Source organism: Microvirga tunisiensis (genome assembly GCF_009296175.1).
Lineage (GTDB): Bacteria > Pseudomonadota > Alphaproteobacteria > Rhizobiales > Beijerinckiaceae > Microvirga > Microvirga tunisiensis.
On the sequence record NZ_VOSK01000034.1, the window covers coordinates 1 to 44,394 of the forward strand.

General features: G+C 61.8%; 40 protein-coding genes, 1 tRNA gene and 1 pseudogene. 21 read left to right on the top strand and 21 right to left on the bottom strand.

Annotation, left to right across the window (positions count from 1 at the left end):
• The 7 genes from FS320_RS11745 to FS320_RS11775 all read left to right on the top strand — a co-directional run.
• Nucleotides 1-176, top strand: a 176-nt coding sequence (locus FS320_RS11745) for a transposase (protein WP_192926244.1), incomplete at its 5' end; no start/stop codon positions are given.
• Nucleotides 177-669: 493 nt separating this feature from the next.
• Nucleotides 670-1,548 carry a 3-methyl-2-oxobutanoate hydroxymethyltransferase gene (panB, locus tag FS320_RS11750; RefSeq protein WP_152711673.1) on the top strand — a complete coding sequence of 293 codons (879 nt, stop codon included), beginning with the start codon at nucleotides 670-672 and terminating at the stop codon, nucleotides 1,546-1,548.
• An 8-nt stretch (nucleotides 1,549-1,556) separates the two neighbouring features.
• Nucleotides 1,557-2,492, top strand: coding sequence for a pantoate--beta-alanine ligase (gene panC / locus FS320_RS11755; protein WP_152711675.1), 936 nt, complete (start codon nucleotides 1,557-1,559; stop codon nucleotides 2,490-2,492).
• Nucleotides 2,489-3,097, top strand: a complete 609-nt coding sequence (locus FS320_RS11760; protein WP_152711677.1) for a hypothetical protein — start codon at nucleotides 2,489-2,491, stop codon at nucleotides 3,095-3,097. The genes panC and FS320_RS11760 overlap by 4 nt, the downstream gene beginning before the upstream one ends.
• 376 nt (nucleotides 3,098-3,473) lie before the next feature.
• Entirely contained in the window at nucleotides 3,474-4,151 is a 678-nt protein-coding gene (locus FS320_RS11765) for a CYTH domain-containing protein (RefSeq protein ID WP_152711679.1), read from the top strand.
• 100 nt (nucleotides 4,152-4,251) lie between these two features.
• Nucleotides 4,252-4,327: transfer RNA gene (locus FS320_RS11770), tRNA-Ile, on the top strand.
• 55 nt (nucleotides 4,328-4,382) lie between these two features.
• A complete protein-coding gene (locus FS320_RS11775; protein WP_152711681.1) occupies nucleotides 4,383-4,676 on the top strand; it encodes a hypothetical protein in 294 nt (97 codons plus the stop codon).
• 325 nt (nucleotides 4,677-5,001) lie between these two features.
• On the opposite strand, the gene FS320_RS45130 is transcribed toward FS320_RS11775, so the two are convergent.
• The 8 genes and pseudogenes from FS320_RS45130 to FS320_RS11810 form a co-directional block, all read right to left on the bottom strand.
• Nucleotides 5,002-5,172: a hypothetical protein gene (locus FS320_RS45130; protein WP_153885299.1), complete on the bottom strand. Its 171-nt coding sequence runs from the start codon at nucleotides 5,170-5,172 to the stop codon at nucleotides 5,002-5,004.
• 32 nt (nucleotides 5,173-5,204) lie between these two features.
• A complete protein-coding gene (gene panD / locus FS320_RS11780) occupies nucleotides 5,205-5,657 on the bottom strand; it encodes an aspartate 1-decarboxylase (RefSeq protein WP_162002954.1) in 453 nt (150 codons plus the stop codon).
• 412 nt (nucleotides 5,658-6,069) lie between these two features.
• Nucleotides 6,070-6,806 (bottom strand): IS5 family transposase gene (locus FS320_RS11785; protein WP_244608784.1). Its coding sequence is split into 2 segments (ribosomal slippage): nucleotides 6,070-6,500 and nucleotides 6,500-6,806, totalling 738 coding nucleotides; the frame shifts between segments, so codons are not numbered across the junction.
• A 209-nt stretch (nucleotides 6,807-7,015) separates the two neighbouring features.
• A complete protein-coding gene (locus tag FS320_RS11790) occupies nucleotides 7,016-7,420 on the bottom strand; it encodes a hypothetical protein (RefSeq protein WP_152711685.1) in 405 nt (134 codons plus the stop codon).
• Between the two features lie 729 nt (nucleotides 7,421-8,149).
• Nucleotides 8,150-9,667, bottom strand: a complete 1,518-nt coding sequence (cysG, locus tag FS320_RS11795) for a siroheme synthase CysG (RefSeq protein ID WP_152711687.1) — start codon at nucleotides 9,665-9,667, stop codon at nucleotides 8,150-8,152.
• Nucleotides 9,664-11,376: pseudogene (locus tag FS320_RS11800) on the bottom strand (NADPH-dependent assimilatory sulfite reductase hemoprotein subunit); the annotation flags it as partial. The pseudogene FS320_RS11800 and the gene cysG, both read right to left, overlap by 4 nt.
• A 17-nt stretch (nucleotides 11,377-11,393) precedes the next feature.
• Complete coding sequence (locus FS320_RS11805; RefSeq protein ID WP_152711691.1) at nucleotides 11,394-13,145, bottom strand: diflavin oxidoreductase; 1,752 nt, start codon at nucleotides 13,143-13,145, stop codon at nucleotides 11,394-11,396.
• Between the two features lie 157 nt (nucleotides 13,146-13,302).
• Nucleotides 13,303-13,764, bottom strand: a complete 462-nt coding sequence (locus FS320_RS11810; RefSeq protein ID WP_152711692.1) for an Lrp/AsnC family transcriptional regulator — start codon at nucleotides 13,762-13,764, stop codon at nucleotides 13,303-13,305.
• A gap of 183 nt (nucleotides 13,765-13,947) precedes the next feature.
• Here FS320_RS11810 and FS320_RS11815 point away from each other — a divergent pair, with 183 nt between their 5' ends.
• The 4 genes from FS320_RS11815 to FS320_RS11830 all read left to right on the top strand — a co-directional run bounded on the left by FS320_RS11815 (nucleotide 13,948) and on the right by FS320_RS11830 (nucleotide 18,582).
• Entirely contained in the window at nucleotides 13,948-14,712 is a 765-nt protein-coding gene (locus tag FS320_RS11815; protein WP_152711694.1) for a phosphoadenylyl-sulfate reductase, read from the top strand.
• Nucleotides 14,696-15,679 carry a sulfate adenylyltransferase subunit CysD gene (cysD, locus tag FS320_RS11820; protein WP_274597169.1) on the top strand — a complete coding sequence of 328 codons (984 nt, stop codon included), beginning with the start codon at nucleotides 14,696-14,698 and terminating at the stop codon, nucleotides 15,677-15,679. Before FS320_RS11815 ends, cysD begins: the two co-directional genes overlap by 17 nt.
• Complete coding sequence (gene cysN, locus FS320_RS11825) at nucleotides 15,679-17,295, top strand: sulfate adenylyltransferase subunit CysN (RefSeq protein ID WP_152711696.1); 1,617 nt, start codon at nucleotides 15,679-15,681, stop codon at nucleotides 17,293-17,295. The genes cysD and cysN overlap by 1 nt, the downstream gene beginning before the upstream one ends.
• Nucleotides 17,296-17,385: 90 nt before the next feature.
• The gene (locus FS320_RS11830) at nucleotides 17,386-18,582 is read left to right on the top strand and encodes an O-succinylhomoserine sulfhydrylase (RefSeq protein WP_152711698.1); all 1,197 of its coding nucleotides are present in this window, start codon (nucleotides 17,386-17,388) and stop codon (nucleotides 18,580-18,582) included.
• A gap of 13 nt (nucleotides 18,583-18,595) precedes the next feature.
• On the opposite strand, the gene FS320_RS11835 is transcribed toward FS320_RS11830, so the two are convergent.
• The 3 genes from FS320_RS11835 to FS320_RS11845 all read right to left on the bottom strand — a co-directional run bounded on the left by FS320_RS11835 (nucleotide 18,596) and on the right by FS320_RS11845 (nucleotide 20,701).
• The gene (locus FS320_RS11835; protein ID WP_152711700.1) at nucleotides 18,596-19,447 is read right to left on the bottom strand and encodes a sulfurtransferase; all 852 of its coding nucleotides are present in this window, start codon (nucleotides 19,445-19,447) and stop codon (nucleotides 18,596-18,598) included.
• Between the two features lie 19 nt (nucleotides 19,448-19,466).
• Nucleotides 19,467-19,901, bottom strand: coding sequence for an OsmC family protein (locus FS320_RS11840; protein WP_425294298.1), 435 nt, complete (start codon nucleotides 19,899-19,901; stop codon nucleotides 19,467-19,469).
• A 131-nt stretch (nucleotides 19,902-20,032) separates the two neighbouring features.
• On the bottom strand, nucleotides 20,033-20,701 hold the full coding sequence (locus FS320_RS11845) for a peroxiredoxin (protein ID WP_152711702.1): 669 nt from the start codon (nucleotides 20,699-20,701) through the stop codon (nucleotides 20,033-20,035).
• A 105-nt stretch (nucleotides 20,702-20,806) separates the two neighbouring features.
• Between FS320_RS11845 and FS320_RS11850 the strand changes: the two genes are divergently transcribed.
• The 5 genes from FS320_RS11850 (at nucleotide 20,807) to FS320_RS11870 (ending at nucleotide 26,310) form a co-directional block, all read left to right on the top strand.
• Entirely contained in the window at nucleotides 20,807-21,886 is a 1,080-nt protein-coding gene (locus FS320_RS11850) for an IS630 family transposase (RefSeq protein WP_152711703.1), read from the top strand.
• Nucleotides 21,887-22,556: 670 nt separating this feature from the next.
• Complete coding sequence (locus FS320_RS11855) at nucleotides 22,557-23,534, top strand: sulfate ABC transporter substrate-binding protein (RefSeq protein ID WP_192926276.1); 978 nt, start codon at nucleotides 22,557-22,559, stop codon at nucleotides 23,532-23,534.
• A 2-nt stretch (nucleotides 23,535-23,536) separates the two neighbouring features.
• A complete protein-coding gene (gene cysT / locus FS320_RS11860; protein ID WP_152711707.1) occupies nucleotides 23,537-24,385 on the top strand; it encodes a sulfate ABC transporter permease subunit CysT in 849 nt (282 codons plus the stop codon).
• Nucleotides 24,378-25,259, top strand: a complete 882-nt coding sequence (gene cysW / locus FS320_RS11865; RefSeq protein WP_152711709.1) for a sulfate ABC transporter permease subunit CysW — start codon at nucleotides 24,378-24,380, stop codon at nucleotides 25,257-25,259. Before cysT ends, cysW begins: the two co-directional genes overlap by 8 nt.
• Entirely contained in the window at nucleotides 25,237-26,310 is a 1,074-nt protein-coding gene (locus FS320_RS11870) for a sulfate/molybdate ABC transporter ATP-binding protein (RefSeq protein WP_152711711.1), read from the top strand. Before cysW ends, FS320_RS11870 begins: the two co-directional genes overlap by 23 nt.
• Nucleotides 26,311-26,326: 16 nt before the next feature.
• Here the strand turns inward: FS320_RS11870 and FS320_RS11875 are convergent, their stop codons facing one another.
• From FS320_RS11875 to FS320_RS11915, 9 genes are all read right to left on the bottom strand, one after another.
• Nucleotides 26,327-27,094: an ABC transporter ATP-binding protein gene (locus tag FS320_RS11875; RefSeq protein ID WP_152711713.1), complete on the bottom strand. Its 768-nt coding sequence runs from the start codon at nucleotides 27,092-27,094 to the stop codon at nucleotides 26,327-26,329.
• Nucleotides 27,082-27,825 (bottom strand): ABC transporter permease, encoded by a 744-nt coding sequence (locus FS320_RS11880; RefSeq protein ID WP_152711715.1) that lies wholly within the window; start codon nucleotides 27,823-27,825, stop codon nucleotides 27,082-27,084. Before FS320_RS11880 ends, FS320_RS11875 begins: the two co-directional genes overlap by 13 nt.
• Nucleotides 27,826-27,831: 6 nt before the next feature.
• Nucleotides 27,832-28,827 (bottom strand): ABC transporter substrate-binding protein, encoded by a 996-nt coding sequence (locus FS320_RS11885; RefSeq protein ID WP_152711743.1) that lies wholly within the window; start codon nucleotides 28,825-28,827, stop codon nucleotides 27,832-27,834.
• A 555-nt stretch (nucleotides 28,828-29,382) separates the two neighbouring features.
• The gene (locus FS320_RS11890; RefSeq protein ID WP_152711717.1) at nucleotides 29,383-29,901 is read right to left on the bottom strand and encodes a flavodoxin family protein; all 519 of its coding nucleotides are present in this window, start codon (nucleotides 29,899-29,901) and stop codon (nucleotides 29,383-29,385) included.
• A 295-nt stretch (nucleotides 29,902-30,196) separates the two neighbouring features.
• Nucleotides 30,197-30,520: a hypothetical protein gene (locus tag FS320_RS11895; RefSeq protein WP_152711719.1), complete on the bottom strand. Its 324-nt coding sequence runs from the start codon at nucleotides 30,518-30,520 to the stop codon at nucleotides 30,197-30,199.
• Between the two features lie 183 nt (nucleotides 30,521-30,703).
• Entirely contained in the window at nucleotides 30,704-31,579 is an 876-nt protein-coding gene (gene nadC / locus FS320_RS11900; RefSeq protein ID WP_152711721.1) for a carboxylating nicotinate-nucleotide diphosphorylase, read from the bottom strand.
• Entirely contained in the window at nucleotides 31,576-33,174 is a 1,599-nt protein-coding gene (locus FS320_RS11905; RefSeq protein ID WP_152711723.1) for an L-aspartate oxidase, read from the bottom strand. Before FS320_RS11905 ends, nadC begins: the two co-directional genes overlap by 4 nt.
• Nucleotides 33,175-33,183: 9 nt before the next feature.
• A complete protein-coding gene (gene nadA / locus FS320_RS11910; RefSeq protein ID WP_152711725.1) occupies nucleotides 33,184-34,182 on the bottom strand; it encodes a quinolinate synthase NadA in 999 nt (332 codons plus the stop codon).
• Between the two features lie 159 nt (nucleotides 34,183-34,341).
• The gene (locus tag FS320_RS11915) at nucleotides 34,342-35,328 is read right to left on the bottom strand and encodes an NUDIX hydrolase (protein WP_152711727.1); all 987 of its coding nucleotides are present in this window, start codon (nucleotides 35,326-35,328) and stop codon (nucleotides 34,342-34,344) included.
• A 1,775-nt stretch (nucleotides 35,329-37,103) separates the two neighbouring features.
• On the opposite strand from FS320_RS11915, the gene FS320_RS11920 reads away from it, so the two are divergent.
• Together FS320_RS11920 and FS320_RS11925 are read left to right on the top strand one after the other, a co-directional pair.
• Nucleotides 37,104-37,769, top strand: a complete 666-nt coding sequence (locus FS320_RS11920) for a transglutaminase-like cysteine peptidase (protein WP_420846731.1) — start codon at nucleotides 37,104-37,106, stop codon at nucleotides 37,767-37,769.
• Between the two features lie 312 nt (nucleotides 37,770-38,081).
• On the top strand, nucleotides 38,082-38,432 hold the full coding sequence (locus FS320_RS11925) for a carboxymuconolactone decarboxylase family protein (protein WP_152711729.1): 351 nt from the start codon (nucleotides 38,082-38,084) through the stop codon (nucleotides 38,430-38,432).
• Nucleotides 38,433-38,522: 90 nt separating this feature from the next.
• Here the strand turns inward: FS320_RS11925 and FS320_RS11930 are convergent, their stop codons facing one another.
• Complete coding sequence (locus FS320_RS11930) at nucleotides 38,523-40,250, bottom strand: bifunctional protein-serine/threonine kinase/phosphatase (RefSeq protein WP_152711731.1); 1,728 nt, start codon at nucleotides 40,248-40,250, stop codon at nucleotides 38,523-38,525.
• Between the two features lie 481 nt (nucleotides 40,251-40,731).
• On the opposite strand from FS320_RS11930, the gene nirB reads away from it, so the two are divergent.
• From nirB to FS320_RS11945, 3 genes are all read left to right on the top strand, one after another.
• Nucleotides 40,732-43,182 carry a nitrite reductase large subunit NirB gene (nirB, locus tag FS320_RS11935; protein ID WP_152711733.1) on the top strand — a complete coding sequence of 817 codons (2,451 nt, stop codon included), beginning with the start codon at nucleotides 40,732-40,734 and terminating at the stop codon, nucleotides 43,180-43,182.
• Complete coding sequence (nirD, locus tag FS320_RS11940; protein WP_152711735.1) at nucleotides 43,179-43,511, top strand: nitrite reductase small subunit NirD; 333 nt, start codon at nucleotides 43,179-43,181, stop codon at nucleotides 43,509-43,511. The genes nirB and nirD overlap by 4 nt, the downstream gene beginning before the upstream one ends.
• Nucleotides 43,512-43,520: 9 nt before the next feature.
• The coding region (locus tag FS320_RS11945; protein ID WP_152711737.1) for a molybdopterin-dependent oxidoreductase at nucleotides 43,521-44,394 on the top strand (874 nt) is incomplete at its 3' end.

Here is a 44,394-nt window from a genome sequence, read left to right on the forward strand (position 1 = left end):
ATCTCGCCCGGGCGGAGTTCGCAACGCTGCGGTTGCGCCTGCTCAAGATCGCCGTGCGGGTGCAGGAAACCACCAGCCGCATCCGACTGGCCTTTGCCTCGTGCTGTCCGGAAGCGGATCTCGTCCGGCGTCTTGCGAGCGCTCTGGCACCCCAGCCCCGGGCGGCCTCGCCCTGAGCGCCGGGGCTGCCATCGCCCCGGTCATCCCATCCCGTCCCTGCCAACGCGTTCCCCACGTTCCAGACCTTGCCGCGGTGAAAGAAACGCAGCGGATCGGCACGCCCGCGCTACCAAATAGGCCCCGAAACAAACTCTGGTGAATAGGAACGGCTAGAGGAGCTGTGCGAATGCCTTAGTAGCCCTAATGTGAGAAGCAACTTTGAGCGCAGCGTAGTGGCTTGGATACCTCAGCCTGTGTCCCTCAAGCCACAGATCTTACGGACATCCTAAAAACAACCTTACGAAATCGATTACATAGACGCAATTAGACTTCAATTATCGACCATTAGTGGTAAGGGACTTGCGCGAAGCCACATTTGCTCCGTGGCTCCGTTCCCCTGAGGAAACTCGTTCCTCCCAAACTCGGGCTGCTGGCGGCGGCAGCCCATTTTTGACTGATTGTGGACACGCTGCGGGCTGTCGCTACAGCCGCAATGTTGCGCAGGTACGTATGAGCCATCACCTTCCAGCCGACACATCGGCTATCACCATTCCTCGGCTGCAGCAGTGGGCTCGGGACGGCCGGCGGCTAGTGATGACCACAGCCTATGATGCCGTCACAGCCCGCTTGGCTGACCCTGTCGTCGACATGCTCCTGGTCGGCGACAGCGTCGGCAATGTGTGTCTCGGCTTTGACAACACCCTGCCGGTCAGCATGGCGATGATGAACCATCACCTCGAAGCTGTCGCTCGGACCAGGCCGCGAGCTCTGGTCGTCGCCGACATGCCGTATCTGAGCTACCACCTCAGCCTCGACGACACCTTGTGCAACGCCGGCGGCTTTCTCCAGCGCGGAGCGGCCGCCGTAAAGCTGGAAGGCGGTTCCAAGCGTGTTGAGACGATCCGGGCGCTCGTGGAGTGCGAGATTCCGGTCATGGGTCATCTGGGTCTGACACCCCAGAGCGTGCACGCCATGGGCGGTTTCAAGGTGCAGGGCAGGGACGTCCATGATGCTGTGCAGATCCTCGAGGACGCGCACCGGCTGCAGGAGGCGGGCTGCTTTGCACTCGTGCTTGAGGGCATCCCCACAGAACTCGCCGCCCGGATCACCAGGACGCTGAGTATCCCCACCATTGGCATTGGAGCGGGCCCGCATTGCTCGGGTCAGGTGCTGGTCCTGCACGACATTGTGGGCCTGACGCAGGGACGTCGGCCCAAGTTCGTCCGCACCTATGTAGACGGCTTCGATCTGCTGCAGCAGGCCCTCAAGCATTGGGCCGAGGATGTGCGCCGCGGCGCCTTTCCGTCTGCTGCGGAATCCTATGCCCTGCCTGCCGATGCTCATGCGGCAGTATCGGCCTGGGTATCACACCCCTCCACCAGCTCATGAGGCCACTGATGCTGACCTTTCGCACCATCAAGTCGCTGACCCAGTGCTTGCGCGGCTACCGCTCCTCGGGCCTGCAGGTCGGCTTCGTGCCCACCATGGGCTTCCTGCATGCGGGTCATCGGGCGCTGATCGACGAGAGCGTCGCCCGCTGCGACATCACCGTAGTCAGCATCTTCGTCAATCCGACGCAGTTCGGGCCGAACGAGGACCTCGACCGGTACCCACGCGCGCTCGAGCAGGATCACGAACTGTGCCGGACGGCCGGGGTGAACCTGCTCTTCGTGCCCGATGCGACCGAGATCTACCCGCCGGGCTTCCAGACCCATGTCGAACCCGGCCCCGTAGCCGAGCCGCTGTGCGGCGCAGTTCGGCCCGGCCACTTCCGTGGTGTCGCTACCGTCGTGACCAAGCTGTTCAACATCGTGCAGCCGGATGCGGCCTTCTTCGGGCAGAAGGACTTTCAGCAATGTGCCGTGATCCGGCAGATGGTGCGTGATCTGAACATGCCCGTTGAGATCGTCACGGTTCCGACCGTGCGCGAGCCCGATGGTCTCGCCTTAAGTAGCCGCAACAGCTACCTGAGTCCTGCCGACCGCGAGCGAGCCCGCTGCCTCAGCCAGGGCCTGCTCGCCGCTCAGGCGGCGTTCGGGGAGGGAGAGCGGGACAGCCAGCGGCTGCTCGAGATCGCCCGGTCGCAGATGACCGAGGTCGAACAACTACAGTACCTTGAGCTGCGGGATGCAAGGACCTTGGCGGCTGTTCAGAGCTTGGTTGAGCAGCCCGCCGCCTTGTGCGTCGCCGCCACCATCGGTCCCACACGCCTAATCGACAATGTGCTCCTGATCCCTCCACCAACGGCTCTGGCCGATCACGAGCTGGAGCTCGTCTCGCATGTGATGGGCCGCCAAGCGTCACCTCACCCCGAAGAGTCTCGACCGTCATGACAACACTGTCGGACACCGAAGCCCTTGTGTGTGCGCTGAGCACCCGTTTGATCGCCAGTGCAACGGCCACCGACACCCTGGTGGCCTGGTGCGAGGAGTATGGCCTCTCCCACGGACCGATCACCGTGGATGTCCGTCAGCGCTTCGCACCCGCGGTCGTGCCGGATGAGGTTATGGCCGCTTTAGGTCCTGCCACGCCTGAGATTGTTCACTACCGGCAGGTCTGGCTGAAGCGCGGGTCCCTTGCCCTGGCGGCCGCGGAGAACTGGTTCGTGCCGCAACGCCTGACAGCGGACATGAACCAGATCCTGAACCAGACGGACATTCCATTCGGGACCGTCATCGCGCCGCTTCACCCTGTCCGCCGCACGCTGGTTGCCAATGCCGGGCCGCTTGCTGACGATCTTGTCGAGGATCCAGCCTGGTTCAGCGGCTCAGCCCACCAGCCGCACCCTGAGATCATCCTGGAGCATAAAGCCATGATCCTCACTGGCTCCGGAACATCGCTGGCCCTCGTGAACGAGTTCTTCTTCGCGGATCTTGTCTCGTTTGGGCCTCCGACATTGCCCTGCACCGAGCCAGAGAGTGTGAGGCTGGAACGATGACGGCCCAACACGATTTGGCGTCTCAAGCCCTGCACGACCCCAGTCTGATCGAAGAGATGCAGTTGCTGGATCACCGGATCCGATTTGGCCCGACGCAGTCTGGTTGGGTCTCCTTTGTGGCCCGCGAGGGGCACCGTCCAACCATTCTTCTTGCGCCTGACCGCGACACCCTCCTCTTGGAGTCCCGAAAGCTGATCAAGCGACGCCTCGAAGAGAAGAGGTGAGGGGATGGATCATCGTCTCTTGTGGGATGCCAGGGGTTCACCCACCATCATCGACCGTCAGCCTGGATCAACATCAGGGACGGGTTGGCTTTCCCCGCCGGTGCCCCAAACCGATCCTGACACCATTGCCCCATGCTGAGAGGCTGCCCCAGATGAACTCCACCCGTGTCTTTCTGCTGGCCTCAGGCCTGGCCCGGCTGATCGAGCGGGAGCGGGCAGGGACCCTCGTTCAGCAGGGTTACTTTCCCGAGCACCCTGAGCGGAGCACTCACGTGCAGGTCACAGGCGAGGCCGGCCACCTGGTCCTGGTCTCCCACTCCGCAAGGGGTCCGGTGGAGGATACGGCCGAGATCTCTCTGCCCCAGGCCGAGGCCCTGCTCTCGCTCACCGCCGGACAGGTCGAATACCTGAGCATCGCCCTCGACCTGGGATCGCAGGGGGTCATCATTCAGCGCGTCGTCACCCCAGCACCGCTCGATCTGATCAGCATGGCGTTCAGGGATGACAAGACGCCCCGCAAGTTCCAGCCGCCGGCCTGGTTCGGGCCCGAGGTCAGCGCTGATCCGAGCTACCGGTCCCGCTCCCTGGCTCTTGCGGGCCGGCCAGCCGTGCCGGAGGTGGAGGTCACGAACGCGGCCCTCAACAGCCTACTCGACGCCCTGGATCACCGCGATCATGAGGCCGAGCCACGCCCAGCCCGGCCGGCTCAGGCCGCGATCCGCGCTGAGGCACCCGTCGATGCCGAGGCCGAACAGGAGCTCGACGGGCTCAACATTGAGGACAGCGTGATCCGGGAGCTCGCCCGCTCATTGCAGCCACAGGGGCGCTGATGCTGCCCGGGACGGCTTTGACCTGCATGAAATCCCTTGAAGATGGATGTCATCACAAGTACAGCCAGCCTGCTGTGGACTGTCATGGCGGCTGGCGGTGGGGCCTGTAGCTCAATGGTTAGAGCCGGCCGCTCATAACGGTCTGGTTGGGGGTTCAAGTCCCTCCAGGCCCACCAAAGATCAGCCCACGAGTGAATTGATCGCCAGCAGACCTTCGAACGAGAACCCACGATGAGCTACCGCCTGATCCAACTCGCGCCGGGCGCCTATGACCTCTACCTCGACGACATCATTGTCGCCAGCGTGGTCAGAAGCGGCTTGCGCCAGCCCTACACCTGGACCGCCGAGCTGCTTGAGGATCTGCCGCGCAGTAAGCGGCCCTTGCCCTTCCAGGAGATCGAGCACAGCTTCCCATCGCTGGAGGAGCTGTGCGCCTGGCTCGGCCAGCCGCCGGTGACGACCAACAACCGGCATACGGCCTCGTGGCTAAATCCAAGCTGGCAAAAGGCTCATCCAGTAAAATGAGTCTTGGTTCAAGGGCGAGGGCGGAGATCAAGCAGACGAGCTGCTACTGCCCCTCCGACAGATCGTGCACGACCCGATCCGCCCAATTAGCTCGTCCGAGATGGGCGAGCCAAATCAGAGCCTGACGCATGGCTTCCCGGCGTGGGACTCGGCGCTCCTGAGATCCAAACGCAATCTCTTCGCCTACGGTCGGAAAGATAATTTGGCGATCTGGATTCTGGAACAGAAAAGCGACACTGGACGGGATTTGCCTCCTTTGGATCGTAGTGTTTAGACCGACTGTTGCGACAGTTCCGCCCATTGGCAGAGCCAAGCCGTGGGCCAATCAAAGAAGGGAACTCTTGCCCGAGCCATTGGATCCGACGAGGCCAACGCGCTGCTCTTGCAGCGAGAGCGAAAAGCCGTCGAAAACAATCTGCTCCCCGTGCGCGAAGGTTATCTGGTCGAAGGTGACGTGCGGCATGGGATGCCTAAGCCGCGCTGTTCCTTCAGTCATCGGTCGTGTGCTCATAAACGACGGGTGCAAGATCACCTAACGCCTGCTAGAAGGGGGATCGGCTGCCTGTCGCCTGCCTCATTGAGAATCGAAAACTGGTAGCGTCCCATTGAATCGACTTCGACTTGATAGCTTAGACGCTCAAGGACGTTATTCTCTTGGTCGAAGGTCAAGATCCTCGGTGTAATCTCGGTGATCTGTCCCGCGGGAATATAAATCGAGTTGCAGATGATCAATTGATCCCCAGGTTGGCACGTTCGTGCCGCAGACCCGTTCAATATGCAACACCGGGATCCGCGCTCGCCCAAAATCACATAGGTCGAGATCCGGGCGCCTGAGTTTTTGTTCCAAATCTCCACGAATTCGAGTGGGTAAATCCCAGCCTCTTCACAGTGACCTGGATCCAACGTGATTGAGCCGTGATAGTTCAGGTTTGCTCCGGTCACACGGATACCGTGCAACTTAGCCGCAACAACTTTCCTCACTGCGCTATCCTTCTTAACTGTCAATCCACTTGGTCGGATACATCGCAGCGTCATCGCTTCGGCAATCAGTCACGGTTAACTTCGCGTTGCCAGAAAAATTTCAGTTGTCAGGCGTAGCGCCGACATCAACGCCACCCGCGGACTCCAGAGCACCTAAAAGGAGTCCCTCATTCTGAGAAGCTTTCTAGCGTGGCAACGAGTCTAGGTTCAAGGGATAGATCTTCTATTTTCGTCCATCGATTTGGATCGTTTTGCTGTTCCCGGGCCACAGAGAGTCAGCTTGTCATCTTCGGTAGATTGTTGCCAACGAAGAGAGACGAGACGTTCGCAACGGGGTTGATATCTCGAAACATAATTGAGCCTCATAGCCATTCAGGAACATGTCCTGGCAGGTCTTAGAGCGCGTTGACATTCATTTGGTCCAGATGAACGCGCTGACGAGGCAAAGGATTGACATAAACGCCCGTGGGGTCTGTTCGTAGCGCGTGGCGATGCGTCTGAAGTGCTTGATTTTCAGGAAGAAGCGCTCGACGAGGTTGCGCTCGCAGTAGAGGGCGTAGTCGCAGGGGACTTGCGGCGATGTTGTTCTGGGCGGGATGACCGGCACGGCATCCTGGCCTTCGATGGCCTCCCGCAAGGGCTTGGCATCGTAGCCCTTGTCCCCCAAGACATGGTCGGCGGGAAGATCAGCGATCAAGGCTTCGGCCTGAGTGATATCGCTCACCTGTCCCGGCGTCAGGATGAAGCGGAGCGGATTGCCCAAAGCATCAACGACGGCATGGATCTTGGTCGTCAGCCCGCCGCGTGAGCGTCCGATCGCACGAGCCTCACACCCCCCTTTTTGCCCGCCGCATGCTGGTGCGCCCGGACAATGGTTGAGTCGATCATGACGTATTCGAAGTCGGGCTCATCCGCCATGGTGGCAAAAAGCCGATCCCAGACGCCGCTCTTGGACCAGCGCGAGAAGCGAACAAAGGCGCTGTTCCAGTTGCCGAAGAGTTCCGGCAGATCTCGCCAGGGCGCCCCAGTTCGGGCCAGCCAGAGCACCGCTTCCACGAACAGCCGGCTATCGACCGCTGTTCGGCCGGGATCCATGCGTTTGCCCGGCAAATGCGGCTCCATCCGATCCCACTGGTGATCTTTCAACATCAGACGAACTCCGCTCACCCAAGCCTCCGCGCCCAAAAGGAGCTTGAATCAGATTTGCGAGTCCGTCGAAAGCCTGAATGTCAACGCGCTCTAGTGATATCGCGGGGCCAATCTCAATCGTCATAGAGGCAAAGCGCCTGTCTGCTTTCCGTCAGCGCCTCCACCGAAGCAGGTACGCTGCCTAGCCCGACACTGAGCATGAGAACGCTTCAGTTCATAGGGTTGCTCAGATCCTGCTTGCGTCCGTCTTGTAATACTGCACTTAGGACGTTTCTCATGTGAGAAGCTTCTGACCTGGGGAGAATATGGTGGGTCGCAAGCCCTCCCGGTTGTCGTAGAGACAAAAGTACCTTCTCGTCCTTGAGGGACTGAAACTCCCACCACTCGAGAGGCGTGACCAGGACCGAAGTAGGGTCGTCGACTTTCCTTCGGAGAGCCTCTCCAAGTGCGACGGATGAGGCTCGAAGAAGACCAAACCCGACATCGTACGGTAAGGCCAGAACAAGTTCCTGATGGTTATCGGCGCCAAACCTCACGAGGATGTAGGAGCCATCAACGGTCGTCGAAACGCCGAGTACGTTCGCTATGGGGATAGCTTCGATAGAGACATCCATGGCCTGTGATCCTTTCGACTGAAGCAATGATTGCGCAATGGGTATCCGCTCGTCGAGTCTCTGCTCCCACCATTTCCTTGCCCCAGTTCCACATGATTCTTAATGCTGCAGCAGAATGGTATGCGGTAAATGGATCGGCGAGATCGCCATGCCGACAAGCCAAAGCTTTTGGTTTGGAAGTGCCTTCCGACCACAATGGGTGCTGTGTCCTGGATGCACATGAAAATCAGCGAACAACAAACTTCGCCCTTTTATAGATCGTCCTGAAGTACCTCTTGCAATCAGTGTGCGCATCTCTGGACCGGAACGAACCGAACAACTTCTTCAAAACCGGTTGAGCATAGCGCATTGGAGGATTGGGATACGGTCGGTTCATCAAGTCTCGGGCAGAGTGTGTGAGCTGCAGATTTCTATCCTTTACGATAAAGCGATCGTAACATGTCCATCCCACGAAATAGGGTCGTATGAGAAACTTATTCCAAATTGCGTCTGCAGATCTGAGATGCCTTGTCTATCTCATGACGAAACCAGTAGAATCCAAAGGAGATGATATCAGACACTGATGATAACATGGCTCGCGGACATTCGCGCTCATGGCGCAAGATGAATCTTGGAATACTCCTTTTCTGGCTCACCGTCGGAGCGGCTGTTGCGGGCAGGATTGCTTATTTTGATCAGATTGCAGCGGCGGCATCGGCCCAGCCGCTGCGAGAAAAGCGGTAGTCGCCGTCAGTGTCCCACGAGTGTCGGGGCCGACAGTTCGCTCTTCGATACGAACCGCCTTTGCCCATTGCGGGCGGTGAATGTGCTGCTCGCGTGAAGCGGGCATTCCGGTGGTGCGGCGACGGACGCACCAATAGCAATAATCAATGGCCCGGCTCCGGGCAGAGGAATGCCGCGAGCAACATCCTTGACGGTCGAGTGTGTGTTCTCCTGATCGTCTCTCGACACATTGCTGATCGCGACGACAGGCGTCGCGGGAGGCAGGCCGCTCTCGATCATCCGGGTCGCCAACTTCGATGCCGTGCGCCGGCCCATGTAGACGATCGTCGTCGCCTGCGGGTCCGCCAATGCCGCAAGGTTCAGGTTTTCCGGAAGATCTCCATGCCGGTCATGAGCGGTGATGAACTGGACCCTTTGCGCATGATCGCGATGAGTCAGGGAAGCGTTGAGCGAGGCGGCAGCGGCACTCGCCGTCGTGATGCCCGGAACGATGCGGACCGGAACGCCAGCGTCCCGGCAGGCCGCGACCTCCTCGCCGGTCCGGCCGAAGACGGCGGGATCCCCGCCTTTGAGACGAACGACGCATTCACCGGCAAGCGCAAGATCGACGATCAGGGCGTTGATGTCTTCCTGGCGGCATGACGCGCTATGGCCTTCCTTGCCGACATGGACCCGGCGGGCCTCCCGGCGCGCCAGTTCGAGAATGGCCGGCGTGACGAGGCGATCGTAGACGATGACATCGGCTGCTTGCAGCTCCCGCATCGCCTTCAGGGTCAAGAGCTCGGGATCGCCTGGACCCGCGCCGACAATGACGACTTCACCCCGCCTCGCCGAGGCTTCTCCGCCAGCCTCGTGCGCGAGGCGATCCAGGGTGCCGTCCAAGTTCCGGCCTTGGGACCCGTTCGCGAATGCGCCATCGACGAACCGTTCCCAGAACCGGCGCCGACCCGGCTTTGACGGGACGATCTCCCGCAGGCGATCGCGGAAGTCCTTTGCGGCCTGCGCCCATGCGCCGAGGGAGGAGGGCAGGACTGCCTCGATGCGCCGACGAATGGCCTGGCCCAGAATGGGAGCCGCTCCATCGGTCGATATGGACACGATGACGGGGGCGCGATTGACGATGGTGCCGAACTGAAAATCGCAGAAAGCCGGCTGATCCACGATGTTGACGAGAGCGCCGCGTCGGCGCGCCGCTTCGGCGAACGTTGCGGCGTCCTGCCCATCCTCGATATCCGCGATGGCGACCGAGACCCCGGCGAGGTCCATCTCACGCCATGTCCTTTGAACGAGGGTGAGGTGCTTCGGGTCGTTTCGAACGACGGCGCGAAGTTCGGGTGAAGGGTCCTCCGCAAGGATCCTGACCGCACCGCCCGCGGCCGCGAGGAGTTCGACTTTCCAGGCGATCCCGTCGGATCCCCCCACGACGAGAATCGAACGCCCGGCGAGATCGACGAAGACCGGCAGTTTCGGCAGGGCGTTGAGGCGCGCAGGGCGCCGGTCGTCGGGCCAAAGAGGCGCGTTCATTCCGCCGCCTCGGCCAGAGGGCCCGTGTTGGCGTGAAAATCCCGCCCGTTTCCCGTTGCGGCCACGATCCCTGCGCGGATGACGAAGTCCCCGAACCTCTCCGCGGGCTTGCGCCCGTGGGCGTAGGCCGCAAACAGCGGGTCGAGAGCGGCGACGATCTCGTCATGCTGCAGGTCGGCGGCATAGAGCTTGGACAGTCGGGACCCGTCGAACGCGGCGCCGAGATAGAGATTGTACCGCCCGGGGCCTTTGCCCACGAGACCGATCTCCGCGATATACGGGCGGGCGCAGCCATTGGGGCAGCCGGTCATGCGGATCGTGATCTCGTCCTCGGCAAGGCCGCGAAGGCTGAGCCGCTCCTCGAGAACCGTCACGAGCGACGGCAGGTAGCGCTCGCTCTCGGCCAGCGCCAGGCCGCAGGTCGGCAGGGCCACGCATGCCATTGCGTTGCGGCGCAGCGCCGTGGCGTGGCTCGTCAGGCCATATTCCTCCACAAGCGCTTCGATCTGCGGACGCTTCTCCGGCGACACGTTCGCCACGATGACGTTCTGGTTCGCCGTGAGGCGAAATTCCCCGTCGTGGATTTCGGCGATCCGGCGGAATCCCGTCATGAGGGAGGGGCCGTCCGGAATATCGCGCAGGCGGCCGTTCTCGATGAAGAGCGTCAGATGGGAGCGCCCGTCCTCGCCCTCGACCCATCCGTAGCGATCGCCATTGCTGTCGAAATGGAAAGGCTGCGGCTTGCCGAAGGCTTTGCCAGTACGACGCTCGACCTCGGCGCGGAACGTCTCGAGGCCACGATCCTCGATGGTGTATTTGAGACGCGCATGCTTGCGGAGCGCGCGGTCGCCCCAGTCGCGCTGCACGGTCACTACGGCTTCTGCCACGGCAAGTGCATCCTCGGGCTGGCAGAAGCCCAGCACGTCGGCCGTGCGGGGATAGGTGTCCTCTTCGCCATGGGTCATGCCCATGCCGCCGCCGACCGTCACGTTCCAGCCTGTAATCTCGCCCTTCCTGTCGAGAATCGCGATGAAACCGAGATCCTGTGCGAAGATATCGACCTCGTTCGACGGAGGAACGGCCACCACCGTCTTGAATTTCCGCGGCAGGTAGGTCTGGCCGTAGACGGGCTCGATGACCCCTTCGCCGCCGACGACCTTTTCCCCGTCGAGCCAGATCTCCCGATAGGCCGGCGTCTGCGGGAGGAGGTGCCCGGAAATCGACCGGGCGAGATCGAGAGCCGCCTTATGGGCGCGGGACTGATGCGGATTGGTGGAGGCCAGCACATTGCGGTTGACGTCGCCGCAGGCGGCCAGCGTGTCGAGCAGCGCCGTGTCGATGGCCTTCATCGTCGCCTTCAGGTTCGACTTGATGACGCCATGGAACTGAAAGGTCTGGCGGGTCGTCAGGCGCAGCGTGCCATTGGCGTAGTCCCGGGAGATCCGGTCGAGCTGGAGCCATTGCGCCGGCGTGCAGACGCCGCCGGGGATGCGCAGGCGGATCATGAAGGAATAGGCCTTCTCGAGCTTCTTCTTCGTGCGCTCGGCCCGCAGATCGCGGTCGTCCTGCAGATACATACCGTGGAACTTGACCAGCTGCTGGTCGTCCTCGGTGATCGCACCGGTCACGATGTCGGTGAGACCTTCCGCGAGCGTGCCGCGCAGATAGCCGCTCGCCTCTTTGATGCGTTCGTTGCGCGAGAGTTCGTTGGACATCGCCTTGCTTCTCAATAAACGTCTTGGTGATAGCGCCGGCCGCGCTCGAGCTCGGTGACGGCAAGCTCGGCGGCGTCGGGAGAAAGGGCTTTGACGTCGGCGAAGGCTGCGACGAGCGCCGCGCGGATATCCTTCGCCATGGCCGTGGCGTCACCACAAACGTAGAGCTGCGCGCCATTGTCCAGCCAGTCGATCATGTCCCGGCGCTGCTCCCAGAGGCGGTGCTGCACGTAGACCTTCTGCGGCGTGTCGCGCGAGAAGGCGAGATCGATCCGGGTCAGCGAGCCGTCCTTCAGGGCATCCTGCCATTCGAGCTGATACAGGAAGTCGTGCGTGTAGCGCCGATCGCCGAAGAACAGCCACGACTTGCCGCTGACGCCGACGGCGCGCCGCTCCTGCACGAAGGCGCGGAAGGGCGCCACACCGGTGCCGGGGCCGATCATGAGGATGTCGGTTGACGGATCGGGCAGCCGGAAATGCTTGTTGGGTTTGAGGCGTACGCGGGCTGATGCTCCGGCCTTAAGGCGGTCAGCCACGAACGTCGAGGCAACGCCGCTCCGGAGACGCCCGTGCGTTTCGTAGCGGACGGCCGCGATCAGCAGGTGCGCCTCGTCGCCGACTTCCTTGCGAGAAGAGGCGATGGAATAAGCCCGGGGTGGGAGCGGTCTTGTGAGCGCTGTGAGCTGCTCAGCCGTGAGGGACACGGGAAACGCTTCGACCAAATCGATCAGCTGGCGTCCCTCAATCCAGGAGCGGGCTTGGCCCTCATCAAGGAGCTTGCGCACCTCCGCATGTCCGGTCTGAGCAGCAAAGGTCTCCAGAGTCTTGACGGAGAGCGTGGTAATGTCGCGTTCGCCTGCCAGCGTCGCACGCACGGCGTCGTCATCCCGAAGCCCAGTCACTGACAGAACTGCCTCGATGAGGGCTGGGTCGTTCTCAGGGAAGAGTTCGAGCGAGTCGCCGGGCTCGTAACCGGGGATCGCACCATCAAAACCAAGCGCCAGATGAAAGGTCTCCTTGCCGGAACGGGAGGAGTTCAGGTTGACATGCTCGAGCACCTCGACGTTAAGCGGCTCGCGGCTGACTTCGGCAGGACCACGGGCACCGAAATCGATTGCGACCACGTTATCGGACGAAGCCTGATCAGGTGCCAGCACCTCGAGTGTGCTCTTGATCCAGGCTGCCGCAGGGGCATCGAAGTCGAGATCGCAATCGATCCTGTCGACCGCACGTGCCCCACCGAGTTCAGCGAGCCGTGCGTCAATGGCCTTGCCGACGCCACAGAATTCCGCGTAGGCCGTGTCGCCCAGGGCCAGGACGGCATAGGTGATGCCCTCAAGACGCGGCGCCGATGGGCCCATCAGGTCGGCATAAGCCCGCGTCGCGCGTGAGGGCGGTTCGCCTTCGCCCCAAGTCGCGGCAATCACCACAAGGCGGCTCTGCTTCGGGAGGTCGGCAATCTCGAGGTCGGCGAAATCGACGATCCTGGGCTTGAAGCCGTTTTTCTTGGCAAGTTTTGCCACATCCTGAGCCAACCGCTCCGCATTGCCGGACTCGCTAGCAAAGAGGATCGTCAGGGGCTCTGCCGCACGGGCGGGCGCCTCGACACGGGGAAGCGGGACCTGGCCCGCATCGACCCCGGCGAGAAAGCCGGCGAGCCACGCACGCTGGATCGGGGAAGCCGCACTCAGGACGCGATCGAGGCTGAGCCGGTCGTCGTCACCGAAAGGAGCCGTTTGAGGGAGAAGGGCTGATGCTGACATGGCTCGAATGTCGCTCGGGTCTTTGGAACAAGTCAATGGAATGTTCGTTTTAAAGAACGGCGATCGGCAGAAAACTTATTTTGTCAGATTCTAAAAAGAGAGAAGAGAATTCTGTTTATTTATGAACATAAGAATATGTACCTATAATGAGCCTTCTTTATGCCGTGATCTCGATCGGCAGCGCCGTCGTGAACTTGACCCGCTCGACACTGAAGCGCGAACTGACTTTCTTGAGCGGCACAATCCCGATCAAACGCTTATAAAACAAGTCATAAGCTTTGACGTCCGAGACAACGACGCGGAGGATGTAGTCGACATCGCCGGCCATCCGGTGGAACTCCACGACCTCGTTCATGGTCGCAATCGCGTCGATAAACCGGTCGATGGCCTCCTGGGTATGATCACCGGCTTCGATGCACACGAAGACCGTCAGGCCAAGCCCCAGCTTTTCCGGGTCGAGAAGCGCGACCCGTTGCTGGATCACACCCTCGGCTTCAAGACGCTGAATTCGCTTCCAGCAGGGCGTTTGAGACAAACCGACCCGATGGCCGATGTCTGCGACAGACAATGTGCCATTCTGCTGAAGAAGGTCCAAAATTTTTCGGTCGATGCGATCCATCTCTACATCCAGCTTTTTGTCGAATAGAAATTCTCTCGTTCTGACTTCTGGAGAATAAACTTCTCTACTTGGGATAACTTGCTCTATTGGCCGCTCAGCCATCCCTCCGGCTCGGGACGACGTGACCTTGACATCGTTCGTTATTAAGAACAAGTTCGATCTCACACTTTGGAGACAATTTCCATGGATCTGGGTTCAGGAGGAGCCGGAGCAGAGGTTCTGGCCCGCGCCATGACGGACGTCAGCCTTGCCGAACGGCTCATCCTCGCCTCGCGTTCAATCGGCGGCCGGATCGTGTTCACGACAAGCTTCGGTCTTGAAGATCAGGCGCTCACCCACGCCATTTTCCGGGCTGGCCTCGATGTTCATGTTGAGCTCGTCACCCTCGATACCGGTCGACTGTTCCCTGAGACCTATGAGGTATGGGCGCAGACGGAGGACCGCTACGGACGCCGGATCTCGGCGGTGAGCCCGGATCGGGCTGGTCTGGAAGCTCTGGTGTCGGCCCAAGGCATCAACGGTTTCCGTCATTCTGTCGAAGCTCGAAAGGCCTGCTGTGACATCAGGAAGGTGGAGCCTCTTGGACGGGCGCTCGCGGGAGCCGCAGGCTGGATCACAGGCCTGCGTGCCGAGCAATCCGCCTTCCGGGCTGCTGTGCCATTGGCGGTGCAGGATAGCGGCTATGGGCTGATCAAGCTCAATCCCCTGGCGGATTGGAGCCGGCAGGACCTCGTGCGGTACGTGGCCGACAATGCTATTCCATATAACACGCTGCACGACCAGGGCTTTCCTTCCATCGGCTGTGCGCCCTGCACTCGCGCCGTCCGCCTCGGGGAACCCGAGCGTGCGGGCCGCTGGTGGTGGGAGCAGGAAAGCAAGAAGGAATGTGGCCTGCACCTCGTGCCAACACAGACAACACAGGAGCCGTCCCATGACCGGGTGGCGTGAGGGTGCTATGCGCCGCGCTCAACAACCCCATCCTCAAGGGCCCACCCTTGAGCGCAAACTGCCGAAAGCCGGGCTGACCCATCTCGATCGCCTCGAGGCGGAGAGCATCTACATCATGCGCGAGGCGGTGGCTGAGAGCGACAACCCGGTCCTGCTGTACTCGATCGGCAAGGACTCGTCGGTCCTGCTGCACCTTGCGCTCAAGGCATTCTACCCGGCAAAGCCTCCGTTTCCGCTTCTACATGTGGACACCACGTGGAAGTTCCGCGAGATGATCGCCTTCCGGGATCGCCGGGCAAAGGAACTCGGGCTCGATCTGCTGGTGCACACCAATCCAGACGGGCTTGCCCGCAACATCGGCCCGATCAGCCACGGCTCGGAAGTGCACACCGATGTCATGAAGACTCAGGCGCTCAAGCAGGCGCTTGAGCGGTACGGGTTCGATGCCGCGTTCGGCGGCGCCCGCCGCGACGAGGAGAAGTCACGGGCGAAGGAACGGGTGTTCTCGTTGCGCAATGCCCATCATCGCTGGGATCCCAAGCGCCAGCGGCCTGAGCCCTGGCAGCTCTACAACGGGCGCAAGCGCCGCGGTGAGAGCCTGCGCGTCTTTCCGCTTTCGAACTGGACCGAACTCGACATCTGGCTCTACATCCACCGCGAGAACATTCCGATCGTTCCCCTGTACTTCGCAGCGGAACGACCTGTCGTCGAGCGGGACGGCATGCTTGTCATGGTCGATGACGACAGGCTGCCGCTCCATCCGGGCGAGCAGCCGCAGTTGCGATCGGTTCGGTTCCGGACACTCGGCTGCTATCCGTTGACAGGAGCCGTGGAGAGCACGGCCGCCACTCTCCCGGACATCATCCGCGAGACACTCGAGGCGCGTACGTCCGAGCGCCACGGGCGCGCCATCGACAAGGACACCGCCGCGTCCATGGAACGCAAGAAGCAAGAGGGCTATTTCTGATGACTGTCCGTCCCGCACCTGACAGCTTCCTGCTGGAAGACTATCTCGCGGCCCATGAGCGCAAGAGCCTGCTTCGCTTCATCACCTGCGGTTCCGTTGACGATGGCAAGTCCACCCTGATCGGTCGTCTGCTATACGAATCCAAGCGTCTGTACGACGACCAGCTCGCAACGCTGGAGCACGACTCACGCAAACATGGAACGCAGGGCGGGGGCATCGATTTCGCGCTCCTGGTGGATGGGCTCGCCAGCGAGCGCGAGCAGGGGATTACCATCGACGTCGCTTATCGCTTCTTCTCGACGGACCGGCGAACCTTCATCGTTGCCGACACGCCCGGCCACGAACAATACACGAGAAACATGGCAACAGGCGCCTCGACCGCCGATGTCGCCATCCTGCTCATCGATGCTCGCAAGGGGCTCACGCGCCAAACCCGCCGTCATGCGCTTCTCGTGTCGATGCTCGGCATCCGCCATGTCGCCCTGGCCATCAACAAGATGGACCTCGTGGAATGGTCCGAGGAGAGATTCAAACAGATCAGTGCGGAGTTCCGGACCTTCTCGGCCAATCTGGGCTTCGATCAGATTGCCGCCATTCCCTTGTCGGCTCTGCACGGCGACAACGTCGTCGAGCCGTCGACGCATACGGTTTGGTATGCCGGGCCGACGCTGCTCTCGTATCTCGAAACCGTTGAGGTCGAGCAGAAGGCCGACGCCGAGCCGTTCCGCATGCCGGTCCAGTGGGTCAATCGGCCCAACCCGGAGTTTCGCGGCTTTGCCGGCTTTGTCACCAGCGGCCGTGTCAGGTCCGGCGACCGAGTGCGAATCCTGCCCTCTGGACTGGAGACATCCGTTGCGCAGATCGTGACGATGGACGGAGAGCTGAATGAGGCCATTGCCGGTCAGTCCGTCACGCTCACCCTGTCCGACGAGGTGGACATCTCCCGTGGGGACGTCATCGCATCCCTGGAGAGGCAGGCTCAGGTCTCCGATAAGCTCGACGCCCGCCTGTTCTGGATGGCGACAGAGCACCTGAAGGAAGGTGACCAGTTTCTGTTGAAGATTGGTGCAGCGTCAGTGCCTGCAAGGGTCGTCCGTGTGCGTCAGAGGATCGATCTTGCCTCGCTTGCCTCTGTGCCCGTGTCGTCGCTGGGAGCCAACGACATCGGCCATGTGGTTCTCGCCCTGGACCAGCCCGTCGCCTTCGATCCCTATACCGAGAGCCGTCGCACCGGGGGCTTCATTCTCATCGACCGGGAGAGCTTCGACACGGTTGCGATCGGTCTCGTGGACGGCGCAGTGGCCGAGCAGCCGGTCAGCCTTCAGGTCGCCCGCAACAACGCCCCCCTGGCCTGGATCAAATGGACCGGCGAACAGAAGCGGCGGAGCGCCCTGAAGGCCATGTCATGGCGGATCATCGGGTCTGTTGCAACCGTAGGCGCGGCAATTGCCCTGAGCCAGGATATCCGCTTAGCCGCAGCCATTGGCGCGACCGAGGTGGTGACCAAGCTCGTGCTCTATTACGGCCATGAGCGCCTCTGGGCCCGCATCCGCTACGGCCTGTCCGTTGCAACCGGCCACCATGGCGGCGGCCCTCAAAGTTCGGGCGCCAAGTAGGCGCTGGTCCTCTTTCTCAATCACCAATCATCGTGACAACGCCTGCTGCGCTGCCGCGGATTAGCAGCCCACCAAGGTGAAGGAACAACAATGAGCGAGTGTTCACGTCGAACCCGGCCCCTACAGGCGGACACCCGGCTGGTTCATGAAGGCACGCTACGGTCGGAGTTCGGCGAGACCTCCGAAGCGCTGTTTCTCACCCAAGGCCACGTTTATGCCAGTGCCGAGGACTGTGAGGCCCGCTTCAAGGGAGAGAGCCCGGGCTTTCTCTATGCCCGGTTCTCGAACCCGACCGTCACGATGTTCGAGCAGCGCATCGCATCCTTCGAAGGAGCCGAGTCCGCTCGTGCGACGGCGACCGGGATGGCCGCCGTGACGGCGGCCCTGATGGGCTTGCTGCAGGCGGGCGACCACATCGTTGCCGCCCGTGCGCTCTTCGGATCCTGCCGCTATGTCGTCGCTGAGCTCCTGCCCCGGTTTGGCGTGGCAGCCACCCTGGTTGACGGAACCGATCTCGACGGGTGGCGCAAAGCTATACGGCCTGAGACGAAGGTCTTCTTTCTGGAAAGCCCGGCCAATCCCACGCTGGAGGTCATCGACATCGAGGCCGTCGCCGCGCTTGCCCGTCAGGCCGGGGCGAAGCTGGTGGTGGACAACGTGTTCTCGACGCCGGTCTGGCAGAAGCCGCTGCAACTCGGAGCCGATTGCGTCGTCTATTCCGCGACTAAGCACATAGACGGGCAGGGGCGCTGCCTTGGCGGCGTGATCCTGGCATCCGAGGAGTTGATCCAAGCTCACATTCATACGCTGTTGCGGCAGACAGGTCCTTCGATGTCTCCGTTCAACGCCTGGGTGCTTCTGAAGAGCCTGGAAACGCTGCCCCTGCGTGTCGAGCGTCAGACCCGGACGGCGGCTAGCGTCGCGGACGCCTTGGCAGGACATTCCAAGATCCGCCGCCTGATCTATCCGGGCCGCGCCGATCACCCGCAGGCTGATATCATCGCCCGGCAGATGACGGGCGGCTCGACCCTGCTCGCCCTTGAGATCGAAGGAGGCAAGGCAGGCGCCTTTCGCTTCCTGAATGCCCTCGATCTGATCCGGATCTCCAACAATCTCGGCGATGCCAAGAGCCTGATCACCCACCCGGCGACGACGACGCACCAGCGTTTTACATCGGAGGAGAGGGCAGAGATGGGTGTCTCGGAAGGTCTGGTCCGACTCTCGGTCGGCCTTGAGCATCCCGATGATCTCATCGAGGACCTGACGCAGGCTCTTGAGCACGTTTGAAGTGGTTGCCGTGTCAGCTCGCGTTCGTCACGACAGGCCGACCGGGATCCTGGGTCCACTCTGACATTGAGCCATCATAGAGCCTCACGTCGGGACGTTTGAGCACCTCCGAGAGGACAAACCAGTTCGTGGAGGCGAGGTGGCCGGTGTTGCAATAGCTGACCACGGGCCCTTGGGGAATCTGCTCGAATAATTGCTCGAGTTCCTTGACAGAGCGCAGACGTCCAGTCCCCGGCTGGATGGCTCCGCTATGGTCCAGGTGGAGAGCGCCCGGCAGGTGACCGGCGCGTGCAACCTGCGGGCTCTTCTCCCGCCCGTCAAACTGAGCCTGTGAGCGCCCGTCGACCAGCGTTGCGTCGCCATGGGCAACAACCTTCTCGACAGCATGGATCTCGGCTCGCAAGCTTCCTGTGGGCCGTACGGGATAAAGCGGGCTGGCAGTTGGTGCAGACACGCCGGTTTCCTCCAGACCGCCGGATTCCCGCCACGCTTTGAATCCCCCGTCGAGGATCGACACCTGGCTGTGGCCGATGGTTTTGAGAGTCCAATAGACCCGGGCGGCTGCGCTGAAATCGGCAGCGGCTTCACCCGCCGATACGATGACCACGTGATGCTCGGACGTCATGCCGATGCGGCTCAGAAGGGCGGACAAATGGCTGGCCTCGGGTAATAGGCCGCCAGCACCACCCTCGGCGATCCGCCAGCCATCAACGGCGTAGTCGCTGTGAATGGCGCCCGGAATGTGCCCGGCCGCGAAGGCCTCCTGGCCGCCGCTCTCCGCCGAACGGATATCGACGATCAGAAATGACGGATCAGCGAGGTGATCCGACAGCCATTTGGTTGCAACGAGCGGTGACACGGTCATGGCGAGCGTTTCCGGAAATTTAAGCGGTAGGGCGAGGATCGACAGTCCACGAATGCGTGATGTCCGCGACCTGCCCGAGCATGATGGATGCGGAGCAATACTTGTCCTTGGACAACTGGATAGCACGTTCGACCTTTTCCGACGATAAACCGTGTCCGGACAGGCGGTAGGTGAGATGGATCGTCGTAAAGACCTTCGGATCCGTCGCTGCGCGCTCGGCTTCGACCTCGACCACGCAATCGGTGACAGGCTCGCGACCGCGCTTTAGAATGAGCGCCACGTCGAACGCCGTGCAGCCGGCGAGCCCCAGCAGCATGAGTTCCATGGGCCGGATGCCGACATTGCGGCCACCGTTCTCCGGCGCACCATCAAGCACAATCGCATGACCGCTCCCGGATTCGCCCGTGAACATCATGCCCTCGACCCAGGACACCCGCGCTTTCATGCTGGTCATTTAGTTTCCTTGGATATGAGCATCCGGCAGCTCGGCCATCAGCGTATTTGGACGCCGCCGGCAATCACGCTGGCGGCGCCCTATTCGGGGCAAGGGATATTCGCCCCCCGCTTCGCATGTGAGATTGCAGATCAGTTCGCCTTGGCGGGCTGCGGCACGATGCGCAGATAAGGCTTCGGTGCCTTCCAGCCCCCCGGATACAGGTTCTTGGCCTCCTCGTCCGAAACCGAGCCCGCGATGATCACATCATCCCCCTGCTTCCAGTTCGCTGGGGTCGCCACCCGATGTTGAGCCGTCAGTTGTAGCGAGTCGAGGACCCGCAGCACTTCGTCAAAGTTGCGGCCCGCGGTCATCGGATAGACGAGAACGAGCTTGATCTTCTTGTCGGGACCGATGACGAAGACATTGCGAACGGTCTGGTTGTCGGCGGCTGTACGCCCCTCCGATGTCTCGCCGGCATGGGCAGGGAGCATACCGTAAAGCTTGGAGATCTTGAGGTCGGGATCGCCGATGATCGGATAGTTGACGGCCGCGCCTTGTGTCTCCTCGATGTCGCGCGCCCAGGCCTCGTGCTTCTCCACGGGATCGACGGAAAAGCCGATGACCTTGACGCCACGGCGCTCGAACTCAGGCTTGAGCCGCGCCACCTCGCCCAGTTCCGTCGTACAGACCGGCGTAAAATTCTTCGGATGGGAGAACAGAACCGCCCAGGCGTCACCAATCCACTCATGGAAGCTGATCCGACCCTCGGTCGTCAGCGTGTCGAAATCTGGAGCCGTCTGGCCGATCTGAAGTGTCATGGCAGTGATCTCTCTCCGTTACGCGTGGATTGGTCGCTGCATGTGCTAGTGTTCTGTCACTGACGGGTGATTCCGAAATCCGATCCGACGTGCAATCCTGCTCTGATGGGCAAGATCGAACGCATTGAGGTTCCCGCCGCTGATCGAGATCGCTTGGAGAGCTTGGTCGGTGACCGCAACACACCCCAGAAGGTCGTCTGGCGGGCTCGGATTGTTCTGCTGACGGGCGAAGGCCTGCGCGCCACCGAGGTGGCCGCCCGCATTGGCACGAGCACTCTGACGGTGCGGCGCTGGCGCCGCCGCTATGCGCAGGCGGGCGTCGACGGGCTTCTCAAGGACGCCACCCGCCCGCCAGGGCGTAAGCCCCTGACGGCAGCGGTGATCCAGCGGGTTGTCGCCATGACCCTGCATGAGAAGCCGCCGCGAGCGACGCAGTGGAGCGTGCGCTCGATGGCCGCTGTCACAGGCCTGTCCCACACCAGCGTGCAGCGGATCTGGCACGCCCACGGCCTCAAGCCGCACCTGGTCAAGACCTTCAAGCTGTCCACCGACAAGCACTTTGTCGAGAAGGTCCAGGACGTGGTCGGCCTGTATCTTGATCCACCGGACAAAGCCCTGGTGCTCGCGGTTGATGAAAAGTCTCAGATCCAGGCGCTCGACCGCACCCAGCCGGGCCTGCCGCTCAAGAAGGGCCGCGCCGGCACCATGACGCACGACTATAAACGACATGGCACCACGACCCTGTTTGCCGCTCTTGATGTGGCGACCGGCACGGTCCTGGGCACCTGCATGAAGCGCCATCGCCATCAGGAGTTTCTGCGCTTCCTGCGTGTCATTCATCGCAACACCGACAAGCGCCTCGACCTGCACCTGATCGTGGACAACTACGCCACCCACAAGCACCCGAAGGTGAAGGCTTGGCTCGAAAAGCATCCGCGCTTCCACCTGCACTTCACGCCGACCTCGGCCTCATGGCTCAACCAGGTTGAGCGGTTCTTTGCCCTGATCACCCAGGAGCGCATTCGGCGGGGCGCCTTCACGAGCGTGCCCGATCTGGAGAGTGCTATCATGGACTACCTGGAGCACCACAATGCCGACCCGAGACCCTTTGTCTGGACCGCCTCGGCCTCAGCTATCCTGGAAAAGGTCGCCCGTGCGAAACAAGCGTTAGAGTCACAACACTAGGCAGTGTGCAACCGATTGGTCCGATCACGTGTGTTTCATCGCTTCGCTACCAGTCACAACGCACACGCTACCGATCCTCATCTCGAATTCAGTCGTTTGATGCGCATGAAATCCTGTCGAACGCTCGCTTGAAGCAGGCGAATGCACCGACTGGCAGGATCGGAGTGTCCGATAGCAAGTGCACCGAGTCAATAAAAATGTTCTTTTTATAGAACGCCCCAAGACAAAAGAGTTTGCCAGTGATGCCTTCTTTTGGGGAAGAATCTTCTAAACGGGTCTATGATGGCCATACTTGGATCATAAACAACGCCTCTGCCGCAAATGCTCGGGCGAATAAAAATTATTCCCACTTAAACAGCCCAATCCCTAGTACAAACATACTGCGTCAACGCGGATGCCGTAGAACATCATTCTATGAATATGTGACGCTATACTACAAAAGAACGTATAACTGAGGACAATCAGCAAAGTAATTATCTTAGGTGATTTGACACTTGTTCTTTTTAGCGGATATTTCTCTGCCTATCGGAGAGCCCTTGGTAGCTTGCTGCCTGCTCTCGCTTCGATCACAACCCGGGAGGGTGGAATGCATGGCAATTCTCTAGAAGTCGCTGGAGTGAAAAAACATTCTCAGTTGCGGTCCATTCTACCGGCTATCGGTTTGGCTTTCATGGGATGCGCTGGCCTTCTGACGCTCTCCAGCACCGCATCGGCTCAGACGCAGTTGCTGAACGTGTCCTACGATCCAACGCGCGAGCTCTACCGCGAGATCAATCAGGCCTTTGCGGATGATTGGAAGGCAAGGACGGGTGAGACCGTCACGATCCGGACGTCCCACGGCGGATCCGGCGCTCAGGCCCGTACGGTGATCGACGGCATCGACGCCGATGTGGTGACGCTCGGCATTCCGTCCGACATTGACGCTATCGCGAAAGCGACGAAGAAGATCCCGGCCGACTGGCGCAGCAAGCTGCCCAACAATTCGCTGCCTTATACGTCGACCGTCGTCTTTCTGGTTCGCAAGGGCAACCCGAAGGGGATCAAGGACTGGGGCGACCTTGTAAAGCCAGGCGTCCAGGTGATCACGCCCAATCCGAAAACCTCCGCGGGCGGTCGCTGGAATTTCCTGGCAGCCTGGGGCTATTCGCAAACCAAGGACGGCAGTGCCGACAAGGCGAAGGAGTTCGTGACCGCCCTCTACAAGAACGTTCCGGTGCTCGATACCGGCGCCCGCGGATCGACCGTGACCTTCGCGCAGCGTGGCCTCGGGGATGTTCTGCCGGCTTGGGAGAACGAAGCCTTCCTCGTGCTCGACGAATTCGGGCGCGACAAGTTCGAGATTGTTGTGCCGACGCTGTCGATCCTGGCCGAGCCGCCGGTTGCTCTCGTCGAGGGTAATGCGGATGGCAAGGGGACACGCAAGGTCGCTGAGGCCTTCCTCAGCTTCCTCTATACCGACAAGGCTCAGGCGATCTTTGCCAAGCATCATTACCGGCCGATCAAGACCGAGGCTGCCAAGCCGGAGGATCTCGCGGTTCTGCCAAACCTGAAGCTGTTCACGATTGAATCCCTGCAGGGCAACTGGGACGACATTCAGAAGAACAATTTCGACTCCGGCGGGCTCTTCGATCAGATCAGCAAGCGCTGACCATGAGCTCTGCCTTCTCTCTGCGGATCAAGCAATCGAGCGTGCTGCCGGGCTTCGGCGTCACGCTCGGCTACACGCTGCTTTACCTTGGACTGCTGGTGTTGCTGCCACTCGGCGCGCTGGTGGTGAAGGCCTCAGGGATTGGACTCGCGGGCATTGTGGCGACCGCCACCGAGCCGCGGGTCGTTGCGGCACTCAGGACGAGTTTCAACATCTCCTTTCTCGCAGCCGGCGTCGCGTCTCTCTTCGGCCTTCTGATTGCATGGGTTCTCACCCGGTACGACTTTCCTGGCCGCAGGCTCATCGATGCCATTGTTGACTTGCCCTTTGCCCTCCCAACGGCCGTCGCGGGCATTGCACTGGCCGCCCTATATGCACCGAATGGGTGGGTGGGTGCGCTTCTTGAGCCTCTGGGTCTCAAGGTGGCCTATACGCCCTTAGGCATCTTCATCGCCTTGGTCTTCATCGGGCTTCCTTTTACTGTCCGCACGGTGCAGCCGCTGATTACGGAAATCGAGCACGAGCTGGAGGAGGCCTCTGCAACCCTCGGCGCGTCCCGCTGGCACACCTTTTGGAGGGTTCTCCTGCCTCCGCTTCTTCCTGGCGTGCTGACGGGCTTCGCACTGGCCTTCGCCCGCGCGGTCGGAGAATACGGATCGGTCATCTTCATTGCCGGAAACTTGCCTTATGTCTCCGAAATCGCTCCACTGCTGATCGTGATCAAACTGTCGGAATACGATTATACCGGTGCGACGGTGATCGCGACCATCATGCTGGCGATCTCGTTCTCAGCGCTTTTGCTGATCAACCTGCTTCAGGCTTGGAGCCGCAGGAGGTTCGGTCATGTCTGATCTCAGTGCCGCTCTCCTCCCACCGGTTTCAACGCAGCGGAGTGTCGTGACCGAGCAGAAGCTGGTCCGACGGCTGGCCATTGCGGTTGCACTCATCTTCCTGGTTCTGTTTCTGGTACTGCCACTCGTCGTCGTCTTCGTGGAAGCCTTCAGGCGGGGGATCGGGGGCTTTCTCGCCGCTTTCCAGGAGGCGGATGCGCTGGCGGCAATTCAACTGACGTTGACGGTTGCGGCAATCGCGGTGCCTTTGAACCTCGTGTTCGGCCTCACGGCATCATGGGCGATCGCCAAATTCGAGTTCAAGGGCAAGAGCCTTCTGATCACCCTGATTGACCTGCCGTTTTCCGTCTCGCCCGTCGTGTCGGGCCTGATCTACCTGCTGCTCTTCGGCGCCCAGGGCTTGTTCGGGCCTTGGCTCATGACGCACGGCATCAAGATCGCCTTCGCGCTGCCGGGCATCGTGCTCGCCACAATCTTCGTGACATTTCCCTTCGTGGCGCGCCAGCTCATCCCTCTCATGCAGGAGCAGGGCACGGCAGAGGAGGAGGCCGCTCTGACGCTCGGAGCGAGCGGCTGGCGTACGTTCCTGACGGTGACACTGCCCAACATCAAATGGGGACTGCTGTACGGCGTCCTGCTGTGCAACGCCCGCGCCATGGGCGAGTTCGGCGCGGTTTCCGTGGTCTCGGGCCACATCCGAGGCTTGACCAACACCATTCCGCTTCACGTGGAGATTCTCTACAATGAGTATAACTTCGTTGCGGCCTTTGCCGTCGCCTCGCTCCTCGCTGGCCTCGCCCTCGTCACCTTGGCGCTCAAGTCTTTCCTCGAGTGGCGTCACGGAGCCGATCTTGCCCACGGCGCACACCGCTGAACGGAGCCAAACGGTCGATATCCGCATTGCAGGTGTGACGAAGACCTTCGCGGGCTCGGCCGCGCTGCACGATGTGAATCTGGAAGTCCAGCCCGGAGAGCTCCTGGCGTTGCTCGGCCCTTCGGGTTCGGGCAAGACCACGTTGCTGCGCATCCTTGCCGGATTGGTGGAGGCCGATCACGGGCAGGTGCTGTTTGGAGGCGTGGATGCCACGTCACTTCCAGTGCAGAAGCGTCAGGTAGGCTTCGTCTTCCAGCACTATGCCCTGTTCAAACACATGAGCGTTTTAGACAATATCGCCTATGGCCTCCAGGTGCGCGAGCGGGCGACCCGACCGTCCAAGAGCGAGATCCGCCGGCGTGTCTCCGAACTGCTCGATCTGGTCCAGCTCTCCGGCTATGAGAGCCGGTTTCCGTCGCAGCTCTCCGGCGGCCAGCGCCAGCGGGTTGCCTTAGCGCGGGCGCTCGCCGTCGAGCCGCGCGTCCTGCTGCTCGACGAGCCATTCGGAGCTCTCGACGCCAAGGTACGCAAGGATCTCCGCGCCTGGCTGCGCGACATCCACCAGCGCACCGGCAAGACAACGGTCTTCGTCACCCACGATCAGGATGAGGCCCTGGAATTGGCGGATCGGGTCGCTGTCCTCAACTGCGGACATCTCGAGCAGGTTGGGAGCCCCGATGATGTGCAGGATCATCCCGCGACACCGTTCGTGATGACTTTTCTCGGCCAGGCCGCTCGCTTCAACGCCGAAATCCGCGATGGACGGGTGTTGGTGAATGGGAAGCCTGCTCCCGTGGCTGCACCGAAAGCCACCATTGGACCGGCGAGCCTCTATTGCCGTCCATGGCATCTGAAGCCGGTACCCGCAGGCCATGGACATCATCAGGGCATGATCAGTGGCGTTCGGCGCCTTGGATCCATGCGCCGGATCGAGGTGTCGCCAGCCGATGGAACGAAGCTCGAGATCGAGGCTCCGCTTGTGACGAATCTGAGGGTCGGCGAGGAGATCGGCCTGGACATTCTGGACGGTGTGATCTTCCGGGATGGCTGAGGGCGCCGAGATCGAGCTAGATCATGCCGCCATCAGTGACGATATCGGACGTCAAGCCCTCACGCAGGGCTTTCGCGGTCTGCGCGAGAGCCGCGTCCTGACGCCGGCGCGGATGCGGGCTGTCGATGCGATGTTCCGCCACGATCCGACCTGGGGAACCTGAGAGAACGATCACTCGATCTGCCAGATAAGTAGCCTCATCAATGTCGTGTGTCACGAACAGGATCGTCTTACCAGTCTTCTGCCAGATGCGGATGAGTTCGTCTTGGAGACTCTCGCGGGTGATGGCGTCAAGAGCCGAGAACGGCTCGTCCATGAGCAGAACCTCGGGCTGAACCGCGAGAGCCCGGGCCAGGGAAACACGCTGGCGTTGCCCGCCCGATAGCTCGTGTGGCCAGCGCTGCGCCAGATGGCTCAAGCCGACGAAATCGAGCGCATCCTGTGCCTTCATCTTGCGCTCACGACGGGGCGTATGAGGATGCTCCAAACCGAAAGCCACATTGGCGATCACGCGGCGCCAGGGTAGCAGCCGGGAGTCCTGGAACACGAAGGCCACCGGCCGGCGCTCCGGATTCTTGGCAACGACACGCCACGTGCCGGCGCTGGGACGGGCAAGCCCTGTCAGCACGCGCAGCAAGGTGGACTTGCCGACACCGGAGGGGCCGACAATGGCGAGGAACTCGCCGCGGCGCACATCCAACGACAGGCGGTCGAGAACTGTCGTCTTCTGGCCAGCTCTCTCGAAGGCGAGCGAGAGGTCCCGGATCTCGATCACGCTTTCCATCGCAACAGCCATCCTTGCAAGGCCACGAAAGCCGTATCGAACAGGCCGTAAAGGGCCGCCATGGTCAGCATGTAGACCACGACCACGTCGGTCGCGAGAAGGCTGGAGGCCTGCATCATGCGTTGGCCCAGTCCACTCACGCCAAAGATTTCAGCTGCCACCACGGCCATCCAGGCCTGTCCCAGAGCGGTGCGCAGGCCCACCAGTATGCCGGGAGCGGCAGCCGGGAGCAGGATCTTCTGCAGGCGGCGCAAGCCGGAATGAAACCCGAAGGCCTCCGCCACCTCCACCAGGTCACGATCGACATGGCGGATAGCTCCATGAGCCGCGAAGTAGACAATCCAGAACACACCGACCGAGATGATAAACACGGCCGCCGGCGTGCTGACGCCAAACCAGATGATGGCAAAGGGGACCCAGGCAAGACCTGGGATCGGACGCAGAACGCGCACAACCCAGGCAGTGAAGCCTTCCGCAGTCCGGTACATGCCCGTGACGATGCCAAGCGCCACCCCGAGTGCGGCACCGACGCTCAGACCCGTGACATAATGGCTGAGGCTGCTGCTAACGGCTTTCAGCCAAGCCCCACTTGTGACTTCCTTCAGAAAGGCCGTCGGGATTGCACTGGGACCAGGCAGCATCGCCGGATTGACGAGACCCAGACGCGGAACGGCCTCCCACAACCCAAGAAAGACGAGGAGGCCGACGCACGAAAGCAGGAGAAGGCGCATAAAGGTTTAGTTGCTGTTGGTGGCGCGTTCAAAGAAGCGCGGCTCAAACAAGCCTTCGAACGGCAGTTCCTTGTCGAGGGAACCCAGCTTGACCTGATAGGCCTGCATGAGGCGTGACGACTCGACAATCGAACGAGGATCGATCTGAAACTTGGTCGCTGGTGAAGAGAGGGCCTTGCGGATCGTTTCGCTATCCACGATCCCTTTACCGAGAGCGGCCTCCAGCGGCGCGACAGCACGATCAGGCGTTTTGGCGAGGAGTTCTGCCGCCTTGACGAGCCCGCTCACCAAAGCCTGAACAGCTTCCGGGTTCTTCTCAAGGAATGCTCCTGACACAGCGACCACTGTTCCAGGCTGGCCGGGGAACATTTCATCGCCCAGAGCCACCAGTTTGATGCCCGGATTACGTCCCTGCACGATAGTAACGGCCGGCTCGCGAATGGTAGCACCCTCGACAGCTCCTGCGAGAGTGGCTTGCTGGGTCGCGTCAATCCCCATGGGAACGATCTCCACATCCGCCTTGTCGGCTTTCGCCTGCTCCCACAGCCAGTATTGCAGGGTGGTGTTCGGCACTGAGCCTGCCGGCTGAGTTGCCAGGCGAGCAGGCTTGCCCTCGGCCGCGCGATAATTCTTGAACGCAGCAGCATGCGACGTGCCCGGCGTGAAATATTTGGCAAGCTTCGGCGAGGCCACGAATACGTTCTCAGCGGTCGCTGTTGCCGCAACGACGCGCACGTCGACGCCTTTCGAGCGAGCCACGGCCAGTGGCGCAACACCAGCCACGTAAATATCGATCGTACCCGAGGCGAGGGCTTGGATCATGTTGGGACCGGACTCGAAGGTGGTGACGGTGAGATCGAGGCCACCCTGCTTCAGCCAGCCTTCGTTCTGCGCCACGAACAATGGAGCCGTGCCAATGATCGGGATGACACCGACCCGGGCAGTGACCGATGCCTTCTGCGCGAGGGCTTGTGGGCCTACGATCATGGCAGACGCAAGCATGCCGGCGCAGGCGAGGAAGGTGCGCCGCTTCACGAGGTTCGCTCCCCTTGCTGAGCCGCTCGAGCGGACCGTGTCATCGGCAAGCTCGCTGTCGGTCCATTGTGCCAAGTGGGACATCATAGGTCTCCATATGTGGGGATGCATATCGTTGCCCGTAATCCGATTGTCATCGGCGGCGGCAGTTGTCGAATTCAATGCGGAAAGTGTTCGTTATAAAGAACAAAGTCAAGTAGTTGGCCGAGCTGGTAGCTTAGAGAAGTGATGGGTACTCTGCCTGAAGTGTCGAATTCCTCGGCGGAGAGGCAGAATTTTCTCTTTCCAGGCTCATTTGCAGAATAATTTACTCTGCAGCCCGGTCCTATAGAAAGAACATTTTTCTTGAGATGGCAGCCCATTCAGCGCACTGCCTGGATTACGATGTTACCTGCTCTCTCGGGCCAAACGACTGCGCAAGCAGTTCAGATCCTTGCGCGTCAGCCACAGCTCTCACACGGCTTAGCGAAGCTCATCTGTAGCTGCGTGGGTTGGCGCAGAAACAGTCCTCCCCTGGGGCCTCTAAAACACCCCGATACTCATCCCTGCCGCGAGGGCTGCCCCAAGCTCTTCGCAGCGCTTCAGATCATCTGGACCGATGACCTTAGGGGCCAGGATCGCTTCCGGCGTCTGCGCGTGGGTGCAGACAATCAGCGGATCAGCAATAGCCTTGAGCCGCCATCCCGTCGCAATGCGCGCAACCTGACGAGCCGCATTGTGACCGTCGCTGCCCGCGCAGATCAGCGTTGCGTAGGGGCGCCCGCTGATGCGATCGAGGGCCGGATAGTAGGTGCGGTCGAAGAAGTCCTTCATCAGTCCGGTCATGGCCGCCAAGTTCTCAGGCGTGCCGAAGATACAGCCATCCGCCTCGAGGAGATCGGCCGCCTGAGCAGACGGCGCCGGAAGCAGGCGGACGCGCGCGGTCGGTTCCGACGCTGCGCCACGGGCACTGGCCTCGACCATCTGACGGGTACCCCCAGTCATCGAATGGTACACGATCAGAAGCGTCTTCGTTGGGCCTGAATGCAACGTATCGTTCATGGGCAGAGATCCCGGACCTGTTGGCTGGCGGCACCAACAGGATGGATACCAGCAACCATATCGAATCCCGGTGCAGCAGTTTACAACTCGGCTACGGGCTCTGCCCCTCGAAGGGCCCGCCAGTGAAGCACCCCAGCTGAGAGAGGTCGTCCAAATCCTCAGCCATGGCGCGTGTGATGCCGGGTGCACCATCGCCCCCGCCATAGGATTGGCGCAGTAAAGATCTCGTTGCCACTGGTGCCACTTGCACAGGCGGCTTTCCGCGCTCGGCACAAGGGCCTCGCGGCACGGTTTGTCAGCGCTGGAGCTTGGCTGCGATCTCCGGCCGGTTCTCGGCCAGCCATTGTTGGGCATCGAACGGATCGACGACGCAGTCGAATGCTGCCCAGGTAGGGTCCTCCAGCGACTCCTCCCGGAGTCGGGTGGCCGCATACTCGACCAGTTTGTGCAGCCCCTCGTAGCCAGGCTGGGTCTCAAGGGCGTCGGCAATCCAGACGCTGGACCAGTCCTGTGCAGCCAAGTGCTGAATGCTCTGCGGATCGGCCTTGCGAAACCAAGGCGTCGCATCGAACTCGAGGGCAAGCGCATTATCGGCGGTATGGCACGAGGCTCGGATCATCACCCGCCTCCCAGATCGACGTCCGTAACCCGACTCTACCACACTCCAGCATCAGGGCAGAGGCCAGCCTAACGTCCATCTGTCCCTGGATGAGCTATAGCGAGCCGCGGCCTCTGGAGTGTTCCGGTGGCGCTCGGCGCATCCAAGGTGAGAAGAGCACTTTGAGCTACCAAGCGCCCGGCGTCAGGCAACATCCAGACCAAGGTCGAGGATCGGTGCGCTGTGCGTGATCCAACCGGTGGAGATCAAATCCACGCCGGTGGCCGCGATCGCGGGTGCTGTCGCCACTGTAATTCGGCCAGAGGCTTCCGTGATAGCTCGCCGGTTCACCCGCCGCACCGCCTCCGAGAGGGTGTCGGGGCTCATGTTGTCGAGCAGGATGGCGTCAGTTCCAACCTCCAGCACCTCATCCAGCTGCTCGAGGGTGTCCACCTCGATCTCGACTTTGACGAGATGCCCCACAGTGGCACGCGCCCGCTCCAGCGCCGGCCGAACACCTCCGGCGATGGCGATGTGGTTGTCCTTGATCAGAACGGCATCATCGAGCCCGAAGCGATGGTTGGCTCCTCTGCCCGCCCGGACGGCATGCTTCTCCAGTGAGCGCAACCCGGGCGTGGTCTTGCGCGTGCAGACGATCCGGGCATGTCCATGAGGCCGAATGGCGTCGACGAGAGCCGCTGTCGCCGATGCAATGCCCGACATCCGGCAGACCAAGTTCAGGGCCACGCGCTCCGCCGAGAGGATGCTCCGGGCCGGCCCCTCCACCCGCAGAACGGCCTCTCCGCGTTCCACCCGGCTGCCGTCGGGGCGGTCAACAGCCACTGTGATGGCAGGGTCGATCAAGGTGAATGCCAGAACCGCCGCATCCACGCCGGCGACAATCCCTGACTCACGCGAAACAATGGCCCCATGCAATCTGGCCTCGGCTGGAATGACAGCATCCGTCGTGATGTCACCAGCCCGGCCCAGATCCTCAAGCAACGCCGCGCGCACGATGGGCTCCACCAGCAGGCGCGGGAGTGGACTTACAATCTCATGTGCGGTGACAATCGGTTTCATGCCACTCTCCTGACAGGTGCCGCTGTCTCATGGTCGATCTCAGCCGCTATGTGCAGCGCCTGATCGAGGGTCGTCTCGGTATGCTGCTCTGGCAAAGGATCAGGATGGTCCAGCCGCTGATGAGCTCCTCGGCTTTCACTCCGCGCATATGCTGATATTGCGATCAGCAGGCTCACCAAGGCAGCGTCGCGTTCACCTGCTGAATGCCCTTCAATCACCCGCGCACGGAGATCACAGATCGCGTCCTTCAACCCGCTTTCCTCACGGATTACGCCAACCTGTCGATCCATGACCGACCGGATCTGCAGCAAACTCGCAGACTCCTGATGAGAGACGGACCGATGTCGCACAGCAAAAGATGGTGAGAGAGGCAGTTCCATCGACGTTTGGTATTCCATTTCCTTGATGCCGTCAGCAATCCAGGCCGCATAGGCCAGTGCCTCAAGGAGAGAGTTGCTTGCTAACCGGTTCGCCCCATGCAGGCCAGTCGACGATACTTCACCGCAAGCCCAGAGCCCTTCGACAGAACTGCGGCCCCGATCATCCACCTTGATTCCGCCCATGTGGTAATGAGCGGCCGGGCGCACGGGGATCGGATCACGAATTGGGTCAAGACCGGCCGCGCGGCACAGCGCCGTCACGCCCGGGAATTTCTGGGCGATGTGTTCCCCCAGTACGTGCCGTGTGTCGAGGAACACGCGCTCCCCTGCTTGGATCTGGGCAAAGATCGCCCGGGCGACAACATCACGAGGTGCCAGTTCCGCTCCGGAAATGCCTTGCATGAACCGCTCGCCACGGCTGTTGACGAGCTTTGCCCCTTCGCCGCGCAGGGCCTCAGTTGCCAGCGGCATCGGATCAAGACAGGCCGCAATGGCCGTGGGATGAAACTGAACGAACTCGAGATCGCGCAGGACAGCCCCCGCATGGGCTGCCAGCGCCAGCCCGCCACCCAACGCGCTCAGGGGATTGGTGGTGTGTGCATAAAGGCCGCCAATTCCACCTGTCGCCAGTACCACGGCTCGGCTCGGGATCAGGGCGGGCTCACCGCTGCCGCCGGATCTCCGAGAGGCGCAGAACACACCGGCCACCGCGCCATCGGCGTCGAGCGCCAGATCCGCGACGCGGTGGTCCTCCAGGATCTCGATGGAGGGAGCGTTCCTGACGGCCTGGATGAGGGCGTCCAGAACACTTTTGCCGGTTCGGTCACCCTGGGCATGAACGATCCGCCGACGCGAGTGAGCAGCCTCCAGTCCCAGGATCAACTCGTCACCTGTAACGGTTCGATCAAAAGCGGCGCCTTGAGCAATCAGCCATTCAATGCAGGAAGGCGCGGCGGCTGCGACACGAGCCGCGACACCAGGATCGCTGAGACCAGCGCCGGCCTGAAGAGTGTCAGTTGCGTGCAGGGCAGGGGCGTCGTCTGCTCCAAGGGCCGCCGCGATACCGCCCTGGGCTAGAGGCGTGGAGGCGTGCTGCCCCAATGGGGAGGCCACGAGCAGGGTCACCGGAAGCGGCGCCAAGTGCAGGGCCGTTGCCAGTCCCGCGATACCACCACCCACGACTATGATCCGGTCGAACGGATTGGTTCTTCTCATAGCCAGCCCTCAGCGAACGGCGAGCATGCGCTCGACAGCCAGCCGCGCCCGCTCGGCCACGGCCGGGTCAATCGTGACCTCATACTGGCGCTGCTCAAGGGCTCGGCGGATCTTGGGCAGGGTGATGCGCTTCATGTGCGGGCACAGGTTGCAGGGCCGCACGAACTCGACCTCTGGGTAGAGAGCCGCCACGTTGTCGCTCATCGAGCACTCGGTCACGAGAGCGACGCGAGCCGGGCGTTTCTCGCCGACAAAGTCGGCCATGCCGGCCGTCGACCCGGCGAAGTCCGCTGCCGCCACCACCTCCGGCGGCGCCTCCGGATGGGCCAGCACGACGACGTCGGGATAGCTCTCGCGCACTTCACGGATGTCCTCGGCAGTAAAGCGCTCGTGCACCTCGCAGTGACCAGCCCAGGTGATGATCTCAATGCCGGGCACCTGGGCGGCCGTGTTCTGGGCCAGGAACTCGTCCGGCAGCATGATCACCCGGTCGACTCCCAGCGACTCGATCACCTTCTTCGCGTTGCCCGAGGTGCAGCAGACGTCGGACTCGGCTTTCACCGCGGCGGAGGTGTTCACATAGGTGACCACCGGCACGCCCGGGTAGCGCGCCCGCAGCTGCCGCACATCCTCTGCCGTGATCGACTCCGCCAGGGAACAGCCTGCCTCGGCATCCGGGATGAGCACCGTCTTGTTCGGATTGAGGAGTTTGGCAGTCTCGGCCATGAAATGCACACCGGCCAGCACGATCACGTCGGCATCCGTGTTCACCGCCTCACGTGCCAGGGCCAGGCTGTCGCCGACGATATCCGCCACCGTGTGGAAGATCTCGGGCGTCTGGTAGTTGTGCGCTAAAATGACGGCATTGTGCTCACGTTTGAGCGCCAGGATTGCCTCGATATCGCTGGCGAACACAGGCCATTCCATCGCCGGGACATGGTGCCGCACGCGGGCGTAGAGATCGGGCAGGGGCAGGGACGCAGACACCATCGAAGCAGCAGCGGACATGACGGCCTCCTATGCTCACTGAGAGCATTAGCGGATCGTAGTAATGCTCTCTTTGAGCATTGTCGGCTTACAAGAAAGCCGGCTGCGTAGCCGGCACATGACTTATGCTAGGCGCGAGTATAAGCTCGCGTCAACCCACAATCTGCTGCAACATTGGGCTCACCTCAAGCGCGGCAGTCGCACGCCGGGGGCCGGGCGCTCAATCAGCACCTCGCGCCGGAAGCGCACCAGACGAGCGGGGCGCCCGCCCGTCTCAGTTGTGATTTCCCCGGTTTCCTCAACAAGGCCCTGCATCTCGACCAATCGGCGAAAGTTTTGCTTATGGAGGCGCACCCCTGACAGAGCCTCCACTGTCTTCTGCAGGTCTAGCAGCGTGAAAGAGGTCGGCATCAGTTCGAAAATCACCGGCCGGTACTTGATCTTACCCCTCAGGCGGCCGATGGCCGTCGCCAGAATGCGCCGGTGATCCAGGCTCATTGGCTGACCGGGCGCGAGCCGCACTTTCGGAGCAACGGGAGGCTGTACGTCTCGCAGAGTCTCCGGCACCAGACCAGCTTCGAACAGGAGTTCGTAGCGCTCCAGCACCCGTTCATCCGCCCAAGTCCCGGATGCAAAGCCAAAGGTGAGCTCGATCCTCTCTTCCCGAAAACTCCTGAGAGGTTTTCCACCCGAACGGGCCCAGGCCTTCAGGGCGGGCTCGATGACCTTGAGCGCCGATGGGCGGCCCTCGCGCCAGTCCTCCCACGGAAGATAGCCGTACCAGTTCCGCCAGGCCGCATGGGCCAGTCCGGCCGGTCGCGCCTCGCGGGCGAGAGCCAGATAGGCGATCGACAAGGCATGCCCGGCCCCCGGATCAGCGGCTTCGGCGCGGTCGCGATCGCCAAAAGTGTAGAGCTGCTCGACGTAGCCCAAGGTCAGCTGGGTCTGCTCGGCCACCCAGGTCCGCAAGCCTATCTCGAGGGTGCGATGCTGCGACTGCAGGGGACCTGAGGGCAGTCCCTCAGGCTGCTGCGGCGTGTCCCGAACCGTGAGGACCCGCGGCTCGTCCGGCGTGGCTGCCATGATCACGGCACTGAGATCAACAGTCGGGGCAACATGAGGCTGCTTGAGGGTCTTGGGGCGCCGGGAGGTTGGGGCAGAGGGCATGAAAACTCAAAAGCTACAGGAGTTGGGACAAAATGGTGGAAGTCTTCGCGCCTTCTGTCGAGAGATTTGTGAGGAAGGCAGGACTAAGAGCCTAGATAACACACCGGCTGCAATGTTTCATGATGATGCTTGGGCACGCCTGTTGAAGCCGACAGAACCCATCGGCTGAACCGGTCGTGACAGAGGCGGCAAGGTGGGCGCGATCACCGGACGCTATTGAAGCCATGCCCCGATCACCTGACCTGAAAGGCTTGCAAGAGCATGTACTCAGCGCATGGCTGCATCCCGTAGATCAAACTTGCCTATGCTGCAATGCAGCATAGTCTTCAAGAAGGTGCATCGGTGCAGCCGAGGCGTACCTTTTCGAGAAGTTTGGCCTTTGTCAGAGACATGATCCCGAGCAAGTCTTCAAGCCGCGCTCCCGGCGCCCTGACAGTGTCAGAGTGGACCGCCATCGCCAGTTCGCTCGCGTTCCTGGTTCTCTGGCTTGCCATCTCGTTCAACTAGGAAGACGGCCTCGCCAAAGCGCAAGCGGAGAGACAGCGTCACAGGATGCGGCACCTATCGGGCTCGATCTCGTTGGGGCAGTCGCGTGAATTTGACCTGGTTCAGGTCTCCGGGCCTGACCTAAGGGAGAGCTCCATTTTGCATCAATTGCAGCCTCTGCACCGCCGTGCGGCCGATCCCCTTGCGGTTGATGAGATCGAGCAACGGATTCTTCGCACCTACGTGCAATTAGCCGTCACCCCAGAGCGGGCCGATGGCTCGCGCAGTGCGACACTCGCACGGTCTGGCGCCCTCGAAGTGCGGTTGACCGAGTGTGCCCAGCCGGCGGGACCTGTTCCTGCGGAGCCACCCTTCTGGCTCGAGATTTACTCCCACGACACAGGCTCAACAGTCGATCGTTGGGGCTGCTTCGAGTTCGACGAAGCCGAATTAGCGGCGGCCACCGACGTCATTCTCCAGATTTGTACATGCCTTGAGAGGGAGTCATCGTCACCAAGGGAGGGCCTGCGGGACGGCCGCCCTTGGGGGCCACCTTACGCACACGCTGGCAGGACCGGAGCGCGCCATGCTCGTGACGGTGAGAACGGGTCCTTCGGCGAACCAAGACGCCTTGTACATGGTGGGATTCCTCACGCAGACAAGCGCTTGACCTCAAGGTGGCATGCCCCAAGTAGGGGTCCATTGCCTCTTCACCTTGTCCTTTGAGCTGTGCCTTGTTGAAGCGAATTGTCCCACACCGGCCGCAGGCCCTCGATCTCTGGCTAACGGCCACTGCGGCGTCGGCGGCGATCGCCGCCATCACGTTATGCGCGCAACTGCCGTAGGACCGTCACTGAGCAGCTCCGCGCCTGCTTGATAGGAAGGCTCAGAGGCTACGGGATCTGAGAACGCCAATTCAGTCAGGCGCTTGGTCATGTCACGCGAGAGCGGCTGAAGATTGATATGCCCAGGAAATCAAACCATCTCCGCGCCAGTGACAGCGCTCATCCTGGCACCCCCCGGGCGCGGGAGTCATCCGCTCATTGCCACCATAAGCAACTCTCGTACGCCCCACACCTGCAGAGCGCTCCTTCCGCGACAATGACGTCCCATATGGCAGGCTTCATGCCCAACGTTTGAGCAAAAGCACGGAAACAGTGCACGGCCAGCGCAAAAGCTCAGCACGCCGAGTATTCCTGCTCATTTTGATTGCATGTCTACTGGACTGGATCATTGCCAAAGCCAGGAGGTCGAGCGAGCAGGACATGTACCAGGACATTGAAACGGGCATTCGCCAACAAAAGGCTGGCAATCGTTTTCATGCGCTGCGCTGTGGCGCCCTTGCAATGGCTTCGTGGGCAGGTCTCGCATTCTTCGGCCCCGCTGTGGCGGCGTCCCTGTCAACCGCGTCCGCAATCCTGCCTGCACCAACCGAAGCAATCGTATCGGGCGGGTCGGCAGGTCCCACACTCGCATGGGCTGAGTTCTGCCAGAGCCAACCTCAGGAATGCGCCGTTAACGCATCGGAACCTATGGCCCTCCGTCTCGAACCGGACGTCTGGCTCACCATCCTGGAGGTAAACGAGCGCGTGAACCGCATGATCCTGGCGGTGACGGATCAGGATCACTGGGGTGTGCTGGATCGCTGGGACTATCCCGACGATGGGCTTGGTGACTGCGAGGACATTCAGTTGCTCAAGCGCAAGCTTCTGATCGAAGCAGGCTTGCCCCGGCGCGCCCTGCGTATGACGGTTGTCCTTGATGAGCACGGCATGGGCCACGCCGTGTTGATGGTCCGCACGAGCCATGGCGATTTTGCGCTCGACAACAAGAGAGATGCTGTCCTGGCATGGCAAGAGACTGGCTACCATTATGTGAAGCGCGAGGGAGATGACGGCAGCGCCTGGGTTTGGCTCGGAGGGCAGATCACACCGACCGTCACAGCCACCAAGTGAGATGGAGTACTTTGACTTGTTCGCGCCAAAACCCTGTAGTCGCAAAATCAAAATGTCGCCTGTAAGGGCCGAAGCCTATCCAATTCAGGCGTTTGCTTTTGCTTCTCGATCATGGCCCGGGTCTCGCGAACCGCTCGTCTGGGGAGTCGACCACAGCTGAAATACGAAGAACGCTCTTGGAGCCTTTCGACTCCTGACCAGGCTGGGTGCATTGATAGCATTGCTGGTGCTGGAGGACATTGTCCCATGATGATACCGTAAGGCAGAGTATCACCCAGGCTCATCATCATCGTGCCGTTTGAGGAGGAGCATATGGCGGAGGCCCCCGAGAACTTACCGTCCGGCGCAGGCGAGGTTGCAGAGGCGTATCCGGCGATCTGGGCTGCCTATGCAGCCCTCGGGAAAGCCTGCTCCGAGGCAGGTCCCCTCGACGCACGGACGCGGCGGTTGGTGAAGCTTGCTCTCGCTGTTGGAGCGCTCTCTGAGGGTGCTGTGCACTCACACGCGCGCCGGGCCTTGGCTGACGGCCTCGCAATGGAGGAGCTCAAGCAGGTGGCGCTCCTTGCAATCCCGACGCTTGGGTTCCCACAAGGCGTAAAGGCCCTCACGTGGATTGAGGATATCACCGATCCGGCTTCGTCTGACACAGACACGTCCCAGTAAGGCTCGTGTTCAGACCTGCTTCCTCAGCCGAGTACCTTGGCCCAATGTCTGAACGCGTTCTCCCACTCGGATAGAGCGGCGCCATAGACGCTATTTGAAGGCCCAACTCACGAAGAGCAGGACGGCGAGCGTGATGGCAATTATTTGCCAGACGAACACCGGGTTGCGTTCGTAAAGCGGCTTGCGGTGGAGGACCGTCGGCAGCGCTCGCGCGGAGCCATGCTCCAGCTCGAAGGCCAGCTCGAGCACGTCGCCAAACCGATCATGCGGCGACACCGCAAGGGCCCGGGCAAGGACCTGATCCAGCCAAGCCGGCAGATCGGGCCGATGGAACGTAAGCGGAGTCGGTTTGCTGAACCGCGGTCGAGAGAACGGCTCGATTTCACCGTAAGGATAGACTCGGCTGAACAGGCGATAGATCGTGACAGCCACGGCAAACTGATCCGACAGCGCGTCGCCATGAGCACCGGCGAAGAGTTCAGGCGCCATATAGCTTGGCGTGCCGGGGGCGTGTTCCAAGGCAAAATCGTCCATGCCGGCGACGCGTGCGACACCAAGATCGACCAGTTTCACGCCAGCCTCTGCCTGCTCCGCCACGTGTTCGAGGATCACATTGTCCGGTTTGATATCTCGATGCACGATGCCGGCCCGGTGCAGCGCGGCAACACCCTTTGCCAGCTTGATCGCGAGCGTCAAACCTTCAGAAAGGGAGATCGGTGGCGACCGTTGGAGCCGAGCCTCTAGGGTTTCTCCGTCATAGAACGGCATCACCGAGTAGAGACGGGTCTGACGCTCCGGCGGAATATCGAGAACCTCGCCAACCCAGGGGCTGCGGACACGCGCCGCAATCCAGGTCTCCCGGATAAAAGCCTGTCGAAGCACGGCATCGGCGTCCTGGATGGGCTTCGGAAACTTGATGATGACGGAGCGTTTCGCGACTGTGTCGTGCGCCCGGAACACCCGACTGTAGCGGCCATCGGAAAGTTGAGCCTTGAGATCGAATCCATCGATGACGGTGCCGATCGTGGGCGGTGGCAGAATGGGCTGGCCTGCAATGGCAAGCTCGAGATCCGGCTGGTTCGCCGGCGGCAGGCTCAGCACATCGAGAACGAGTGCTGTCGCGTTGTCCCCGCCTCGAGCAGCCAAAGCCGCGGCGGTCAGGCTCCGAGCCGTCTCCTCCGGTGAGGCTCTCAGGGCGAGCGCGTTCCGGAGGACCCGCTCAGGCAAGAACCCATGGACTCCGTCCGTGCACAGAAGGTAGCGATCGTGAACTTGCACAGGCTCGGCGAGATAATCGATCTGAATGCTGTCGTTTGCCCCAACGGCCCGTCGGAGGACGCCCTGCATGCCCCATTCAGTGAACGTGTGGTCGGTGGTGAGCCGATCCAAGCGGTCGTGGCGAAGGCGATAGAGCCGGCTGTCCCCGACATGCACGATGTGAGCCTGACGCCCCCATAGGATGAGTGCGGTCAGCGTGCAGGCCATACCCTGAAGGTCGGCGTTGCTGCGGCCTACGGCGTGGACCCAGCGATTCATCGCCTCGAGGGCACGCGCGCTTTTCTTCCGCACGCTGAGAAGCTCACTCTGGCTGAGGTAACCATCGATGAAGCCCCGCACCACGGTCTCGGCTGCCACGCGACCACCCTTTGCCCCGCCGACCCCGTCCGCGATCCCCGCCACCACACCATGGCGCGTCCGTTGCGAGGGAGTGCCATCGACGAAAGCGCAGTAGTCCTCATTGTCGGTTCGCGGGCCCCGTTCCGAGGAGTAGCCCACAGCGACACGGAGCTGCTCTGGCCCTTGCTGGTGGAAAGACATGCCGCCCCCCTGAGAGCTTCCCGACTCCAATTGTCCGATGTCGCGTGACGCACCTGTCGACAGTCCTGACACGATGGCGCTGCATGTCCAATCCCCCTGTTGGCCCTGTCCTCCCTCTCCGTCGGGCGCAAGCGCGAACGGGGCCGACTATCCGCCAAGGTGACCAATCTGCGGGCACTCTGCCGATCAGAAGTTATGCATTCTGCACAACATATAGTCTTGATCAAAAAGTAGGCAACCAATAGTCTTTCTAAATAACGCGGGCCCTGACAACGAAGTCACAAGGTCTCGCTGAACCGTCTGATCAAGGGCGATCAGATAGGTTTGCCTCTCATCTGGCACTACTCCGACAACGACGTCGCATGAATGGCTGGGATGCTGCGCAAGTAGCATGTGGCCACGTCAGGCGGCGCTTTTGTGCTTGCGGTCGAGTGCCGAGGAGTAGGCCTCTTGGATTTTTGACTTTCTCAGGGAGACTGAGATGCCCAAGAAGCTGGTCGTCATCGGCAACGGCATGGCCGCCGGCCGTGCCCTGGAGGAATTGTTCGAGCGGGCGCCCGGCGCCTACGAGGTCACGATCTTCGGCGCCGAGCCGCGCGTGAACTATAACCGCATCATGCTCTCACCCGTTCTCTCGGGCGAGAAGGCCTATGAAGACATCCTGATCCATGACGATGCCTGGTACGAGACGCACGGCATCACGCTCCATCGCGGCAAGCAGGTCGTCGAGATCGATCGTGCCGCCAGGCGCGTGATCGCGGCGGATGGAACGGCGGCATTTTACGACCAGCTCCTCGTCGCCACCGGATCGATGCCATTCGTGGTTCCGATCCCCGGCGCCACCCTGCCGGGTGTGGTCACCTATCGCGACCTCGACGACGTCAACAAGATGCTCGAGGCAGCGCAAAAGGGTGGACACGCCATCGTCATCGGCGGTGGCCTGCTCGGGCTCGAAGCGGCAGCCGGCTTGAAGGCGCAGGGCATGGAGGTGACAGTTCTCCACCTCATGCCGACCCTGATGGAGCGACAGCTCGATCCCTCGTCCGGCTACCTGCTGCAGAAGGCCTTCGAGGACCGCGGAATCGCCGTGCGCTGCAAAGCCAATACCCACGCGATCCTCGGCGAGACGCATGTCACCGGCGTTCGGCTCGACGACGGAACGGAACTGCCGGCGGACATCGTCGTCATGGCCGTCGGCATCCGGCCGAACGCGGTGCTGGCGAAAGAGGCGGGGCTCGAGACCAACCGGGGCGTGCTCGTCGGCGACGACATGCGCACGAGCGATCCCGATATCTTCTCGGTCGGCGAATGCGTCGAGCATCGTGGCCTCTGCTACGGCCTCGTGGCGCCGCTGTACGAGATGGCGAAGGTCGTCGCCGCGCAGCTCGCCGGCGACGAGGCCGCCGCCTATACCGGCTCCGTCACGGCCACCAAGCTGAAGGTTACCGGGATCGATCTGTTCTCGGCTGGCGATTTCGGCGAGGCCAAGGATCGGCAGGATATTGTCCTGCGCGATGCGGCGCGCGGTGTCTACAAGCGGCTCGTTCTCAAGGAGAACCGCATCGTCGGCGCGGTGCTCTACGGCGAGACGGGCGACGGGTCCTGGTTCTTCGATCTCCTGCGCAAGGAGACCGATGTCACGGAACTGCGCGACACCCTGATTTTCGGTCAATCCTACGTCGGAGGCGCTCCCCTGGACCCTACGGCGGCCGTTGCAGCCTTGCCGGATGATGCGGAAATCTGCGGCTGCAACGGCGTCTGCAAGGGCAAGATCGTCCAGACCATTGCCGACAAGGGGTTGAGCACGCTCGCCGAGGTGAGGGCGCACACGAAGGCCTCCGCGTCCTGCGGCACCTGCACCGGACTGGTCGAGCAGGTGATGGCCCTGACGCTCGGCGACAAGTTCGCGAAGGCGACGGTCGAACCGATGTGTGGCTGCACCGATCTCGGCCACGACGACGTGCGCCGTCTCATCCGGACGGCCGAGCTGAAGTCGATCCCGGCCGTGATGCAGGAACTGGCATGGAAGACCTCCTGCGGCTGCGCCAAGTGCCGCCCGGCCCTGAACTATTATCTTCTGTGCGATTGGCCGGGGGAATACGAGGACGATGGCCGCTCCCGCTTCATCAACGAGCGCGTCCACGCCAATATCCAGAAGGACGGCACCTATTCGGTGGTGCCGCGCATGTGGGGCGGATTGACCAACCCGCGGGAACTGCGCGCCATCGCGGACGTGGCCGAGAAATACAACATCCCGACCGTGAAGGTCACAGGCGGCCAGCGCATCGATCTTCTCGGTGTGCGCAAGGAGGACCTGACGGCCGTCTGGGCCGAGCTCAACGATGCCGGCATGGTCTCGGGCCACGCCTATGCCAAGGGCCTGCGCACGGTGAAGACCTGCGTCGGCACGGAGTGGTGCCGTTTCGGCACGCAGGATTCCACCGGCCTCGGCGTCAAGATCGAGAGGTTCATGTGGGGCTCCTGGACGCCGGCGAAGGTGAAGATGGGTGTCTCCGGCTGCCCGCGGAACTGCGCGGAATCGACCTGCAAGGATGTGGGCGTGATCTGCGTCGATTCCGGCTACGAGATCCACTTCGCCGGGGCGGCAGGCCTTCACATCAAGGGCACGCAACTGCTTTGCAAGGTCCCGGACGAGGATGAATGCATCGAGGTCATCGCGGCCCTGACGCAGCTCTATCGTGAGCAGGGGCACTATCTCGAGCGCATGTACAAATGGGCCGACCGGGTCGGCGCGGAATCCATTCGGGCGACCGTGGTCGACGATCTGACGAGGCGCCAGGCCCTCTACGAGCGCTTCGTCATCTCCCAGCGCACGGCGCAGATCGACCCCTGGGCCGAGCGGGTGGCCGGGCGCGACGCGCATGAATTCAGGCCGATGGCCAACTTCACCCTGGCGGAGGCAGCGGAATGAGCGAATGGATCGATGTGGGCATGGTCGACGACGTGCCGGTTCTCGGATCGCGGGTCGTTCAGGCGCCGGGCGGCGACATCGCCGTGTTCAAGGCGGCGGACGGAACGCTCTTCGCGCTCCGTGATCGCTGCCCGCACAAGGGCGGGCCGCTGTCGCAGGGCATCGTGCACGGCCATTCCGTGACCTGTCCGCTGCACAATTGGGTGATCAGCCTGAAGACCGGCGAGGCGCAGGGGGCCGACCATGGCTGCACCCATAAAATCCCGCTGCGGATCGAGGGCTCACGCATCCTGCTCGCAGCCTCGGCTCTCATGGCCCGCGCTGCCTGAGGAGGAAGAATGGCGAGCGGCACCCCGACCCGAACCACGTGTCCCTATTGCGGCGTCGGCTGCGGTGTCCTGGCGACACCGCAGGAGGATGGCTCTGTCTCGATCAAGGGGGATGAGCAGCACCCGGCCAATTATGGCCGCCTCTGCTCGAAGGGCTCGGCTCTGGGCGAGACGCTGGGTCTCGACGACAGGCTGCTCTATCCTGAAGTCGACGGCCGCCGTGCGGCATGGGATGAAGCGCTCGATCAGGTGGCGCGGCGCTTCTCCGAGACGATTGTCGAGCATGGCCCTGAATCGGTGGCCATCTACGGCTCGGGCCAGCTGCTCACCGAGGACTACTACGTCGCCAACAAGCTGATGAAGGGCTTCATCGGCGCCGCGAACATCGACACGAATTCCCGTCTCTGCATGGCTTCGTCAGTGGCAGGCCACATCCGCGCCTTCGGGTCCGATACCGTGCCTGGCACCTATGAGGATCTGGAGCAAGCCGATCTCGTCGTTCTCGTCGGCTCCAACATGACGTGGTGCCACCCTGTCCTGTTCCAGCGCCTTCTTGCCTCGCGCGAGCGGCGCGGCACCAAGATCGTGGTCGTCGATCCGCGCCGTACCGTGACGGCGGAAGCTGCCGATCTGCATCTGGCGGTCGCTCCCAATTCCGACGTCGCGCTCTTTTTGGGCCTGTTTGATCATCTCGACCGAATGGGCTTGGGCGACAGCGCCTATGTCGACGGTCACACCTCGGGCCTCGCCGAGGCGCTAGGGGCAGCACGGGAATGCGGTTTTCCGGGTGCGCTCAGCGCCACCCGCCTTCCGGCCGAGCAGCTGCGCGAGTTCTACACGCTGTGGAGTCGCTCGGAGCGCGTCGTGACGGCCTATTCGCAGG

Bases quoted from the DNA above. Each gene is read 5' to 3' on its own strand.
- panB (WP_152711673.1), top strand. From the start codon at position 670: ATGAGCCATCACCTTCCAGCCGACACATCGGCTATCACCATTCCTCGG.
- panC (WP_152711675.1), top strand. From the start codon at position 1,557: ATGCTGACCTTTCGCACCATCAAGTCGCTGACCCAGTGCTTGCGCGGC.
- FS320_RS11760 (WP_152711677.1), top strand. From the start codon at position 2,489: ATGACAACACTGTCGGACACCGAAGCCCTTGTGTGTGCGCTGAGCACC.
- FS320_RS11765 (WP_152711679.1), top strand. From the start codon at position 3,474: ATGAACTCCACCCGTGTCTTTCTGCTGGCCTCAGGCCTGGCCCGGCTG.
- FS320_RS11775 (WP_152711681.1), top strand. From the start codon at position 4,383: ATGAGCTACCGCCTGATCCAACTCGCGCCGGGCGCCTATGACCTCTAC.
- FS320_RS45130 (WP_153885299.1), bottom strand. From the start codon at position 5,172: ATGACTGAAGGAACAGCGCGGCTTAGGCATCCCATGCCGCACGTCACC.
- FS320_RS11790 (WP_152711685.1), bottom strand. From the start codon at position 7,420: ATGGATGTCTCTATCGAAGCTATCCCCATAGCGAACGTACTCGGCGTT.
- cysG (WP_152711687.1), bottom strand. From the start codon at position 9,667: ATGAACGCGCCTCTTTGGCCCGACGACCGGCGCCCTGCGCGCCTCAAC.
- FS320_RS11805 (WP_152711691.1), bottom strand. From the start codon at position 13,145: ATGTCAGCATCAGCCCTTCTCCCTCAAACGGCTCCTTTCGGTGACGAC.
- FS320_RS11810 (WP_152711692.1), bottom strand. From the start codon at position 13,764: ATGGATCGCATCGACCGAAAAATTTTGGACCTTCTTCAGCAGAATGGC.
- FS320_RS11815 (WP_152711694.1), top strand. From the start codon at position 13,948: ATGGATCTGGGTTCAGGAGGAGCCGGAGCAGAGGTTCTGGCCCGCGCC.
- cysD (WP_274597169.1), top strand. From the start codon at position 14,696: ATGACCGGGTGGCGTGAGGGTGCTATGCGCCGCGCTCAACAACCCCAT.
- cysN (WP_152711696.1), top strand. From the start codon at position 15,679: ATGACTGTCCGTCCCGCACCTGACAGCTTCCTGCTGGAAGACTATCTC.
- FS320_RS11830 (WP_152711698.1), top strand. From the start codon at position 17,386: ATGAGCGAGTGTTCACGTCGAACCCGGCCCCTACAGGCGGACACCCGG.
- FS320_RS11835 (WP_152711700.1), bottom strand. From the start codon at position 19,447: ATGACCGTGTCACCGCTCGTTGCAACCAAATGGCTGTCGGATCACCTC.
- FS320_RS11840 (WP_425294298.1), bottom strand. From the start codon at position 19,901: ATGACCAGCATGAAAGCGCGGGTGTCCTGGGTCGAGGGCATGATGTTC.
- FS320_RS11845 (WP_152711702.1), bottom strand. From the start codon at position 20,701: ATGACACTTCAGATCGGCCAGACGGCTCCAGATTTCGACACGCTGACG.
- FS320_RS11850 (WP_152711703.1), top strand. From the start codon at position 20,807: ATGGGCAAGATCGAACGCATTGAGGTTCCCGCCGCTGATCGAGATCGC.
- FS320_RS11855 (WP_192926276.1), top strand. From the start codon at position 22,557: ATGGGATGCGCTGGCCTTCTGACGCTCTCCAGCACCGCATCGGCTCAG.
- cysT (WP_152711707.1), top strand. From the start codon at position 23,537: ATGAGCTCTGCCTTCTCTCTGCGGATCAAGCAATCGAGCGTGCTGCCG.
- cysW (WP_152711709.1), top strand. From the start codon at position 24,378: ATGTCTGATCTCAGTGCCGCTCTCCTCCCACCGGTTTCAACGCAGCGG.
- FS320_RS11875 (WP_152711713.1), bottom strand. From the start codon at position 27,094: ATGGAAAGCGTGATCGAGATCCGGGACCTCTCGCTCGCCTTCGAGAGA.
- FS320_RS11880 (WP_152711715.1), bottom strand. From the start codon at position 27,825: ATGCGCCTTCTCCTGCTTTCGTGCGTCGGCCTCCTCGTCTTTCTTGGG.
- FS320_RS11885 (WP_152711743.1), bottom strand. From the start codon at position 28,827: ATGCTTGCGTCTGCCATGATCGTAGGCCCACAAGCCCTCGCGCAGAAG.
- FS320_RS11890 (WP_152711717.1), bottom strand. From the start codon at position 29,901: ATGAACGATACGTTGCATTCAGGCCCAACGAAGACGCTTCTGATCGTG.
- FS320_RS11895 (WP_152711719.1), bottom strand. From the start codon at position 30,520: ATGATCCGAGCCTCGTGCCATACCGCCGATAATGCGCTTGCCCTCGAG.
- nadC (WP_152711721.1), bottom strand. From the start codon at position 31,579: ATGAAACCGATTGTCACCGCACATGAGATTGTAAGTCCACTCCCGCGC.
- FS320_RS11905 (WP_152711723.1), bottom strand. From the start codon at position 33,174: ATGAGAAGAACCAATCCGTTCGACCGGATCATAGTCGTGGGTGGTGGT.
- nadA (WP_152711725.1), bottom strand. From the start codon at position 34,182: ATGTCCGCTGCTGCTTCGATGGTGTCTGCGTCCCTGCCCCTGCCCGAT.
- FS320_RS11915 (WP_152711727.1), bottom strand. From the start codon at position 35,328: ATGCCCTCTGCCCCAACCTCCCGGCGCCCCAAGACCCTCAAGCAGCCT.
- FS320_RS11925 (WP_152711729.1), top strand. From the start codon at position 38,082: ATGGCGGAGGCCCCCGAGAACTTACCGTCCGGCGCAGGCGAGGTTGCA.
- FS320_RS11930 (WP_152711731.1), bottom strand. From the start codon at position 40,250: ATGTCTTTCCACCAGCAAGGGCCAGAGCAGCTCCGTGTCGCTGTGGGC.
- nirB (WP_152711733.1), top strand. From the start codon at position 40,732: ATGCCCAAGAAGCTGGTCGTCATCGGCAACGGCATGGCCGCCGGCCGT.
- nirD (WP_152711735.1), top strand. From the start codon at position 43,179: ATGAGCGAATGGATCGATGTGGGCATGGTCGACGACGTGCCGGTTCTC.